This window comes from Streptomyces sp. NPDC002125 (genome assembly GCF_053593715.1).
In genome coordinates this window covers 1-56,228 of record NZ_JBSFDD010000006.1, presented here as the reverse complement: position 1 = coordinate 56,228, position 56,228 = coordinate 1, and the positions used below count along the sequence as shown (strand labels likewise).

Here is a 56,228-nt window from a genome sequence, read left to right as displayed (position 1 = left end):
CGGGCGTGAAGGACAAGAAGGTCACCTTCCTGGTCTTCCTGAACATGGGCATGCTCGCGGCCCTGGCGGGTCTGGTCTTCGCCGCCCGCTTCAACGCGGCCTCGCCCAAGGCGGGCCTCAACTTCGAACTGGAGGCCATCGCCGCCTCGTTCATCGGCGGCGCGTCGATGAGCGGCGGCGTCGGCACGGTCCTCGGCGCGATCATCGGTGGCCTGGTCCTGGGCGTGCTGAACAACGGTATGAACCTCGTCGGCATCGGCACCGACTGGCAGCAGGTCATCAAGGGAGCGGTGCTGCTGGCCGCCGTCGGCTTCGACGTCTGGAACAAGCGCAAGGTCGGTTCGTAACACCCCCTCTCGCGACAGGAGTTGTTTCATGACCTTCACCACCGGAACCAGCAGACGCACCGTCCTGGCGGCCACGGCCGCCGCCGGGGTGGCCGTGGCGGCGGGCGCCCCGGCCGCGCACGCCTCGGCATCGGGGCGTACCCCGTCCAAGGAGCTCTTCGGCACACTCGCCGACGGCACGAAGGTGCACCGCTGGACGCTCGCCAACGGCGGCACCCGGCTGAAGGTCCTCTCCTGGGGCGGTGTCGTCCAGTCCCTCGAAACGCCCGACCGCAGGGGCCGGACCACGAACGTCGCGCTCGGCTTCGACAACCTCGCCGACTACGTGGCGAAGTCCCCGTACTTCGGCGGCCTGATCGGGCGCTACGGCAACCGCATAGCCGAAGGGCGCTTCACCCTCGACGGGACCACCCACCAGCTGCCGCTCAACGACGGCCCCAACAGCCTGCACGGCGGCGACCAGGGCTTCGACAAGCGGGTCTGGCAGGTGGAGCCGTTCACCGAGCGCGGCGACGTCGGGCTGGTCCTGACCCGGACCAGCCCGGACGGCGAGGCCGGCTACCCGGGCGCGCTCGCCGTCCGTGTCGTCTACACCCTCACCTCCCGGGGCGAGTGGCGCATCGACTACACGGCGACGACGGACCGGGCCACCGTCCTCAACCTGACCAGCCACGCCTACTTCAACCTGGCGGGCGAGGGCAGCGGCAGCATCGACGGGCATCTGCTGGAGCTGGCCGCCGCGCGCTACACCCCGGTCGGCGCGACGCTCATCCCGACGGGCGAGCTCGCCCCCGTGGCGCGCACGCCCTTCGACTTCCGGCGCTCCCGGGCCATCGGCGAGGCGGTGCGCACCCCGCACCAGCAGATCGGCTACGGGCAGGGCATCGACCACAACTACGTCCTGGACAAGGGGATCACGGCCCGCCCGGAGTACGCGCTGACCGTGACGGAGCCCGGCTCGGGCCGGGTCATGAAGATGTACACGACGGAGCCCGGCATGCAGGTCTACACCGGGAACTTCCTCGACGGCACACTGACGGGCACCTCCGGGCGGGTCTACCGCCAGGGTGACGCGTTCTGCCTGGAGTCCCAGCACTTCCCGGACTCCCCCAACCAGCCGTCGTTCCCCTCGACGGTGCTGCGCCCCGGCGACACCTACCGGTCGACGACGGTGCACTCCTTCTCCACGCGCTGAACCGCTCCACGACGACGGCGCCCTTCCCCCGCGCGGGGAAGGGCGCCGTCGTCGTGGGTCAGGCCAGCCGGATCATGTTCCAGGAGAGCGGCTCCAGGGCGGCCTTCAGCGTGCCGCCGTCGAGCACGGTGCCCTCGGCCGCGTGCGGGACCACCCGCTCGGGCTCCGCGAGGGTGTTGCGGGCCTCGGGGTCGGCGTCCGCGAGGACCTGGTGCTCGACGACCCCGTCCAGCTCCAGCCCGTGCAGGGCGACTTCGAGGGGCAGCACGGCGTCCTGGCTGCGGTTGACCGCGAAGACCGTGACGGCGCCCGTCTCCGGGTCGCGCACGGCGGTGGCGTGCAGCAGGTCCGTCTCGCCGTACTTCGCCGTCCCGTAGGTGGGCGAGTCCACCCGTACGTCCAGGACCTGGCCCCTGCCGTGGCGGGCGGCCTGCGCGAAGGGGAAGAAGGTCGTCTGGCGCCAGGCGGGGCCGCCGGGCTCGGTCATGATCGGCGCGATCACGTTGACCAGCTGGGCGAGGCAGGCCACGGTCACCCGGTCGGCGTGGCGCAGCAGCGCGATGAGCAGGCTGCCGAAGACGACGGCGTCGGTGACGCTGTAGTTGTCCTCCAGCAGCCTCGGCGCCTCGGGCCAGTCGAGCGGGTTCTCCTCCGCGTCCTTCTGGAAGCGGCTCATGTACCAGACGTTCCACTCGTCGAAGGAGAGGTTGATCTTCTTCGTCGACTTGAGGCGCGCCCCGACGTGGTCGCAGGTCGCGACGACGCTCTCGATGAAGGACTCCATGTCCACGGCCGAGGCCAGGAAGGAGTCTCGGTCGCCGTCGGTCTCCTCGTAATAGGCGTGCAGCGAGACGTAGTCGACGAGGTCGTAGGTCTCGGCGAGGACCGTCGCCTCCCAGGCGGCGAAGGTCGGCATGGCGCGGCTGGAGGAGCCGCAGGCGACGAGCTGGACGGACGGGTCGATCTGGCGCATCGCGCGCGCGGTCTCGGCCGCGATCCTGCCGTACTCCTCGGCGGTCTTGTGGCCGGTCTGCCAGGGGCCGTCCATCTCGTTGCCCAGGCACCACAGCTTGATACCGAAGGGGTCCTTGTCGCCGTGGCCTATGCGGCGGTCGGAGAGCTCGGTGCCGGAGGGGTGGTTGGCGTACTCCTGGAGCTGGATAGCCTCCTGGACGCCGCGGGTGCCGAGGTTGACCGCGAGCATGGGCTCGGCCTGGGGGCCGACCTTACGGAGGAAGTCGATGTACTCGGAGAGGCCGAAACGATTCGTCTCGGTGGAGCGCCAGGCGAGGTCGAGACGGCGGGGGCGCTCGTCGGCGGGGCCGACACTGTCCTCCCAGCGGTAGCCGGAGACGAAGTTGCCGCCGGGGTAGCGGATGGCGGTGACACCGAGTTCGCGGACGAGATCCAGGACGTCGGTGCGCAGTCCGGCCTCGTCCGCCGCCGGGTGGCCCGGCTCGAAGATGCCGTCGTAGACGCAGCGGCCGAGGTGCTCGACGAAGGAGCCGAAGAGCCGGGGATCGACGTCCCCGACGGTGAAGGCGGGGTCGAGGGTGAAGCGCGCGGTGCGGGTCATGGCTTCCTTACTCGTTCGAAATTTCGAATGCTGCTCGTAACCTCGAACGGACCGTAAAGTTCAACCTCCGTGGCAGTCAATGCCCTTGCACGCGCTCTTACGGATACGGGCCGGCGCACACGGCCGAGGACCGCACCCCGGTGACGGGATGCGGCCCTCGGACGTACGCGATGGGGCGGGTCAGCCGGCCGACAGCTCCACCTTGATGTTGCCGCGGGTGGCGTTCGAGTACGGGCACACCTGGTGCGCCTTCTCGACGAGCGCCTGCGCGGTGGCGGCGTCGACGTTCGGGATGGAGGCGCTGATCGCCACCTCCAGGCCGAAGCCGCCGGCCTCGGTCTTGCCGATGGAGACCGACGCGGTCACGGTCGAACCGGAGATGTCGGCCTTCTCCTGACGGGCGACCACACCGAGAGCGCCCTGGAAGCAGGCGCTGTAGCCCGCCGCGAAGAGCTGCTCGGGGTTGGTGCCCGCGCCGCTGCCGCCCATCGCCTTCGGCGGGTTGACGACGACGTCGAGCTGTCCGTCGTCGGAGGAGACCCGGCCGTCACGGCCGTTCTCGGCGGTGGCGACGGCGGTGTAGGCCACGTCTATGTGCTGGATCGTCATACGGTGATTCCTCCTGCTGATGCGCCGCGGCTCGCGCCCACGACCGCGACGGCCTGGGCCGAGCCTAGCGGGTGGCCGTCGGGGCACTCCGATCGCCCGCCGCCGGGATCTCCGATAGGCATGAGCCATGCAGACCTTCCTGCCGTACGCCGGCTTCCGGCGGAGCGCCCTCGCGCTGGACCCGCGCAGGCTGGGCAAGCAGCGCGTGGAGGCGATCCAGGTGCTGCGGGGACTCACGGTCCCCGGCTACGGCTGGCGCCACCACCCCGCGGTCCGCATGTGGACCGGGTACGAGGAGGCTCTCGTCCGGTACGGCCTGGACGTCTGCGCCGTGTGGACCGCCGGGGGCAGGGCGGACACCTGCGCCGCGACCCTGCGCGAGGGCCTCGCCGGGGCGCTCGGGCGCACCACGGTCCGTACGGCGGCCGAGCTCGCGGAGGCGGGCGAACTGCCCCCGTGGCTGGGCGACGAGGCGTTCCACCGGAGCCACCGCTCCGCGCTGGTGCGCAAGGACCCGGACCACTACCGCCCGCTGTTCCCGGACGTGCCGCCCGACGCGCCGTACGTCTGGCCGTCCTCGGACCGTGGGGGGCGGTAGCCCCGAGCGGCCCCGCGCCCGCCGACCGTGGTCGGCGCGGGCACGGGGCCGTCGGGCAGTCCGGTCAGGCGTCCAGCGAGACGATCATCTTGCCGGTGTTCTCGCCGCGCAGCAGACCGAGGAAGGCGTCGTAGGCGTTCTCGATGCCCTGGACCTTGGTCTCGTTGTACTTGAGCTCGCCGGAGGCGAGCCAGCCGGCCACGTCCTGGACGAACTGCGGCTGGAGCGCGGCGTGGTCGCCGACGAGCATGCCCTGCAGACGCAGCCGCTTGCCGATGACGAGGGCGAGGTTGCGCGGGCCCGGGGTGGGCTCCGTGGCGTTGTACTGGGCGATCATTCCGCAGATGGTGGCGCGGCCGTGCACGTTGAGCGAGGAGATCGCGGCCTCCAGGTGCTCACCGCCGACGTTGTCGAAGTACACGTCGATGCCGTCGGGGGCGGCTGCGGCGAGCTGCTCGCGGACGGGGCCGTTCTTGTAGTTGAAGGCCGCGTCGAAGCCGTACTCCTCGACCAGGAGCTTGACCTTCTCGTCGGAGCCGGCGGAGCCGATGACCCGCGAGGCGCCCCTGAGCTTGGCCAGCTGGCCGACCTGGCTGCCGACCGCGCCGGCCGCGCCGGAGACGAAGACGGCGTCGCCCTCCTTGAAGGAGGCGACCTCGAACAGGCCCGCGTAGGCGGTGAGGCCCGGCATGCCGAGCACGCCGAGGTAGGCGGAGAGCGGGGCGATGGAGCCGTCGACCTTGACCGCGTGCTTGGCGGGGACGTCGGCGTACTCGCGCCAGCCGAGGCCGTGCAGGACGTGGTCGCCGACGGCGAAGCCCTCGGCGTTCGACGCGACGATCTCGCCGACCGCGCCGCCGTCCATCGGGTGGTCGAGCTTGAAGGGCGGGGTGTACGACTTCACGTCGTTCATCCGGCCGCGCATGTAGGGGTCGACCGAGAAGTGGAGGTTGCGGACGAGGACACGGCCCTCGCCGGGAGCGGTCACCGGCGCCTCACGCAGCGCGAAGTCCGTGGCCTCGGGCCAGCCGTGCGGACGGGCGACGAGGTGCCACTCACGGCTGGTCGTGGGAAGTGCTGCAGACATGGGCTCGGGTTCTCCTCGATGTCGTACGGGTGCGGGAAGCGGAAAAGCTTCAGGACATGAAACAACCATGCGTCCAGATATTTCACCTTGTCAAGTAATTCGGTATCCTGGGTGTCATGGCCACCTCGCGCACCGACCCGCTCACCCTCGACGTCATCCAGCTCATCGGCGGCGTCGTGGCGCGCTACCACGAGGAGTACGACCGCGCGGCGGCCACACACGCGCTGACCGGCGCGCAGGCCCGTGTACTGGGACTCCTGTCCCTGGAGCCGATGCCCATGCGCAAGGTCGCCCGGAAGCTGAAGTGTGAGCCGTCCAACATCACCGGAATAGTCGACCGGCTGGAGCTCCGCGGCCTGGTCGAACGCCGCCCCGACCCGGCCGACCGGCGGGTGAAGCTGGCCGCACCGACCGAGGAGGGCCTCAGGACGGCCCGGCAGCTCCGGGACGCCCTGGACTTCGCCCGCGAGCCGCTCGCCGAGCTGTCGGAGAGCGAGCGGACGGTGCTGCGCGACCTGCTCCGCAGGATGCTCGGCGAGGACGCCCCCGAGGCGTCCTGAGGGCTGTCCCGTCACCCCGCACGCCGGGGAACACGGGACGGCCCTCAGCGTCCCGTCCGGCCCGGTGCGGACCGGCGGCCCCGGCCCGGCCGTCGGCGGGCGGGCCTCGTCAGATGCACCACCACAGCCACTTCTCGCACGTCTCGGACGGCGAAGGGGTGGGGGCCGGCTCCTGGGAGGGCTCCGGATCGGCCGGGGCCGTCGTCGGCTGGTCCGAGGGCGGGGGACCGTCCGGCTCCTCGCTCCCCTCCGGCTCGGCCGGGGCCGACGTGGAGGGGCGGGCGTCCTCCGGCGCGGAGGCCGACGGGGACACCCGGGGCGCCTCGGTGCGGGCGGGAGCGTCCGTGGCCGCCTGGGTACGGGCATCGGTGACGGGTACGACGGTGGGCGCGTCCACCGGTTCGTCGTCGGGCGCGGTGCTGTGCGAGGCGGAGGGGACGGCCTCGACGGCGGACGCCGTCGCCTCGGTCACATAGTCCGCCGCACCGCTGTCGCCCTCGGGCTCCGTCGCCAGCTCGGCGAGACTCAGCGCCCCCAGCGCCAGTACCACGCCCGCGCCGGTCAGCAGCAGCGCGCGGCCCCTGCGCCGGTGCGCACGGCGCCCGCGCCGTGCGGAGCCGGCCCGCCGCCGGTCGGCGCCCCGGGCACGGCGGCGCCCGGCGGCGGCCCCGGACGAATCCAGGGTCTCGCCCGCCGGTTCGGGCTCGCCGCGGGCACCGGCCGTGACGGCATAGGGGCTCAGCGCGTCGGCGGGGGTTCCGCAACCGGCGCACGCCAGCGCCCCGTTGAGGTGCCGTTGGCACGGGTGGCAGTAGTCCATGGCGCCCGAAGAGTAGACGCGCGCGGAACAACACAGGAAGCCGCACAGGTGAGGATCCTGTGTGGAATCCCGGACTCCGACGCACCCCGCCCGATACGTTCGGTAACGGGCAGGATGGGTTCCATGACCGCTCCCGCCCCGTTCGGGCCGCTCCAGTTCCAGCTCGTCCTGCTGCGCAGGATGGCCGACCACCAGCCGGACCTCGTCGAGGACGCCCGGCACGAACTGAGCGCCTCCCTCGCCGACATGCGTGAGGCGAACCGCCGCTGGCAGGCCATGCTGCGCGCCCCGCGCGGCCGGGGCGCGCTGCGCCGCTACCGGTCGGTGCTGGGCGAGCCCGAGAGCTCCGTACGCCGCGTGGTCGGGGACCTAGAGTGCGACGCGCTGCTGTGGCGGCTCCCGCTCTGGCCGGACCTGCGGTTCGAGGTGATGGCGGGGCCCGGCGGGGCCGTCTGGAACGAATGGCTGGTCCGCGCACCGGGCGCACCGGGCCCCGGGCTGAGCACCGCCGCCGATCTCCTCCCCTGGTCCTGCACCGTGGACGAGGTGGCGAGGGCCTTCGCGCCGGCCCGGCCGATGGAGGGCAGCGCGCCGACCCGCTGGGCACTGGCCTTCACCGATCCGGCGGGCGGCGAGCAGCGCGTCGCCGAGTTCACCTGGGGGCTCTTCCAGCGGCTGCTGCCCGGCTAGGTGTATTGCCCTGTGAGGTTGGGGACGCGGCTGGCGGGTGGTTTGCCGGCGAGCGCGGTGTGGCCGCGGTGGTGATTGTAGGAGTGCAGCCAGTGGGGGAAAGCGTCGCGTCGTTCCTGTTCTGAGCGGTAGGGCTTTGCGTAGGCCCATTCGTCGAGCAGGGTGCGGTTGAGGCGTTCGACCTTGCCGTTGGTCTGGGGGCGGTAGGGCCGGGTTCGCTTGTGGGTGATCCCGGCCGGCGTCAGGGTCTCTCGCCAGAGGTAGGACTTGTAGCAGGCGCCGTTGTCGGTCAGGACCCGTTCGACGGTGATCCCGACGCCGTTGAAGTAGGCGTGTGCGCGTGTCCAGAAGGCGGTGGCGGTCTCTTTCCTCTCGTCGCTGTGGATTTCGCTGTAGGCGAGGCGGGAGTGGTCGTCGACGGCGGTGTGGATGTAGCTGTAGCCGGCCCCGGAGCGGGTCTTGCGGCCTGCCTGGCGGCCCAGGGCCTTGTGGCCGCCGCCGTCGGGGATGTTGCCGAGCTTCTTGATGTCCACGTGCACGAGTTCACCGGGCCGGTCGCGTTCGTAGCGGCGTATGACGCGGCCGGTGGCCCGGTCGAGATGGGTGAGCCGGGCCAGGCCGAAGCGGGTCAGGACGCGATGCACGGTCGAGGGGACCAGGCCCAGCAGATGGGCGATGCGGGCTGGGCCCCACCGGCGAAGGACACGGACCTTGATGATCCGGCGTTCGGTGCGGGTCGGGGTCCTGCGTGGGCAGTGGTGGGGACGGGAGGAGAGGTCCGTCATCCCGGCCTCGCCCAGGGCCCGATAGCGGCCGGCCCACCGCTGGGCGGTGGTCGGTGAGACCTGGAAGCGTTCCGCGGCCCGGCGAAGAGGCCAGCCGTCCTCGACAACGCAGCGGGCCAGCCGCAGGCGCCCGGTCTCGGTCAGGGGTGCATTACGGTGGGGCACGAGGGCCTTTCTGGTCGGTGTAGACGTCGCAATCCACACCGAACCCGGAAGGCCCTCACCCGTTCAAGATCCCCAGACGGTGATCACTGTCACCGCACCCAACCTCCGTGGACAGAACAGCTAGGGCGCCTCTCGTTTGGATCAGGCCGGAGATCTGTCGCGCCGTCAGCTCCGGGTCCCCCCTACGGCTCACCCAGCGCGCGCCGCTCCCGCCCCGGCGCGACGATGCCAGGAGAGCCGGCTGCCGCCGGTGTCCGCCGCCAGCGCTCTCGGGAGAACCTGCCGTGACCGTCAGTCTCGATCAGTTGCGCCGTTGCCATGTCGCCGTCGATCTCGGGGCCGCGAGGACCCGTGTCTACATCAAGGGCGTGGGACTCGTCGTCGACGAGCCCAGTGTCGCCGCCGTGAACACGCGTACCGGCTCGCTCATCGCCGTCGGCGCGCTCGCCGAGCAGATGACCGGGCGCACGCCTGCCTACATCCGGGTGGCCCGCCCGGTCTCCGGCGGAACCGTCGTCGACATCGACATGGCGCAGCGCATGCTGCGCCATCTGCTCGGCGAGAAGCTCCGCCGCCAGCTGCGCCGCAAGCCCCGGCTGCGGGCCGCCGCCTGCACCCCGCACGACGCCGATCCCCTTGCCCAGCGGGCGGCCGTCGAGACGCTCGTGGGCCTCGGCGCGCGGCGGGTGGAGCTGGTCGACACCCTGATCGCGGCGGCCATCGGCTGCGGCCTCCCGGTCGAGCAGCCGACCGCCACCATGATCATGGTGTGCGGGGCGGCCACCACACAGATCGCGGTGCTCTCGCTCGGCTCGATCGTGACCGCCGTGCGCATCCCGATCGGCGGCGAGGCCATCGACCACGCGGTGATCCAGCATCTGCGCCAGCACCACGAGCTGATGCTGCCCAGCCAGTCGGTGCGCCCCCTCCAGCTGGCGCTGCGGGGCAACGGCCTGATGCTGAACGGCCCCGCCGTGACGGAGATCCACGGCCGTGACGTGGCCACCGGCCTGGCCCGCTCGGTGCAGGTCGACACCGCCGCCGTGCGCCAGGCGATCCACACCCCGCTCACCGCCGTGCTCGACGGGCTCGGCAAGGTGCTGCGCGACTGCCCGCCCGACCTGGTGGCCGACATCGCGGACTCCGGGATCATGATGGTCGGCGGCAGCGCCCTGCTGCCCGGTCTCGACCAGATGCTGCGCGACGCGACCGGGGTGCCCGTGCACATCGCCGAGCGGCCCGACGTCTGCTCGGTGCTCGGCCTCGGCGCGATGCTGGACGGCACGGTCCAGCCGCTGGCCCTCGCCCCGATCGCCGGCTGAGCCGCGGGGCTCGCCCGTGGCCTGGGCAGGACTCGACCTGCGGACCACCCTCCAGCACATCGTGGACACCGCCACGACGCTGGCCGGGGCGTGCCACGGCGCCCTGGCCCTCCTGGACAGCGCGGACCGCCATGTCACCGACCTGTTCACCTCGGGCCTGAGCGAGGACGAGCGCCGCGCCGCGGGACCGCTCCTCCATGGGCGTACGGGGGTGCTCGGCGCCCTGGTCGACGACGCGCAGGCGGTGCGCGTGGGCGATCTGAAGGACCGTCCGCACGCCGGTCCCCTGCCCGTGCGTTCCTTCATCGGGGCCCCCGTCCGGGTGCACACCGAGGTGCTGGGCAGCCTCTGCCTTACCTCCGAGGAGCCCGGCCGGTTCGACGACACCCATCTGGCGCTGCTGCGGCTGCTCGCGTCCCAGGCGGCAGCGGCGATCGGCGGCGCCCATCTGTACGAGGCGGCGCGGCAGCGGGAGCACTGGATCGAGGGGGCCGCCGCCGTCACCCGGGCGCTGCTGAGCGGCGCGGGGACCTCGGACGCCCTGACGACCGTCGCAGAGCGGGCGCGGGTGCTGGCCGGTGCCGCGGCCGGGGTGATCCTCCAGCCGACCGCCGACGGCGGGATGGAGATCGTCGCCGCCGCCACGCACGACGACCCGGCGGGCCTCGTCGGCACCGCCATCCGGCCCGGCGCCCCCGTACTCGTGCAACTGCTGGGCGGTGAGGAGGTCTTCATCGACGACTCCTCGACGGACCCCCGCATGACGACCCCTGTGCGGTCCCGCTTCGGCCCCAGCATGATGCTGCCCCTGGAGAGCGGGGGGCGGCTCATCGGCACGCTCGCCCTGCCCAGGCGGCACGGCGGGGAGCCCTACACGGACCTGGACCGGCAGCTGGCCTCGCAGTTCGCCTCCCAGGCCGCGCTGGCCCTGGTGATGGCCGACGCGCAGCACTACAGGGAGCAGCTCGCCGTCTACGAGGATCGCGACCGTATCGCCCGCGATCTGCACGACCTCGTCGTCCAGCGGCTGTTCGCGACGGAGATGATGCTGGAGTCGACCCGCCGCAAGGACACCGCGGGCGGCAGCGGGACAGCCGAGCTGCTGGCGAAGGCGGTTGACGAACTGGACTCCACCATCCAGGAGGTCAGGACGGCCATCTTCGCGCTCCAGCAGCCGCCCGCCGAGGCCCCCACGACCTTCCGGGGCCGGGTGCTGCGCGAGACGGGGGGCGCGGCGGCGGTGCTCGGCTTCCAGCCCTCGGTGCACTTCACCGGCGCGGTGGACGCCCTGGTGCCACAGCCGGTGGACGGTCAGCTGCTGGACGTGCTGCGCGGGGCGCTGGCCACCGCGCACCGCAGGACCGGTGTCTCGGCGGTCGAGGTGGAGGTGGACGCGACGGCCCGGCTGCCCGACGGGCGCCCCGCGGTGCGTCTGGTGGTCGCGGACGACGGGCGGACCGAGGACGGCAGCCGGTCGCCGACGGTCATCTGGCAGGCGCCGCTCTGAGTGCGATGCGGGTGTTGGAGTGGGCGACGCCCGCGTCCTTCTTCAGCCGTCGCAGCAGCGCGTCCAGGGAGCCCGGGTCGGCGGCCGTGGCCCGTACGAGATAGTCGTGGCCGCCCGTCACGTGCACCACCTCGGTGATGCCGGGCAGGGTGAGCACCGCGCGTTCGAACTCCTCGTTCGTCGTGTCGAGGCGCAGGGAGACGTCGATGAAGACGACCAGGCCGGAACGGGTGTCGGCGGCCGGGTCGACGATGACCGTGAAGCCGCGGATCACCCCGTCACGGCGCATACGGCGCACACGGTCGCCCGCCGCGTTGGCACTGAGACCCACGCGCACGCCCAGATCGCGGTACGAGATCCGGGCGTCCTCCTGGAGGATGCCGAGGATCTCTCTGTCCAGCCGGTCCATAACGGCGATTGTGGCAGCCCCCGGCCGGAAAGGGCGGGCGAGCGGCGCCCGCGGGGGCCCCGGAAAGGGCCCGTTCCCATGGGGCGTCTGCGGTGCGAGGGCCTTACCCGGATGGCGCAGTCCGCCGTGCCCCACCCGGCCGTCCGCCCTTGACTTGCGCTGTGGACACAACCGACGAGCAGGCCCCCGCCCAGGACCGGAAGCAGTCCTCCGCCGCCTACCGGAATCTGATCATGGCCACGATCGGGTTCACGCTCACGTTCTGGGCGTGGAACCTGATCTCCCCGCTGTCGGGTGACTTCAAGGACCGGCTGGACCTGAGCTCCTTCCAGCAGTCGCTCCTCGTCGCGGTGCCCGTGCTGGTGGGGTCGCTCGGCCGTATCCCGGCGGGCGCCCTGACCGACAAGTACGGCGCGAAGCTGATGTTCCCCGTCGTCTCGGCACTGACGATCGTCCCGGTGCTGCTGCTCATCCCGGCGAAGGACTCCTACGGGGCGATGCTGGCGGTCGGGTTCCTGCTCGGCCTGGGCGGCACGACGTTCGCGATCGGCATCCCGCTGGTCAACTCGTGGTTCCCGCCCGCGAAGAGGGGCCTCGCGCTCGGTGTGTTCGGGATGGGCATGGGCGGTGTCGCGCTGTCCGGCTACTTCACGCCGAGGATCGCCAAGCACAGCGAGAACCTGCCGTTCTGGGTCGTCGCCGGCGCTCTCGTCGTGTACTCGCTGCTCGCGGCGGTCCTGATCACCGACCATCCGGACCGGAAGATCCCGGCGGACTCGCTGGGCCACCGGCTGGGTGAGGCGGGCCGGCTGCGGGTCACCTGGGAGCTGTCCGCGCTGTACGCGATCGGCTTCGGCGGCATCGTGGCCTTCGGGGTGTATCTGCCGACGTACCTGAAGACCTGGTACGAGATGTCGCCGACCGAGGCCGGCACCAAGGCGGCGGGATTCGCGCTGGTCACGGTCATCTTCCGGCCGATCGGCGGCTGGCTCTCGGACCGTGCCCACCCCGCCCTGGTCACGGCCGGGGCGCTGCTGCTCGCCGCGCTGATGGCCATCGTCCAGGCCTTCGACCCGCCGCTGGACCCGCTGGGCACGATCGCGCTGCTCTGCATGGCGGCCGGGCTCGGCACCGCGAGCGGCAGCGTCTTCGCCCTGGTCTCGCAGGTGACACCGCAGGCCAAGGTGGGCAGCGTGACCGGCATCGTCGGCGCGATGGGCGGCCTCGGCGGCTTCGTACCGCCGCTGGTGATGGGCGCGATCTACAGCGCGAAGGGCTCGTACTCGATCGGCTTCATGCTGCTCTCCGACCTGGCCCTGGCGGGCTGCGTGTACGCGTACGGCCGGATGCGGACGATCCGGCGGGACGGCTGACCGGCTACCCCGGTCCGGCGAGAACGGGCACGTACGCGGGCCGGTACGGGCTGCCGCACATCCGGGCCGGCGAGGCCGGGCGCGGGCCGGCGGACGGGCGCGCACCCGGGACGGCGGGACGCTGCGGCCGGCCTCTTCCCCGGCCCGGTCCCGGCGACAGCCCTTAGGGTTCACCGGGTGACCTCACTTCTGCCCGCGCTGAGCGGAGCGTCCGGCAGGACGGACTCCCCGGAGGCCGTCCGGTTCGGCGAACACGTCCTGACCTACGCCCAGTTGGACGAGGCGTCCGCCTCGCTCGCGGCCCGGATCGCGGGAGCCGGACGGGTCGCCGTCTGGGCGACGTCCACGCCCGCGACGGTGGTCGCCGTCGTGGCGGCGCTGCGGGCGGGAGTGCCCGCCGTGCCCCTCAACCCGAAGACGGGCGAGCGCGAACTCGCGCACATCGTCGCCGACAGCGCGCCCTCCGCGGTGCTGGCCGGCGCGGGCGACGCCCTGCCGTCCGCGCTCGGCGGCCTGGAACGGCTGGACGTCGGCACGGCCGTCACCGGACGGGCGCCCGCGGCGGACTTCCCCGAGCCGCCCGCCGAGTCCCCCGCCCTGGTCGTCTACACCTCCGGCACGACGGGCCCGCCGAAGGGCGCGGTGCTCCCCCGCCGGGCGATCGCCGCGTCACTGGACGCGCTGGAGGACGCCTGGCAGTGGACCGGCCGGGACGTCCTGGTCCACGCGCTGCCGCTGTTCCATGTGCACGGGCTGATCCTGGGCGTCCTGGGCCCGCTGCGCCGGGGCGGCTCCGTGCGCCACCTCGGCCGGTTCTCGGCCGACGCGGTCGCCCGGGAGCTGCTGTCCGGGGGCACGATGCTGTTCGGCGTGCCCACGATGTACCACCGGCTGGCGGGCGCGCTGGACGATCCGGCCACCGCCGGGAACCTCGCCGAGGCCCTGGCGGGTGCCCGTCTCCTGGTCTCCGGCTCGGCGGCGCTGCCGGTCCACGACCACGAGCGGATCGCGGTGGCCACCGGACGCCGGGTCATCGAGCGGTACGGGATGACGGAGACCCTGATGAACACGGGCGTACGTGCCGACGGCGCCCCGCGCGCCGGGACGGTCGGCCCGCCGCTGGCGGGCGTGGAACTCAGGCTCGTCGAGGAGGACGGTTCCGTGCTCCGGGACACCGCGTCCATCGGCGAGATCCAGGTGCGCGGCCCGAACCTCTTCACCGGCTACCTGAACCGGCCGGACGCCACGGCGGCGGCCTTCACCGAGGACGGCTTCTTCCGCACGGGCGACATGGCGACGATCGACCCCGACGGCTATGTGCGGATCGTCGGACGCAAGGCCACCGATCTGATCAAGAGCGGTGGTTACAAGATCGGCGCGGGCGAGATCGAGAACGCCCTGCTGGACCATCCCGGTGTGCGCGAGGCCGCCGTGACCGGCGAGCCCGACGCGGATCTCGGCGAGCGGATCGTCGCCTGGGTGGTGCCTGCGGACCCCGGATCGCCGCCCTCCGACGGGGAGTTGGCGAACCATGTGGCGGTTCTGCTGGCCCCGCACAAGCGCCCGCGCGTGGTGCGTCTCCTCGACGCGCTGCCCCGCAACGAGCTGGGGAAGATCATGAAGCGGTCGCTCGGTGCCTGAGCCCCACGACGGCCGGATGTCCGCGAGGGAGGCCGTCGCCGCCGTCACCGGGCGTTTCACCGAACACCGTCCGGCCGCTCGCCCGGCTCCCCCGGACGGGCCACTCGGCTGGAGCGGTTACGCGGAGTCCAGGGCGCGCGCCGCCGCACGGACCGGCGAGGAGGAGTCCGTCCTGTACGGGACGGCCGTCGTGGGCGACCGGGAGTGCGTGCTGGTCTCCTTCGAGTTCGGCTTCCTCGGCGGCTCGCTGGGCGGGCGCACCGGGGACCTGCTGGAGGCCGCCTACGCGCTGGCGCGTGAGCGGCGGCTGCCACTGGTCTCGCTCGTCGCCACCGGGGGCAGCCGCATGCAGGAGGGCATGATCGCGCTGATACAGCTCCAGCGGGTGGCCCGCGCCTCCGCGCTGCTGAGGGCCGAGGGGCTGCCGCAGATCGCGGTCCTGCGCGATCCGACGACCGGGGGCGGCTGGGCCACCCTGGGCGCGGGCGCCGACGTGGTGCTGGCCCTGCCCGGCGCACAGGTCGGCTTCGCGGGCTCCCGGGTGCGGCCGGCCGGCGCCGATCCGTACGCCTACACCGCCGAGGGGCAGTGGGCGGCGGGCCAGATCGACGCGGTCGTCCCGCCGGACGAGCTGGCCGGAACCCTGGGCCGCTGGTTGACCGTGCTGGCGGCCACGGGCCCGGCCATGGCCGCCCCGGTGCCGGGCGCGCTGTCGGACACGGGGCTGCCGGCGACCGGCTGGGACGCGGTGGAGCAGGCCCGTGCGGCGGCGCGGCCCCGGGCCGCCGCCTATCTGGACGCCTATTTCACGTACCGGCTGCCGCTGAACGGCGACCGCTGCGGGGGCACCGATCCGGGGCTGCTCTGCGGTGTGGGCCTGCGCGACGGGCGTCCCGTGGCGTACGCCGCCCAGTGCGGCACCGCGACCCGTCCCGCGGGCTACCGCACGGCGGCCCGGGTCGTCCGGCTCGCGGACCGGCTCGGCATCCCCGTGCTGACGCTGATCGACACACCGGGCGCCGCCAACGACGCGGCGGCCGAACGGGCGGGAGCGGGCGCCGCCATCGCCGAGGTGTTCGCGGCGGTCGCCGCCGCCCGGGTCCCCGTGACCTCCCTGGTGATCGGCGAGGGCGGCTCGGGAGGCGCACTGGCGCTCGCCGCTCCGGACAACACCCATGTCACGGCGGACAGCTATTTCTCGGTGATCGCACCGGAACTGGCGGCGGCCATCCTGAAACGCGGCCCCGACGAGGTACGGGCCACCGCCGGCCAGCTGCGGCTGCGCCCCCAGGACCTGGTGGAGCTGGGGGTGGCCCGCTCGGTCGTCGGACCGGAGGGACCGGCGGACTGAGCGCGGCTTCGGCGCGCCGCCGGGACAGCCCTTAGTGTGACAAAAGGGACCAACCGTCGAGTGGAGAAGGGTCCGAGTCATGGCCGCACAAACCGAGGGATCCCCGTGCTGGGCCGATGGCACGTTCGGCGACCTGGAGGGCGCGAAGCGCTTCTACGGCGAGCTCCTGGGCTGGACGTTCGGTGCGTCGATGCCCGAGTACGGCGAGTACACGCAGGCCCATGTGGACGGCAAGGCGGTCGCCGCGCTCTCGCCTCCCGCGCCCGGCCAGGACGCGCCGAACGCCTGGTGCCTGTATCTCGCGTCGCCGGACGCCGCCGCGACGGCCGCGAAGATCCGCGCGAACGGGGGTGAGGTGCTGGTCGAGCCCATGCAGGTCGGTGACTTCGGGACGATGGTGCTGGCCACCGACCCCGGCGGGACGGCCTTCGGGGTCTGGCAGTCCGGCAGCCACAAGGGCTTCGAGGCGCAGACGGTGCCCGGCGCCTACACCTGGGCGGAGGTCTGGACACGGGAGGCGGAGAAGGCGGACCACTTCTTCGCGGCCGTCTTCGGCTACGGGGTGAAGCATCTGGACGACGACGCGGTCGACTTCTCCCTCTACGACCTCGGCGCGGACCCGGTGCTCGGCCGGATGAAGATGGGGGCGGAGTTCCCTCCCCAGGTACCGGCCCACATGAACGTGTACTTCGCCGTGGCGGACTGCGACGCGGCGGTGGAGAAGGCGAAGTCGCTCGGGGCGGAACTCAGCTTCGGCCCGATGACCATCCCGTTCGGGCGGTTCGCCACCCTGACGGACCCGCAGGGCGCGGTGTTCTCGCTGTTCGATCCCACGACGACCGAGGGCGAGATGCCGAAGGTCACGCAGGCTCCCTGACCCGCTCGCCGGGCCGCCGCCCCCAGGACCCGGGGTCCAGGGGGCGGCGGCCCGGGCCCGCCCCGTCAGCCCGCCGGGGCCAGTGCCGCCTCGCGCATCACCGCCGCCAGCTCCCCGCGCAGCCGGGAGAACTCGGGGGTGCCGCGCAGGGCGGCCACATCCGTGTCCGCGGCGCGCTCCAGCCCCACGTCCAGCTCGGAGACGACCCTGCCGGGGCCCGCCGCCATGACCAGGACCCGGGAGCCGAGGAGCACGGCCTCCTCCGCCGAATGCGTCACGAAGAGCACGGTGGTCCCGGAGGTGACGGCCAGGGTGCGCACCTCCTCCTGGAGGCGTTCCCTGGTGAGCGCGTCCAGTGCGGCGAACGGCTCGTCCATCAGGAGCACCCGGGGCTCCCCCGCCAGCGCCCGCGCGATGGCCACGCGCTGCTGCTGTCCGCCGGAGAGCTCCCAGGTGCGGCGGCCGGCCATGCCGCCGAGCCCGACCCGCGCGAGGAGTTCCTCCGTACGCTCCGCCCTGAGCTCACGCGGCACGCCGTGCCGGGCCAGGGCGAACGCGATGTTGCCACCGGCCGTGCGCCACGGGAACAGCCTCGGCTGCTGGAAGACGACGCCCGTCGCACGGCCGGGTACGGGGGCCTCTCCGCGTACCGTCGCCGTGCCCTCGGCGGCCGTCACGAATCCGGCCGCGATCCGCAGGAGGGTCGTCTTGCCGCAGCCCGAGGGGCCGACGAGCACGACGAACTCCCCCGGCGCGGCCGTCAGCGACACGTCCTCCACGGCGGTGACGGGCGCCTTGGCCTTCCCGTAGCGCACGGTGATTCCGTGCAGGGAGATGTCGGGGGTGTCAGCCTGCGGCACGGGCCAGCTCCTCCACCGCGAGGGCCTTCTCGAAGACGGCGGCGTCCGGGACCGCGTCCACGGCCTTCTGCCCCTTGAGGAAGACGGCCGCCTCGTGCAGATGGCTCGCGAACTTCCCGGGAGCGCCCGCCGTGCCGAGGTAGTCCGGTCCCTGCTGCTCCTTCGCCGTCAGCAGCACGAGCTGCGCGAGCTGCTTCTTCGCCTCGGCGGGAGTGATGTTGAGCTCGGCGCCGATGGACGCGGCGGCCTTCTCCGGGTCGGACCTGGTCTGCTCGACGGCCTGGTCCTGGGTCTTCAGCCAGGTGGTGACGATGTCGGGGTGCTTCTTCGCGAAGGAGTCCGTGACGATGCCGAGGTCGGCGGTGACCTTGCCCTGTTCGGCGAGTTCGCGGCTGGTGACCAGCGTCGTCCCGGTCTTCTGGATCTCGCTGAGCGTCGGCGTCCAGACGTACGCGGCGTCGATGTCGCCCCGGGTCCAGGCGGCGAGCGCGTCCTGCGGCTGGAGGTCGACGATGTTCACGTCTGCCGGCTCCACCCCGGCCCCTTCGAGCGCGGCGAGCAGCGAGAAGTGAGTGGTGGAGCCGAAGGGTGCGGCGACCTTCTTCCCCTTCAGCTCCGCGACGGAGCCGATGCCCTTCCTGGCGACCAGGGCCTCGTTGTCACCGATGACGTCGTGGATCCAGAGGACCTTGTACGGGATGTTCAGCGGCGCGGAGAGCCCCTTGGTGACGGGGCTCGACCCCGCGAGCCCCAGGTCGACGGAGCCGGAGATCACCGCGGTGTTGACGTCGCCGCCGGAGTCGAACTTCACCCAGCTGATGTCGGCGTCCGGGAGCGCCTTCTCCAGCAGCTTCTGGTTCTTCACGACGAGGTCGGCGTTGGGTATGGCCTGGTACGCGATGCGCACGGCGGTCCTGCCGCTTCCGCTGTCGGACGATCCGCCGTCGCCGCAGCCCGCGAGGGTGAGCACGGTGAGGGCGGCAGTCAGCAGGGCGGCGCGGCGGCGGATGGCCACGGACATGAGGGGCTCCAGGGAGGACGGGAGGGCGGTGGGAAGGAAGGACATGGGGGTCAGGACCGGCCGCGCCAGGGCACGAGAGACCGCTCCGCGCCCTTGAGGAGGGCGTCGAGGAGGATGCCGGAGAGACCGATGGCGATCAGTCCGGCGATGACGACGGCGGTCTGGTTGTAGCGCTGGGCGTCGCGGATCATGCCGCCGATGCCGGGGACCCCGTTGATGGTCTCGGCGGCCACGACGCAGGTGTAGGCGACGCCGACGGCGATGCGTACGCCGGTGAGGATCTCCGGCAGCGCGGCGGGCAGCCGCACCGAGAGCAGCAGCGACACGGGGCCGGCGCCCAGCGCCCGCGCGGCCTCGACGAGGTCGCCCGGCACCGTGCGGACGGCCGCCGCGGTGGCGGCGGCGATCGGGGGCAGGGCCGCGATGACGAGGAGCCAGATCTTCGGCGACTCGTCGATGCCGAACCAGATGACGAGCAGCGAGAAGTAGGCGAGCGGGGGCAGTGTGCGCAGGAAGGTGACGGCCGGTTCCAGGACGACGGCGAGCGGTTTGACGACGCCGATGAGGAGGCCCAGCGGGATGCCGGCGAGGATCGCGTAACCCGCGCCGATCCCGATGCGGCGGAGGCTGACGCCGAGGTGCTCGATCAGCAGATGTCCGCTGTAGCCGCGCACCCCGTCGTGGACGGTGGAGGCCAGGACGAACTGGTGCCAGACCTCCCCCGGCGACGGCACGAGGACCCGTGGCCAGACCTCGGCGGACACGACGGCCTGCCAGGCGGCGAGCAGGACGAGGAGGGCGACGGCGCGCAGCCCCGTCCAGCGCAGGGCGGCGATCCTCGGCGGGACGCGTCGTGCCCGTACGGGATCGGTGACGGCCGGCGCGGGCGCGGTCTTTTCGGCGGCGAGGGTCACGCTCCCGCCCCCGCGACGAGCGCGCGCAGCCGGGGGGCGACTTCCTCGCCCACCCGGTAGGCCTCCTCCAGGTGCGGATAGCCGGAGAGGATGAACTCGCCGATCCCCAGGCGCTGGTACTCGAACAGCCGCTGGGCGACCTCGTCGTGCGAGCCGACGAGCGCGGTGCCGGCCCCTTCCCGTACGAGCCCGATGCCCGCCCAGAGGTTCGGGGCGACCTCCAGCTTCGCGGCGTCCGCGGAGCCGCCGTGCAGCGCGGCCATCCGTGCCTGGCCGGTGGAGTCCATGCGGGCGAAGCGCTCCTGGCTGGCCCTGACCGCCTCCGGGTCGATGCCGTCGAGGATGCGGTCCGCCTCGGCCCACGCCTCGGCGGACGTGTCCCTGCTGATGATGTGCAGCCGCAGACCGAAGCGGAGCGCGGGGGCCGCGGCGCGCAGCCGTCCGATGCGTTCGGCGAGGGCGGCGGGCGGCTCGCCCCAGAGCAGCTGTACGTCGGCGCGGCGGGCGGCGACGGCCTCGGCGGCCGGGGACGCGCCGCCGAAGTAGAGGGGCACGGGGTGCTGGAGATCGGGTTCGTGGAGCTGGGCGCCCTCGATGCGCAGGTGCTCCCCGCTGTGGTCGACGCGCTTGCCCTCCAGGAGGCCGCGCAGTACGGCCATCACCTCGTCGGTGCGCGCGTAGCGCTGGTCGTGGGACAGGTGGTCGCCGTACGCCCGCTGTTCGGCCGGGTCTCCGCCGGTGACGACGTTGAGCCGGAGCCTCCCGCCCGCGAACCTCCGGAAGGCGTCGGCCTGCTGGGCCAGCAGAACGGGGCTGGCGAACCCGGAGCGGAAGGCGACCAGGAACCCGATGCGGTCGGTGTGCTGGGTGAGGGCCGCGGTGAGGATCCAGGGGTCGACGCAGCCGAGCCCGACGGGCGTCAGCAGCGAGTGGAATCCGGCCTGTTCGGCGGCGCGCGCCACCTGGGCCAGATAGCCGATGTCGGCGGGACGGCGGGTGGCGGCGCCGGTCCTCCCCTGCACGGCGGTGACCCCGCCGGGATCGCGGCCGTCGCCGCCCGTGGGCAGGAACCAGTGGAGCAGGAGCGGGTTTTCGGGCATGGCGGATCCTCGTGGGACGGCAGCGGGGAACGCACCGCGGGCGTACGGATGCACGGGTGCACCGGCGGGCCGGGGTGTCCGGGGAGATCAGGGACGCGAAGGCGTCGGAAGGCCGGCTCGGGAGCCGGCGGGCGTCACGTCAGCAACAGCGGGACGGACAGCGGGAGTCGGCCCGACAGAGCATGGTCGAGACACGCAGGAGATCCACGTGACGACGCGAGACAAGAGCGGGGGCCATGCGGGCATCCTGGCGGCGCCATGGGCATGGCGACAAGCGCCGCCCGCATGCCGGACAGCGTCGTATCAAGGAATGGACGGGCCGGTTCCCCGGCAGCTCGCTACGACTGCGGGCCGGTTCCCTGGCAGCTCGCTACAGCTGCGGGCCGGTTTCCCCGGCGGCTCGCTACGGCTGCGGATCGCGCGCGTCGTACCGGACGAAACCGCGCCGGCGCAGCCCCATCAGGCACACCAGCAGCACGCACGCCACACCGCCACCGGTCACCGCCACGACCGGGGACGTCAGGTCGGCGACGGAGCCGGCCACGAGGTCGCCGAGCCGGGGCCCGCCCGCGACGACGACGATGAACACGCCCTGGAGCCGCCCGCGCATGTCGTCGGGGACCGCCGCCTGGAGCATGGTGTTGCGGAAGACCATCGAGACCGAGTCCGCGCACCCGGCGAGCGCGAGCAGGATCAGCCCGAGCCAGAGCTGCCGACTGAGCCCGAACACGGCGATGGCCGCGCCCCAGCAGGCGACCGCGATCAGTACGGCGAGCCCGTGCCGCCGGATGCGGCCCAGCCACCCGGAGAACACGCTGCCGAGCAGGGAGCCCAGCGCCGGGGCGGCGACCAGCAGTCCGGTGGTTCCGGCGTCGCCGCCGAACCAGACCACGGCGACCACCGGGAACAGCGCGCGCGGGTGGGCGAGCACCATGGCGCACAGGTCGCTGAAGAAGGTCATCCGCAGATTGGGCCGGGTGCCCAGGAAGCGCAGACCGTCCAGGACGGACGCCCGCTCGGCCCCCTTCGCCCCCTCCGCCCGGTCGGGCAGCATCGAGGGCAGCCGCCACATCGCGTACAGGGAGGCGGTGAAGGTGACGGCGTCCACGGTGTACGCCGCCCGGTAGCCCCACCAGCCGACGATCAGACCACCGAGCATCGGCCCCACCAGCCCGCCGGTGGTGGACGTCATGGCGCTGAGCGCGTTGGCGGCGGGCAGCTGTTCGGCCGGGAGCAGCCGGGCGATCATCGAGCTGCGCGCCGGGGAGTTGAGCGCGAAGCACACGGCCTGGAGGGCGACGACGACGTAGAGCAGCCCGACGCTCTCGACCCCGGCGAAGGTCACGGCGGCCAGCACGAGGGAGAGCAGGAAGGACCCGGCCGCGCTGAAGAGCCCCAGCTTGCGCCGGTCGAAGGTGTCGGCGACGGCCCCGCTGTACAGCCCGAGGAGCACCAGCGGAACGAACGAACAGAGACCGATGAGCCCTACGGAGAACGCGGACCCGGTGATGTCGTAGACCTGGAGGGAGACGGCCAGCGCCGTCATGCCCTGCCCGATCCAGGAGACGGTGTTCCCGAACCAGAGCCGCCGGTAGTCGGGGGAGGAACGCAGCGGCGTCAGGTCGGCGAGTATGCGTGTGCGGGGTACACCTTGTTTGGCTGTTTCGGTCACACGGGATGGTACGACCTCGGCCAGAGGCGCCTGCGACCGCCGTCACGCACGCTGCGCACCGCCGCGTGCCGCCCCCGCCTTCGCTCCCGGCGTCCTTCCCTCGTCATTCCCCGCGCCTTGCCTCCGCGACTCCGGGCGCCTTGCCTCCTCGGCTCCCCGCGCCTTGCCTCCTCGGCTCCCGGCGCCTTGCCTCCGCGACTCCAGGCGCCTTCTTCACGCCACATGTGGCGTGAAGGTGGCGCAATCACGCGTTGCCGCCTCGTGCCGCGACGCGCAGCCTGGTGCGGGAGCGCTCCCACGCGGCTGTTGCGGCGTGGCCCCGCTCGTTCTCCATGGAACCGCGAACCGCCACGTGCAAGCGTCCCCCCATTCCTGGAGCCACCATGTCAAGACGCCGCTGGACCGGGTCCCTTCTGCTGGCCCTCCTGCTGACCGCCCCCCTCTCGTTACCCGCCGCCGCCGCGCCCGAGCCCGGCGCGGCGGTTCCCACGACCGCGGCGGACATCTCCTCCGCAGCGGACACCTCGTCCGTACCGCTGCCTTCGCTCAGCGCCACCACCACCCAGGTCGCCTCCGGGCTGAAACGGCCCGTGGCGCTCGCCGCGTCCGACGACGGCACGGACCGGCTGTTCATCGTGGAGAAGTCCGGCAGGGTCCGGGTCTACCACCCGGACACCGGCCTGGCCGCAGCCCCGCTCGTCGACATCAGGACCGCCGTGGACGAATCGGGCAACGAGCGCGGTCTGCTCGGCATCGCCGTACCGCCCGGCTTCGCCGAGAGCCAGGATCTGTATCTTGCGTACACGGCGCTGCCCGACGGCGCGGTCACCCTCGCCCGCTACCACCTCGACGAATCGCGCCTGGAGGTCCTGCTCTCCCAGGAGCACGCCCAGTACAGCAACCACAACGGCGGCCAGCTCGCGTTCGGCCCGGACGGCAACCTGTACTGGAGCATCGGCGACGGCGGCGGCTCCGCCGACCCCTTCCGCTCCGGCCAGCGGCTGGACACCCTGCTCGGCAAGATCCTGCGCATCGACGTGAGCCGCAGCTGCGGCACGCTCGCGTACTGCGTCCCCGGCGACAACCCCTTCGTGGGCACGTCCGGCGCCCGCGAGGAGATCTGGCTGTACGGGCTGCGCAACCCGTGGCGGTTCTCCTTCGACAGCGCCGACGGCTCGATGTGGATCGGCGACGTCGGCCAGGGCCGATGGGAGGAGATCGACCATCTCGCCCCGGGCCGGGGAGGGCTGAACCTCGGCTGGTCCTGCTACGAGGGCCTGGAGAAGTTCGACGGCGGCGACTGCGTGCCCGGCGAGACGTACACCGAGCCGGTCTTCACCTACTCCCCGTACACCGGCGGCTGCTCGGTGATCGGCGGCCATGTCTACCGGGGCCAGAAGTACGCCGGACTGCTGGCCGGCACGTACATCGCCACCGACTACTGCTCGTCCACGGTCTGGGCGCTGCGCCCCGACGGCGACGGAGGATACGAACAGGCCGAGATCGGGCAGATGCCCACCCAGGTGACGTCGATCGGGGTGGCCGCCGACGGCGACTTCTACGTGATCAACGATCTGCCCGGCGGCCTGCACAGGGTGTCGTTCGCTCAGCAGGAACCCACCTGCCGCGTGGACCGCACCGTGAACGCCTGGGGTACGGGCGCGACGGTCGACCTCACCGTCACCCACACGGGCAGCACCCCGGTGAACGGCTGGAGCCTCAAGTTCCCGCTGACGCTCGGCCAGACCGTCATCTCCGACTGGAACACGGACCTGACCCAGCTCAGCAACACCGTCACGGCGGCGAACGCCTCGCACAACGCCGCGATCGCTCCGGGCGCGAGCATCACCCTCGGCTACCTCGTCGAACACACCGGTGACGCATCGTCACCACCCCGCTTCATGCTCAACGGGGACGCCTGCGCCGTCGGCGACTGAACGCCGCCGCCGGTTCTCCTCCTTCCGGGAGGGGCAATTCCCCTGGCCGCCGCCGCCCCTCTTCCTTCCGAGGAAGGGCGGCGGCGTGGCCGGGCCGTGGCTGCCTCCGGGCGGTGACGGCGGCGGGTAGCGTCCGGCGGGTGAGCCGCAGACAGGAGTACCGCGCAGCGCTGCTGGAGATCCCGCCGGGCCCGTCCCGGTTCGCCTATCTGGGCGACCACTCCGGGCTGCCCGGTCCTCGGGGGAACATCGAACTCTGCGAGGCGTTCGCGGACCTGGCCGCCCCGGACGAGATCGATGAGGCGATCGCCACGGACGACGAATACCTGGTCTTCTGCGGCGTGGCCGGCCTGGGCCGCCTGCTCGCGGAGGCTGGGGACCGGCGGCCGGACGCGCCGGCCACGGGAGGGCGGGCCTCGGCGTCCGTCGAGCGGCGGCTGCACTCCCATGCCGGCGACGGGCGCTGGCGGGTGCGCGAGGCGGTGGCGATGGCGCTCCAGCGCCTGGGCGACGCGGACCCGGACCGGCTGTTCAACCTGGCGGCCACCTGGTCCCGGGACCCGGACCCCCTGGTGCAGCGAGCGGCCGTCGCCGGGGTGTGCGAACCCAGGCTGCTGCGCCAACCCCCCTTCGCCGCAGCGGCGGTGGAGGTCTGCGCGACCGCGACACGGCTGCTCTCCCGAAGGCCCACGGACGAACGGCGCGACGACGGGGTCCGCGCGCTGCGCAAGGGCCTGGGCTACGGCTGGAGCGTGGCCGTGGCCGCCGACCCGGACGCCGGCCTGCCCCGGTTCCTCGCGCTCCGGGAGAGCACGGACCGCGACATCGCCTGGATCGTCCGGGAGAACTCCCGCAAGGCCCGGCTGGCCAAGCTGCTCCCGGACGGCTGACGGGAGGAGCGGGGTGTCCCGCTCACTCACCGTGCGCCCGGAGCGAGCTCCGCACCCGGGCCGGGCGGCTGACCGCGCGTCATCCCTATTGGCACCGGCGGATGGTACGTCGTCGCACCCCTCCACCGAAGCGCCACGATTTCGTGTACCGGCCATCCTTTGACTCACCGTGCGCCCGGGCGCCGTCACTCCCCCCGCAGATGGTTCATCCGCCAACAGAACCTCTTCCTGACGGGTGTGACCCATGGACCTCAGCAGACGCCGCTTGCTCGGACGCGCCGGAGCCGGCGCCGCCGCCCTCGGACTGTTCAGCGCGGGATTCAGCACCGCCGGCGCCTGGGCGGCGCCCCGCTTCCCCGACGACCCCTTCCGGCTGGGCATCGCCTCCGGCGACCCCTCCGCCGACGGCTTCGTGCTCTGGACGCGGCTGGCACCCGATCCGCTGGCCACCGACAGCCGCGGCGGAATGCCCGAGCGCAAGGTGCAGGTGCAGTGGCAGGTGGCCACCGACGAACGCTTCCGCGAGGTGGTACGGGCCGGCACCACGACCGCCGTACCGGAGCTCGCCCACTCCGTGCACCCGGAGGTCGGCGGACTGAGACCGGGGGCCGAGTACTTCTACCGCTTCCGGGCCGGCGGCGCCCTCAGCCCCGTGGGCCGTGCCCGCACCGCCCCCTCCCCCCGCTCAGGTGGCGGCGACCGGCTCTCCGTGGCGGTGGCCTCCTGCCAGTGCTGGTACGAGGGCTTCTACACCGCCTACCGGCACATGGCGGACGCGGGCCACGACCTCGTCGTGCACCTCGGCGACTACCTCTACGAGAACGGGGTGGGCACCACCGCGGGCATCCGGGCGATGCCCGAACTAGACGCCCAGTACCGCCGGGAGACGTACACCCTCGCCGAGTACCGCAACCGGTACGCGCTCACCAAGCTCGACACCGACCTCCAGGCCGCCCACGCCGCCGCCGCATGGGCGCTGACCTGGGACGACCATGAGGTGGAGAACAACTGGGCGGGCGATGTCGCCCAGATCGACACCGACGGCTTCCCGGACGCCGACCCGGTCGCCTTCCGTGCCCGCAAGGCCGCCGCCATGCAGGCGTACTACGAACACCTTCCGCTGCGCCTGCCCCGGAAGCCGGACGGGACGAAGGCCCGCATGTACCGCACGCTGCCGTTCGGCCGCCTGATGGACCTGCACATGCTGGACTCCCGTTCCTACCGGGACGACCAGGTCGGCGACGACGGCACCAAGCCCGGCTACGACGCCGAGCGGCGCGCCCCGGGACGCCAGATGCTGGGCGCCGCCCAGGAGGCCTGGCTGCTCGACAACTGCGCCCGGTCCCACGCCACCTGGAACATCCTCGGCAACCAGACCCTCGTCGCCCAGGTCGACCAGAACCCGGACCCCGCGGTCCTCTCCTCGGGCCTGGACATGTGGGACGGCTACGTCGACGCCCGCAAGCGCCTGCTGAACGGCCTGCACCAGCGGAACGTGCGCAACACCGTCGTCCTCACCGGCGACATCCACCGCAGCGTCGTCGCCGACCTCAAGCCCGACTTCGACGACCCCGCGTCACCGGTCGTGGCCACCGAGTTCGCCGGCACCTCGATCAGCTCCGGCAAGGACGGCGCGGCCATGGACCAGGTCGGCGTCAACTGGCTGAGCGAGGGCGTCAATCCGCACGTGAAGTGGCACAACGCGCAGCGCGGCTACACCACGCTGCACGTCTCCCACGGCGAGCTGCGGGCGGAGTACCACGTCACGGAGTACGTCACGCGTCCCGGCTCACCGCTCTCCACGGCTGGCACCTTCGCCGTCTCCCCCCGCCGTCCCGGCGCCGAGCAGGTCTGACGGACGGACCCGGCCCGAACCACCGCCCCGCCCTCCGGACTCCGTTACCGAGCCCCGGGGGGCCGTGCGGCTCCCGCCCCGCTTCAGGGCGTACGGAAGTCCCTGCAACCGCAGTTCACCTGTTCCCAGGTCATCTCGTCATGGACGAACCGCTGTCTGGTCCCGGCGACCTGGTACCTGCACATCCCCCGGTGGTGATGGCTCATCCCGTGGCCGCAGCCCGCGCACCTGGGCTCGGGCGGTGGCGACGGGAACCGCCGGGCGTGCCGGAGACCGTTGCGGACGATGACCACGAGGCCCAGCAGAGCCGCCGCCAGGAGAGCGATCCCGGCCAGACCGACCATGGTGTACGCGCTCATCCACGTCCCCCTCGGGCAGCTCGACGTGCGGCCCGTGAAGCCGTGGGCAACGCGGCGAGGCTACCGCCCCGACGGGCCCTGCGGCCATGTGGAGCCGGACGACAGGGCGCTGCCCGGAATCCCTGAGCCCCGGGCCCGCTCGGCTGTCCTGCGCGATGGCCGAGTATGGAGTCATGGCCGGGGAAACGAGCGGAATCGCTCTGAGCAAGCAGGATCTTCGTGAGGTGGCCGCGTTCACCGCGGCCTGCGCGGAAGTGGTGCTCGACGTGTTCGAGAGCGATCAGCCGGACGACTCACGGCCCCGGGACGCCATCGGCGCCGCCTGGGAGTTCGCCCGGGGCGGCGAGCGGGGGAAGGCTCTGCGCGACACGGCGTGGGCGGCACTGAAGGCAGCCGGGAGCGCGGACAGCGAGGCTTCGCGCGAGGCGGCTCGGGCGGCGATGTCGGCGGCAGGCTCCGCCTACTTGCATCCGCTGGCCAAGGCCACCCAGGTCAAACACATTCTCGGAGCGGGCGCCCACGCCGCCAGAGCGGCCGAACTCGTCGCCGACGACGACCGGAGCGTCGGCGCCGGACACCTTGAGCAGGTGCTGCACCGTGCGACACCGGCCGTCGTCGACGTGCTGAGACGCTTCCCGGCGGCGCCCAGCGGCGGCGGACGGGTCGGTGAGCTGATCCGCGCGCTGGACACCGGCCTTCGTTCAGCACCTCTGCTCGGCCGGGAAGGACCCGAGCCGCTCGTCGCGCTGGAGGCCGAGGACGAGCAGTCCGGCCCGCGGGCGTCAGCTTCCGCCGCCGGGCCTCGGCAGGGCGACAGCCCTCAGGAAGTTCTGCGTGAAGATCTCCCGTAGGACTGCGGCGAGCGGGCGGCGTTCCGCGTCCTCGTGGACTCCGGGCGTCCGCGACCCGGGCCGAGGGGTCAGGCCGCGGTGGGAGCCGTCAGGTCACCAGAAACACGTTTCCCCAGGTCAGAACGATTCTGCCTGGGGATACTCGGTGGGGCGGGTGGGACTCGAACCCACGGCCGACGGATTATGAGTCCGCTGCTCTAACCGGCTGAGCTACCGCCCCTTTACGGCGTGGCGCGTACATGTGTGCGCGCCGTCTGCCGCAGCATAGCCGGTCATACGATCTCCTGCTCCGGATGCCCGGCTTCCCGTTGACCATGAAGACCGCGCTGCGTGCTGCCCGGTTCCAGGCGCCACGGAATCACCCCGAAAGAGTCACGGGCGGGTCGGTCAGGGCACACGAAAAAGGACCCCGAAGGGCCCTCTTCCGCATCGCTCCCCCGACTGGACTCGAACCAGTAACCCTCCGGTTAACAGCCGAATGCTCTGCCAATTGAGCTACAGGGGATCGCGCTCCCCCGACTGGACTCGAACCAGTAACCTGCCGGTTAACAGCCGGCTGCTCTGCCAATTGAGCTACAGGGGATTGCTGCGGTGCCTCGAATCGTACCTGCCTGGCGGATGCCGAGCGGCGCGCGTTCGCTGCGACACATACATTAGCGCAAGCAGGGGGGTGCTCCGCCAATCGGTATCCCCCGGGGTGATCTCGGGTGTCTGCGGGTAGGCGGGCAGCACACGTCGCACGGAGCGAAGGAAGGGTGGCAGCCATGCGGTACCGGCTCACGTTCATCGCCGGAGTGGCGCTCGGTTACGTGCTCGGCACGCGAGCCGGGCGCGAGCGTTACGAGCAGCTCAAGAAGGCCGCGCAGCAGCTGGCCGAGAATCCCGCCGTGCGGAACGCGGCGGAGTCCGCCGCGCACGGAAGCCGGGACTTCGCCGGCAAGGCGTACCACTCGGTGAGCGAGAAGGTCGGGGACAAGGTTCCCGTCTCCGTCACCGACCGGGTGCGTTCGCTGCGTGAGCGCAGCGGGCACAACGGCAGCGACGACTGGGGTACGACCAACACCTGAGGCAGGGGCCCTGAGGCCTGGCCTGAGGTCGCGTCCGAGGCCCGTTTCCCTACCGGGTACCGCCCGGTAGGGAAACGGGCCTCCGGTGCGGCAGAATCGTGTCCATGGGCATAGTCGCCGGCTTGGACAGTTCATCCGCCTTCACGCACATCGTCGTCTGCGACACGGACACCGGTGCGGTGCTGCGGCAGGGGTATGCCGCGCATCCCATCGAGGCCAAGGCCTCCGAGGTGGATCCGCAGGCGTGGCTGCTCTCACTCGGTGAGGCGGCCTCCGGAGGGCTGCTCGAAGGCGTGCAGGCCATCGGTGTGTCGGCGCAGCAGCACGGTCTGGTGCCGCTGGACCACCAGGGCAATCTCGTACGTCCCGCGCTGCTCGGCAACGACCGGCGGGCGCAGGCGTCCGCCGCCGACCTGATCGACGGGCTCGGCGGCCGGCAGGCGTGGGCGGAGGCCGTCGGGGCCGTGCCGCAGTCCGCTCAGCCGGTGGCGAAGCTGCGCTGGCTGGTGCGGAGCGAGCCGGAGAACGCGCAGCGGGTCGCCGCCGTCCTCCAGCCGCACGACTGGCTGGTGTGGCAGCTGCTCGGCCGGCCCGCCCGGCGCACGACGGACCGCGGTGCCGCGTCCGGCACCGGTTACTGGTCGGCGGGTTCCGGGTCCTACCGGCCCGATCTCGTGGAGCTCGCGCTCGGCCACCAGGCCGCGCTGCCCGAGGTGCTCGGCCCCGCCGACGCCGCCGGGACGACTCCGGAGGGGCTGCTGATCTCGGCCGGCACCGGCGAGACGATGGCCGCCGCCTTCGGGCTGGGTGTCGCCGTCGGGGACGCCGTCGTGTCGCTGGGAGCCTCGGGCTCGGTCATGGCCGTGCACCACGAGGCGCTGGCCGACCCGACGGGGATGATCACCTCCTTCGCCGACGCGACCGGGATGCATCTGCCGGTGGTCCACACGTCCAACGCGGTGCGGGCGCTGCGCGGTACGGCGGAGATGCTGGGCGTGGAGGGCCTGGACGAGCTGTCCGCGCTGGCGCTGAAGTCGACGCCGGGCTCCTCCGGCCTCGTCCTGCTGCCGTATCTGGAGGGTGAGCGCACCCCGCATCTGCCGCACACCGCGGGCACGCTGAGCGGGCTGCGGCGCGAGTCGATGAAGCCCGAGCATCTGGCGCGGGCCTCCTTCGAGGGGATGCTCTGCTCGTTGGCCGACGCGCTGGACGTGCTGCGCGGCCGGGGAGTGGAGGTGCGGCGGGTGTTCCTGCTGGGCGCGGCGGCCGAGCTGCCCGCCGTGCAGGCGCTGGCGCCCTCGTTGTTCGGCACCCAGGTCGTCGTGCCCCAGCCCGCGCAGTACGCGGCACTGGGTGCGGCCCGGCAGGCGGCATGGGCGCTCGGGGTGTCGCAGGGGAGCCTCGACCCCCGTACTCCCCCGGCCTGGCGGGGCGCGGCAGCGCAGGTGCTGGAGCCCGGCGAGGAGCTCGCGGTGGGCCGTGCGGTCCGGCAGCAGTACGGGGCGACGCGGGATCAGATCCACCCGGGGGCCTTCGGCGCGGAGGGCTGAGAGGCACGGCGGGCAGCGGGCACGGCGGGCTCCGGGCACGGCGGGCCGAGGGCACGGCGGGCAGCGGCCGAGGGGTGGTCCGGGAATTTTGACCCGGGCTTGAGGAAAAGCGTTCGCCGCCGTGGTGCGGCGTACCGGAGTATGGATCGGCCTTTGCCCTTCGCCGACTCCGAGAGACGCGTGTGCTCATAAAACTTCTGCGGACCTATCTGGGTCCGTACAGACAGTCCATCGTCCTGCTGGTGTTCCTCCAGCTTCTGCAGACCTGCGCCAGCCTGTATCTGCCCAGCCTCAACGCCGACATCATCGACAACGGTGTCGTGACGGGTGACACGGGCTACATCCTGCAGTTCGGCGCGCTGATGATCGCCGTCAGCGTCATCCAGATCGTCTGCAACATCGGAGCCGTCTACTACGGTGCCCGGACCGCGTCCGCGCTCGGCCGTGACGTGCGGGCGTCGGTCTTCGGGCGGGTGCAGTCGTTCTCCGCGCGCGAGGTCGGGCGGTTCGGGGCTCCCTCGCTGATCACCCGTACGACCAACGACGTCCAGCAGGTCCAGATGCTGGTCCTGATGGCGTTCACCCTGATGGTCTCGGCGCCCATCATGTGCGTCGGCGGCGTGATCATGGCGCTGGGCCAGGACGTCCCGCTCTCCGCGGTGCTGCTGGCCGTGCTGCCCGTCCTCGGTGTCACGGTCGGGCTCATCGTGAGGCGGATGCGCCCCCTGTTCCGCACGATGCAGGTGCGGCTCGACACGGTGAACCGGGTGCTGCGCGAGCAGATCACCGGCAACCGCGTCATCCGCGCCTTCATCCGTGACGACTACGAGGAGCGGCGCTTCCGCGGCGCCAACACCGAGCTCACGGACATCGCGCTGTCGACGGGCCGGCTGATGGCGCTCATGTTCCCGACCGTGATGACGGTGGTGAGCGTGTCGTCGGTCGCCGTCGTCTGGTTCGGCGCGCACCGCATCGACAGCGGCGGGATGGAGATCGGCGCGCTGACCGCGTTCCTCGCATATCTGATGCAGATCGTCATGTCGGTGATGATGGCCACCTTCATGTTCATCATGGTCCCGCGTGCGGAGGTCTGTGCCGAGCGCATCCAGGAGGTCCTGGAGACCGATTCGAGCGTGGTGCCTCCCACGGCGCCGGTCACCAAGCTGCTGGCCCACGGCCATCTGGAGATACGGGGCGCGGAGTTCCGCTACCCGGGCGCCGAGGAGCCGGTGCTGCGCTCGGTCGACCTCGTGGCGCGGCCCGGGGAGACCACCGCCATCATCGGGTCGACGGGCAGCGGCAAATCGACGCTGCTCGGGCTGGTGCCCCGGCTGTTCGACGCGACGGACGGCGAGGTGCTCGTCGACGGTACGGACGTGCGGACGCTGGACCCGGTGCTGCTGGCGAGGACGGTGAGCCTCGTACCGCAGAAGCCGTATCTGTTCTCCGGGACGGTCGCGACGAATCTGCGGTACGGCAATCCGGACGCGACCGACGAGGAGCTGTGGCACGCGCTGGAGGTGGCGCAGGCCAAGGACTTCGTGGAGGGACTGGAGCACGGTCTCGACGCGCCGATCGCGCAGGGCGGCACCAACGTCTCCGGCGGTCAGCGGCAGCGCCTCGCGATCGCGCGGACGCTGGTGCGGAAGCCGGAGATCTATCTCTTCGACGACTCGTTCTCGGCGCTGGACTACGCGACGGACGCCGCGCTGCGCGCCGCGCTGTCCCACGAGACGGCCGGGGCGACCGTGGTGATCGTGGCGCAGCGGGTCTCCACGATCCGTGACGCCGACCGGATCCTGGTGCTGGACGAGGGCCGGGTGGTCGGGACGGGCAGCCATCGCGAGCTGATGGACGGCAATGAAACCTACCGGGAGATCGTGCTCTCCCAGCTGACGGAAGCGGAGGCCGCCTGATGGCAGGGCCGGGCGGACGGATGATGGCCGGAGGGCCCACCGAGCGGTCCATGGACTTCAAGGGGTCCGGGAAGCGGCTGCTGAGGCGGTTCAGCCAGGAGAAGTCCTCGCTGTATCTGATGCTGGGCGCCGGAACGCTGAGCGTGGCGCTCTCCGTGGTGGGGCCGAAGATCCTCGGCATGGCGACGGACCTGGTCTTCGCCGGTGTCGTGGGCCGGCAGATGCCGGAGGGCGCGACGAAGGACCAGGCCATCGACGGCCTGCGGGAGCAGGGCGACGACGGGCTCGCCGACATGCTGTCCGGGGTGGACTTCACCCCCGGCAGCGGCATCGACTTCGACGCGGTGGGCCATGTCCTGCTCGTGGCGCTGGCGGTGTATGTCGGCGCGGGGCTGCTGATGCTGGTGTCGACGCGGCTGTCGATCCGGGTGATCAACCGGGTCGTCTTCCAGCTGCGCGAGGACCTCCAGACGAAGCTGTCGCGGCTTCCGCTGTCGTATTTCGACCGGCAGCAGCGGGGCGAGGTGCTGAGCCGGGCGACGAACGACATCGACAACATCTCGCAGACGATGCAGCAGACGATGGGCCAGCTCATCAACTCCCTGCTGACCATCGTCGGCGTACTGATCATGATGTTCTGGGTCTCGCCGCTGCTGGCCCTGGTGGCGCTGGTCACGGTGCCGCTGTCGGTCGTCGTCGCGGCGCGGGTCGGCAAGCGCTCGCAGCCGCACTTCGTCGCGCAGTGGAAGGTGACGGGCAAGCTCAACGCCCACATCGAGGAGATGTACACCGGTCACAACCTCGTGAAGGTCTTCGGCCGGCAGGAGGAGTCCGCGAAGGACTTCGCCGAGCAGAACGACGCGCTCTACGAGGCGGGCTTCAAGGCGCAGTTCAACAGCGGGATCATGCAGCCGCTGATGATGTTCGTCTCCAATCTGAACTATGTGCTGGTCGCCGTCGTCGGCGGGCTGCGGGTGGCGTCCGGTTCGCTGTCGATCGGTGACGTGCAGGCGTTCATCCAGTACTCGCGGCAGTTCTCGATGCCTCTGACGCAGGTCGCCTCGATGGCGAACCTCGTGCAGTCGGGCATCGCTTCCGCCGAGCGGGTCTTCGCCCTGCTGGACGCGGAGGAACAGGCGCCCGACCCCGATCCGGCCGAGCGCCCGAAGGAGCTGCGCGGCAGTGTCGCGCTGGAGCACGTGTCCTTCCGGTACGACCCGGAGAAGCCGCTCATCGAGGACTTCTCGCTGAGTGTGGAGCCCGGCCACACCGTCGCGATCGTCGGCCCGACCGGTGCGGGCAAGACGACCCTGGTCAATCTGCTGATGCGGTTCTACGAGGTGACGGGCGGCCGGATCCTCCTCGACGGTGTGGACGCGGCGAGGATGTCGCGGGACGAACTCCGCTCGGGCATAGGCATGGTGCTCCAGGACACCTGGCTGTTCGGGGGCACGATCGCGGAGAACATCGCCTACGGCGCCTCGCGCGAGGTGACCCGGGAGGAGATCGAGGAGGCGGCGCGGGCGGCCCACGCCGACCGCTTCGTGCGGACGCTGCCCGACGGTTACGACACGGTGATCGACGACGAGGGCTCCGGGGTCAGCGCGGGCGAGAAGCAGCTGATCACCATCGCCCGGGCGTTCCTGTCCGATCCGGTGATCCTCGTGCTCGACGAGGCCACCAGCTCGGTGGACACCCGGACCGAGGTGCTGATCCAGAAGGCGATGGCACGGCTCGCCCACGGGCGTACGAGCTTCGTGATCGCGCACCGGCTCTCCACCATCCGGGACGCGGACGTGATCCTGGTGATGGAGGACGGCTCGCTCGTCGAACAGGGCACGCACGACGAGCTGCTGGCGGCCGGGGGCGCGTATGCCCGGCTGTACGCGGCGCAGTTCGCGCAGGCGCTGTCGGAGGTCGACTGACCTGGCCGCCGAGCGGCCGACCGGCCGAACCGGCTGACCGACCGGTCAGCCGGTTCAGTCGAGGTAGCCGCGCAGCTGGTCCGCGAAGGCGTGGTCCCGCAGCTTGTTGAGGGTCTTGGACTCGATCTGGCGGATGCGTTCGCGCGTCACGCCGAAGATCCGACCGATCTCCTCCAGGGTGCGGGGCCGCCCGTCGTCCAGTCCGTAGCGCAGCTGCACGACCTTCCGCTCGCGCTCCCCGAGCGTGGAGAGCACGGTCTCCAGGTGTTCGCGCAGCAGCAGGAAGGCCGCGGACTCCACGGGCGAGGCGGCGTCGCCGTCCTCGATGAGGTCGCCGAAGGCGACGTCGTCCTCCTCGCCGACGGGGGCGTGCAGGGAGACGGGTTCCTGGGCGAGCCGCAGGACCTCGCCGACGCGTTCGGGTGTGAGGCCGAGCTGTGCGCCGACCTCTTCGGGTGTCGGTTCACAGCCGTGTTCCTGGAGCATCCGGCGCTGGACGCGGACGACCCGGTTGATCAGCTCGACGACGTGCACCGGGACTCTTATGGTCCTGGCCTGGTCGGCCAGTGCGCGGGACATCGCCTGGCGGATCCACCACGTCGCGTACGTCGAGAACTTGTAGCCCCGGGCGTAGTCGAACTTCTCGACCGCCCTGATCAGCCCGAGGTTCCCCTCCTGGACCAGGTCGAGCATGGTCAGTCCCCGGCCGACGTACCGCTTGGCCACGGAGACCACGAGGCGGAGGTTGGCCTCGATGAGCCGGCGCTTCGCCATCCGCCCCATGACCACGAGCCGGTCGAGGTCGTGGGCGAGCCCGGAGTCGGGGTCGGGGGTGCGGGCGAGCCGTTCCTCCGCGAAGAGCCCGGCCTCGACGCGTCGGGCGAGCTCCACCTCCTCCGCCGCGCTGAGCAGCGGAATCCGTCCGATCTCCCGCAGGTACTGGCGGAAGAGGTCCGAGGACGGGCCGCCCGCCTCCGGCCGGCTGCGGGGCTCGGGGGGCTCCGGGGGCTCCACCGGTTCCTCCAGTACCGCTTCCGGTGTACCCGCCGTCTCCGGGTGACGCGTGACCCGGTTCTGTGCGGGAATGGCCGGGACATGCTCGCTCGTGATCGTCACGGTCCGGGTCTGCACGGGGGCGACCTCCAGGTGATCGCTGCCGGATCGCGGGGGATGGAGGTCCGCCCCGGGCGGACCGGCCGCGCTCCGATGACTCAGGCACCGCCACCCAGTGTGGGGTACGACACATCGCCGCCACGAGGGGCGTGCGGTGACTTTTTGCGTCCGGAGCGTGACGGGTTGCTGATCAGGTCCTGACCCGGCCCCGGGGTGCGCCGGACCGTGGAGCCGGGCGGCCGATGGGCGGGGGAGGCGGGATCAGAGCGCGTCGGCGCCGTGGCTGCGCAGTGACTGCGCGTACTGCTGGAGGACCCAGACCTCGTTCTGCGCGGCGGCCAGATGGTCGGGGGCGACGTTGCTGCCGAGGCGCGCGAGGCTGCTCTGGACGTCCTCGATCCTGCGGTCGACCGCGCGCAGGCGGACGTTGACCAGGTGCTGGCCCGCGTACGTCTCGTCGATGGACTTGCCGTGGAAGACCTCGACCGCCAGCTCGGTGACGAGCTTGCGCACCGTGTCGTCGGGGGTCGCGTCGAGCACCTGCACGAGATAGTCGCGGGTCTCGGCGACGCCCAGCTCCGCGCCGCCCGCCTCCGCGATGCACTGGCGCACCGCAGCGTAGGGCGGGGCGGTGAACTCGTCGACCCCGTACGCGTCGAAGGCGGGCGAGACCAGGGCGGGCTTCTGGAGGGCGAGCTTGAGCAGCTCGCGCTCGGTGCGGTGGGCGGGGCTGCGGAGGTTGAGCGCGGGGCCCGGCGGTGCCTTCGGGGCCTGGACCTGCTGGTGCTGGGCTCCGCCACGGGAGGAGGCCGGCGCGGGGCCCCGCTGGTCGCCGCGTCCCCGGGCCCACTGGGCGAGCTGGTTGACCCGGTGGACGACGAATTCCTGGTCGAGGATGCCGACGAAGCCGGCCAGCTGGACTGCCACCTCGCGCTGCACGCTGCTCGTCTTGATCTTGGCGACGACGGGCGCGGCCTCGTCCAGCGCGGCGGCGCGCCCGGCCGGGGTCTCCAGGTCGTACCGGCCGACGATCTGGCGGAGCGCGAACTCGAAGAGCGGGGTGCGGGGTTCGACCAGGTCGCGGACGGCGTCGTCGCCCTTGGCCAGCCGCAGATCGCACGGGTCCATGTTGTCCGGGGCGATCGCGATGTACGTCTCGGCGGCGAACTTCTGGTCGTCCTCGAAGGCGCGCAGGGCGGCCTTCTGGCCTGCCGCGTCACCGTCGAAGGTGAAGATCACACGGGCGCTGCCGTTGTCCATCAGGAGCCGTCGGAGGATCTTGATGTGGTCGTTGCCAAACGCCGTGCCGCAGGTGGCGATGGCGGTGGTGACCCCCGCGAGGTGGCAGGCCATGACGTCGGTGTAGCCCTCGACGACGACGGCCCTGCTCGCCTTGGCGATGTCCTTCTTGGCCAGGTCGATGCCGTACAGCACCTGGGACTTCTTGTAGATCGAGGTCTCGGGGGTGTTGAGGTACTTCGGGCCGTTGTCGTCGTCCCGGAGCTTGCGGGCGCCGAACCCGACGATCTCCCCCGAGGTGTCGCTGATCGGCCACATCAGCCGGCCGCGGAAACGGTCGATCGGGCCCCGGCGGCCGTCCTGGGAGAGGCCGGAGCTGATGAGCTCCTTGTCGCTGAAGCCCTTGCCGCGCAGGAAGCGGGTGAGGTGGTCCCAGCCCGCGGGGCTGTAGCCCACGCCGAAGTGGGCCGCCGCGTCCTGGTCGAAGCCGCGTTCGGCGAGGAACTTCCGGCCGATCTCGGCCTCCGGGCCGTTCAGCTGCTCGCGGTAGAAGTCGGCGGCGATCTTGTGCGCCTCGACCAGCCTGATCCGCTCGCCGCGCTGGTGGGAGGGGTTGTACCCGCCCTCCTCGTACCGCAGGGTGATGCCCGCCTTGGCGGCGAGGCGCTCGACCGTCTCGGAGAAGGTGAGGTGATCGATCTTCATCACGAAGGCGATCGTGTCGCCGCCCTCCTGGCAGCCGAAGCAGTGGAACAGGCCCTTGCCCGGGCTGACCTGGAAGGAGGGGGACTTCTCGTCGTGGAAGGGGCAGAGTCCCTTGAGGTTTCCGCCGCCCGCGTTGCGCAGCTGGAGGTACTCGGACACGACGGCGTCGATCGGGACCGCGTCCCGTACCGCCTTCACGTCGTCGTCATTGATCCTGCCTGCCACGAGTGAAGTCTACGGGTGGGGCCGGGTAACCGGGACCGGCCGGGGCCCGGCGGCGGGCGCCGCCGCCGGCCCGGTCCGAAAGCGCCGGCCACCGCTCAGAGCAGGGAGTCCAGCGGCACCGAGGGGTCGCCCAGGGCGTCCGGGTCGACCGGCCCGGCGGCCTTGATCAGCTTCTGGATGTCCTCGGTGACGTCCCACACATTCACGTTCATCCCGGCGAGGACCCGGCGGTCCTTGAGCCAGAAGGCGATGAACTCCCGCTTGCCGGCATCGCCCCGGATGACGACCTGGTCGTACGAGCCGGGCGGCGCCCAGCCGGAGTACTCCAGGCCCAGGTCGTACTGGTCGGAGAAGAAGTACGGCACCCGGTCGTACGTCACGTCCTGGCCCAGCATGGCCTTCGCGGCGGCGGGGCCGCTGTTCAGGGCGTTCGCCCAGTGCTCCACGCGCAGCCGTCCGCCGAAGAGCGGGTGGTCCACGGAGGCGATGTCCCCGGCGGCGTAGATGTGCGGGTCGGAGGTGCGCAGCGAGGCGTCGACGGCGACACCGCCGCCCTGGGAGCGGTCCGCCATGTCGAGCCCGGCGGCCTCCGCGAGCGAGGTGCGCGGTGCGGCGCCGATCGCCGCGAGCACGTCGTGGGCCGGGTGCTCCTCGCCGTCGTCGGTACGGGCGGCGAGGACCAGGCCGTCCTGGCCGGTGATCTCCGTGAGGCGGGCGCCGAAGTGGAAGCGCACGCCGTGCTCGGCGTGCAGATCGGTGAAGATCTGGCCGAGCTCCGGGCCGATCACGTGGTGCAGCGGGGTCGCGGAGGGCTCGACGACGGTGACCTCCGCGCCGTATCCACGGGCGGCCGCGGCGACCTCCAGGCCGATCCAGCCGCCTCCGGCGATCACCAGGTGGCCGTTGTCGCGGCCGAGGGCGGCGAGGACGCCCCGCAGCCGGTCGGCGTGGGCGAGGCGGCGCAGGTGGTGCACGCCGACCAGGTCGGTGCCGGGGATGTCGAGGCGGCGCGGCTCGGCGCCGGTGGCGAGGAGGAGCTTGTCGTAGTGGACGACGGTGTTGTCGCCGAGCTGCACGGAGCGGCCGGCCCGGTCGATGGAGGTCACCACCTGGCCGAGGTGGAGCTCGATGTCGGCGCCGGCGTACCAGGCGGTCTTGTGGACGAAGACGGTCTCCCGCTCGTCCTTGCCCGCCAGGTATCCCTTGGACAGCGGTGGCCGCTCGTACGGATGGTCGCGCTCGTCGCCGATGAGGATCACCCGGCCGCTGAAGCCCTCCGCCCGGAGTGTCTCGGCTGCCTTCGCTCCGGCCAGTCCCCCGCCGATGATGACGAACGTCCGATGTGCGTCGACCACTTGATGCCTCCTCGGTACTGTGCTGCGCGGCGCCGCCAGCTGCGAGCGTCCCGCACGCAGCGTGATGGCGAAAGAGGTGTGCCTCGATCGGGATACAGCCGCTGGCATGTGGCCCGGTCATGGTCCAGTCTGCCGAACGCCCGTCAGAGTCCTGTGGAGGGACCGTGCGGAGGCGTCGGTGAGTGCGGCGATCTGGTCGACGAGGACCCGCTTGCGCGCCCTGTCGTCGGGGGCGGCGGCGTGCAGCGCGCGGAACTGGGGCTCCAGGCCCTCGGGGGCGCGGGCGGTCAGCGCGGCGGCGAGCTCGGCGATGACGATCCGCTGGTCCGCGCGGATGGCCTCCTGCTCGGCGCGCTGCATGACGTAACGGTCGGCGACGGCCTTGAGCACGGCGCACTCGTTGCGCACCTCGCGCGGGACGATGAGCTCGGCGCCGTACCTCCCGAGCCTCCCGGGGCCGTACGCGGTGTGGGTGGCGGACTCCGCCGCGAGGCAGAACCTGCCGATGAGCTGGCTCGTCGCGTCCTTCAGCCGGGCCTGGGCGACCGCCGAGCCGTCGTAGCCGCGCGGCCACCACTCCTGGGCGGTGAGCCGGTCCAGGGCGTCGGAGAGCTCCTGGGGATCGGTGTCCGCCGGGACGTACCGGCCGATGGCGACGGCCCAGATCTCCGCCCGCTCGGGCTCGGAGAAGAGGCAGCCGGCGTCGATGTGCCCGGCGTGCAGGCCGTCCTCGAAGTCGTGCACGGAGTAGGCGACGTCGTCGGACCAGTCCATGACCTGGGCCTCGAAACAGGTGCCGTCCTGCGGCGCGCCCTTGCGGATCCACGCGAAGACCGGCAGGTCGTCCTCGTACACCCCGAATTTCGGGGAGGCGGGGTCCCTGGGGTGCGCGCCCCTGGGCCAGGGGTATTTGGTGGCGGCGTCCAGGGCGGCCCGGGTCAGGTTGAGGCCCACGCTGACGAGCTCGCCGCTGCGCGGGTCGCGGACGAAGCGCTTGGGTTCGATGCGGGTCAGCAGGCGCAGCGACTGGGCGTTGCCCTCGAAGCCGCCGCAGTCCGAGGCGAAGTCGTTGAGCGCCTGCTCGCCGTTGTGCCCGAAGGGCGGGTGGCCCATGTCGTGGGAGAGGCAGGCCGTCTCGACGAGGTCGGGGTCGCAGCCCAGGGCGGCTCCGAGCTCCCGGCCGACCTGGGCGCACTCCAGGGAGTGGGTGAGCCGGGTGCGGGGACTGGCGTCCCAGGCCCGGCCCCGGGTGCCGGGCGTGACGACCTGGGTCTTGCCGGCGAGCCTGCGCAGGGCGGCGGAGTGCAGCACACGCGCCCGGTCGCGCTGGAAGGCGGTGCGGCCGGGGCGCTTGTCGGGCTCGGTGTCCCAGCGCTCGGTGTCAGCGGCGCCGTAGGGCGTGTCCCGGGGGTCGTGCGTACCGTCCATGCCCTCGACATTAAACGTCCGGGCTGACAGGAAGGGTCAGGCGGACGCGAGGAGAGGGGTGTGCGTCAGGGCGCCGTAGGAGGGCGCGGTGCGGGTCCCCGCCTGGTCGTACCGGTGCAGCAGGAGGCGGGCCATCGCCGGGTGGGCGCCGAGCGGTGCGGCGGCGATGCCCGGTGCGGCGGCGGCCGAGACGGTCGCGAAGCGGCCGGGTGCGGTGAAGTAGGAGGCGAGGGCGACCCGGTGGCGGCCCCTGGCCGCCAGGGCGCGCAGGGCGGCCGGGACGGTGGGCGTGGCGGCGGAGGCATACGCCGGTACGACGGGTACGCCGCCGAGGCGGTCGCTGAGCATGGCGGCGGTACGGCGGGCGTCCACGTCCGAGTCGGGGTCGCGTGATCCTGCGGCGGCGAGGACCACGGCGGCGCTGCGGCTCGTGCCGTCCTCGTCGCGCCAGCCGGCCTCGACGAGCCGCTCGTACAGCGCCTCGACGAGCAGGGGGTGCGGTCCGAGCGGCGCGGCGACCCGGGTCCGCAGACCGCTCGCGGCCTCCGCCGCACGGGGCAGGTCGTGGCGTACGTGGTGGCCGCGGCCGAGCAGCAGCGGGACGAGGACGGCGTCGCCGCCGTGCCCGATGCCGTCCAGCGTGTCCGGCAGCAGGGGTTCGTTCAGCTCGATGTGGCCGAGCCGGACGTCGAGACCCGGCCGGAGCTCCCGCACCCGGTCGAGGAGCTCCAGGACGGTGCGCAGGGCCTGCGGGTCCCGGCTGCCGTGCGCGACGGCGACCAGGGTGGGGGCTGAGCTCCGGGTGAGGTGCATGGGCCTGCGGGTTCCGTTCAGGGAGACGAGGCTGAGCTGGCTTCCGAGCTGGGAGGTGATGCGGGTCAGGAGTTGCGCCGTGCTGTCGAGGGGCAGGGACTCACTGAGGTGTTCCGATGCCGTCTCCGTCATGAACCGATGGTGCAGGCCCGAGGTTGCCGGGCCGTTTCGCACCGGTGACGGGTGTTTGCGGCTGCCTCACGGGGAGGGCGCCGGCGGTGTCAGTACCTGTTCACACCGGCTCCGGGGAAGGGCATCGGCGGTGTCAGTACCTGTTCACACCGGCTCCGGGGAAGGGCGTCGGCGGTGTCAGTACCTGTTCAGACCGGCGCGAACCTTTTCCGCTCGCCGTTCGTCCCTCATTCAGGACCGTGAATCGGCGGGCCGGGAACGAGCGCGGGGGGCGCGGCATGCGGCTGCTGGGGACACTGCGACGGCTCGCGTCCGCGCGGCCGAAGCTGCCGCGGACGAGGCGCGGGCAGCGCCGGCTGGTGCAGGCGCTGATGGTCGCCTCCGTCATGGCGCTGTCGCCCGCGGCGTGGCTGCACACCACGGCCGACGCCCGGGTGCGCACGACGGCCGACGCCCCGGCGCGGGACGTCGCCGTGGTGTTCGGGGCGGGGCTGTGGCAGGGCAGGCCGTCGCCGTATCTCGCGCACCGGCTGGACGCCGCCGCCGAGCTGTACAGGGCGGGGAAGGTGCGGGTCGTGCTCGTCACCGGGGACAACAGCCGCGTGGAGTACGACGAGCCGGACGCCATGCGCGCCTATCTCACCGGGCGCGGGGTGCCGGACGGCCGGATCGTCAGTGACTACGCGGGCTTCGACACCTGGGACTCCTGCGTCCGGGCCAAGAGGATATTCGGGGTCGACCGGGCCGTCCTGGTGAGCCAGGGCTTCCACATACGCAGGGCGATCGCCCTGTGCCGGTCCGCCGGGATCGACGCGTACGGAGTGGGGGTCGACGCCGTACACGATGTGACCTGGTACTACGGCGGGGCGCGGGAGGTCTTCGCGGCGGGCAAGGCGCTCCTGGACACGGTGTTCGAGCCGGACCCGCACTTCCTGGGTCCCCGGGAGACGGGCGTGAGTGAGGCGCTCGCGGCGGACCTCACGGCGGCGGGCGGGGCGGGCTGAGGTGCCCGTACCCGGTGCGTAACCGGAGGCACCGGTCCCCGTAATACCGGGCTCGCACGCTGGGTGTATGGCCAGCACCGAGACGTCCACCCACTGCCCGTACTGCGCCCTCCAGTGCGGGATGAAGCTGCGACCGGTCACCGATGGCGCGGTGGCCGAGGTCGTGGAGCGTACCGACTTCCCGGTCAACCGGGGAGCCCTCTGCGGCAAGGGGCGCACCGCTCCCGCCGTGCTCGCCGCCGGGGTCCGGCTGACCGGCCCGCTCGTGCGCGACGCGGGCGGCGAGCTGGCGCCCGCGAGCTGGGACGAGGCACTGGAGCGGATCACCGACGGGCTGCGCGGCACCCGGGCGGAGCACGGCGCGGACGCCGTGGGGGTGTTCGGCGGCGGCGGGCTCACCAACGAGAAGGCGTACGCCCTCGGGAAGTTCGCCCGGGTGGTGCTCGGCACCTCGCAGATCGACTACAACGGCCGCTTCTGCATGTCGTCGGCCGCGGCGGCGCACCAGCGGGCGTTCGGGCTGGACCGGGGGCTGCCGTTCCCGCTGGAGGACATCCCCCGGACCGGGTGCGTCATCCTGGTCGGCTCGAATCTCGCGGAGACCATGCCGCCGGCCCTGCGCTATCTGACCGAGCTGAAGGAGAACGGCGGCCGGCTGATCGTCATCGACCCGCGCCGGACCAGGACGGCGGAGCAGGCGGATCTGCACCTGGCGCCCCGCCCCGGCACGGACCTGGCCCTGGCACTCGGCATGCTGCACCTGGTCGTGGCGGACGGGCGGGTGGACGAGGAGTTCGTCCGCGCCCGTACGAGCGGCTGGGACGAGGCCAGGGCGGGTGCGATGGCGCACTGGCCGGAGCTGGTGGAGCGCCTCACCGGGGTGCCCGTGCCGCAGCTGCGCGAGGCCGTGGAGATGTTCTGCGGCGCGGAGACCGGGATGGTGCTCACCGCGCGGGGCCCCGAGCAGCAGGCCAAGGGCACGGACACGGTGGGGGCCTGGATCAACTTCTGCCTGGCGACAGGACGGGCGGGCCGCCCGCTGTCCGGCTACGGCTGCCTGACCGGCCAGGGCAACGGCCAGGGCGGCAGGGAGCACGGGCAGAAGGCCGACCAGCTGCCCGGCTACCGCAAGCTCACCGATCCGGCGGCGCGCCGCCATGTGGCCGGGGTGTGGGGCGTCGACCCCGACTCGCTGCCGGGTCCGGGGCGCAGCGCGTACGAGTTGCTGGACGCGCTGGGGCGGGATGTGCGGTCCCTGCTGGTCATGGGGTCCAACCCGGTCGTCTCGGCGCCGCACGCCGGGCACGTCGAGGAGCGGCTGCGGTCGCTGGACTTCCTGGCGGTCGCGGACGTGGTGCTGTCGGAGACCGCGGCGCTGGCCGATGTGGTGCTGCCGGTGACGCAGTGGGCGGAGGAGACCGGGACGACGACGAACCTGGAGGGCCGGGTGCTGCTGCGGCAACGGGCGGTCACACCGCCGGACGGGGTCCGCAGCGACCTGGAGGTGCTGAACGCGCTGGCCGGTCTCCTGGGGCACGGCAAGGGCTTCCCGGCCGATCCGGAGGAGGTCTTCGACGAGCTGCGGCGGGCGTCCGCGGGCGGTCCCGCCGACTACGCGGGCATCTCGTACGAACGGATCGCGGCGGAGGACGGGGTGTTCTGGCCCTGCCCCGACGAGGAGCACGCGGGGACGCCCCGGCTGTTCCTGGAGCGGTTCGCGACGGACGACGGGCGGGCCAGGTTCGTGCCGGTCACGCACCGGGCCGCCGCGGAGGAGACGGACGCGGAGTATCCGGTGGTGCTGACGACGGGGCGGGTCGTGTCCCAGTACCAGTCGGGGGCGCAGACCCGCCGGGTGGCCGAGCTGAACGCCGCGGCGCCGGGCCCGTTCGTGGAGCTGCACCCCCGGCTCGCGGAGCGGATCGGGGTGGCCGAGGGCGAGAGCGTCGCGGTGACCTCGCGGCGCGGGCGGGCGGTGGCACCGGCCAGGATCACGGTGGCCATCCGGCAGGACACCGTGTTCATGCCCTTCCACTGGCCGGGCGAGGGCCGGGCCAACTCGCTGACCAACCCCGCGCTCGACCCCGTGTCGCGGATGCCCGAGTTCAAGGTGTGCGCGGTGCGGGTGGAGGCCGCCGGCTGAGCCAGTCCCCGCCGGGCACGGGTGTGCCGCCGGTGCGCAGGGAGCGGGCGACGGCGGTGGCGGCGAGGTAGACCCAGGCGCGGACGGGTTCGACGGGCCCGGGCGTCCCGGCTCCCGTGCCGGGGGCGGCCCGCACCGGGAGGACGGGGCGGGCCACCCGTTCGTACAGATTGCGCGGGTGGTCCGGCCCGAGGTACTGCTCCAGGTCGTCCAGGAGCCCGAGCAGTCCGGCGTACGCACCGGGCTCGGCGGTGACCAGCGAGCCGTGGACCGTGCCGTGGCCCTCGACGGCGTACGGATAGCCGGGGCCCTCGTAGAGGAGGGCGCCCGGCAGCACCGCGGGCCGCTCCTCGCGGGTGCGGCCGCGCAGGAACCGGTCGTGGTTGTGCTCGCCGGGGAGCAGCGTGCCGTAGACGAAGAACGGCAGCCGCCCCTCGGTCACAGGGCCACCGAGGGGGCCGTCTCGGCCGACACCCAGGCCAGATAGCGGTCGCTGCCGCGCACGACGGGGGTCGCGATGATCTCGGGCGTCCCGTAGTCGTGCGCGGCGAGGAGGTGCGCCTCCAGCTCGTCGTACCGCTGGGCGGTCGTCTTGAACAGCACCTGCCACTCCTCGGTGGTCTCGATGGCGTCCTGCCACCGGTAGACCGAGGTGACGGGCGCGGAGATCTGGGCACAGGCGGCGAGCCGCGACTCCACCGCGTCCCTGGCCAGGGTGCGGGCCTTCCCCTCGCTGTCCGTCGTGGTCAGTACGGTCAGCCATGCGGGCTCGGTCATTCCCGGGTCTCCTCGCGCTCTCGGCGTGCTCGATGTCTCGGTGTGCGGCCCCCCGATTGTCGGCCCCGGAGGTGTCAGGCGCCGTACGGGTGGCGGTTCCTGGCGTCGCGCAGCGCGCGGCCCCACCACACGAGCTGGTCGAGCATCCTCTTGGCCGCGCCGTCGGCCTGGGCCGGGTCCCTGTGACTGCCCCGGTCGTCGAAGAGGGCGCCCGCGTTGTGGAAGGAGACGGTGTCGCGGACCGAGACGGCGTGCAGCTCGGCGAAGACCTGGCGCAGGTGCTCGACGGCCCGCAGGCCGCCGGAGATCCCGCCGTACGACACGAACGCGACGGGCTTGGCCTGCCATTCGGAGAAGTGCCGGTCGATGAGGTTCTTCAGCGGGGCGGGGTACGAGTGGTTGTATTCGGGGGTCAGGACGACGAAGGCGTCGGCCTCCGCCAGCCGTGGGGAGATCCGGGTGGCGGGGACGGCCGGCGGTTCGGTCTCGGCCACGTCGATCAGTTCGGTCTCGATGTCCGGGTGTTCCGCGGCCCGGCCGAGGAACCAGTCGGCGATGACGGGTCCGAAGCGGCCCTCGCGGTTGCTGCCGAGGATGACGGCCACCTTCAGCGGGGCGGTGGACTGGGCGGGCGTGTTGCTGGTGAGGTCCATGCACGGAAGCCTCCGGCCTCAACCAAGGTTGAGGTCAAGCCCGGCGCTCTACCGTGGTGCCATGACGACTTCGCCCTTCCCGTACGTCGAGTTCGACGGCCACCCCGCCACCGGGGAGGATCTGTCCATCCCCGCCTTCGCCGGTTACGGCCACTTCACCGCGATGCAGGTCAGGGACCGTACGGTGCGCGGTCTCGCGCTCCATCTGGGGAGGCTGGACGCGGCGAACCGGGAGCTGTTCGGGCTGCCCCTGGAAGGGGAACGCGTGCGGGAGCTCATCGGGCACGCGCTGGACGGCGCCGGCACGCGGGACGCGTCGGTCCGGGTGCACGGCTTCCTGCCGCCGGGCCGCGCGGCGACGGTGACGATGGTGACCGTGCGGGAGCCCGCGCGGACGACCGGTGCGCCGCGGAGCCTGATGTCGGTGCCGTACGCCCGCGCGGTGCCGCACATCAAGCGCCCCGGCGAGTTCGGCCAGATGTACTACGGGCGGCTGGCCGAGCGCTCGGGGTTCGACGAGGCGCTGCTGACCGCGCCCGGTGGTGTGGTGACCGAGGGTTCCATCACCAACGTCGGTTTCTGGGACGGCACTTCGGTGGTCTGGCCGGACGCCCCGGCCCTGACCGGCATCACCATGGCACTGCTGGAGCGCGGGCTCGCGGAGGCCGGCCGCCCCTCGGTGCGCCGGGCGGTGACGCTGGACGGGCTGGGCGCCTACGGTGCGGCGTTCGTCACCAACTCGCAGGGCATCGCACCGGTCCACCGGATCGACGAGACACCCTTCCCCGTCGACGAGGAGCTGATGAAGCTGCTGGGCCGGGTCCACGAGGACGCCCCCCGCGAGACGGTCTGAGCACCCCCGGGCGCACGGGCACCGCACGACGGCCGCGTACGGGACCATGGGCCTCATCGCCCCGCACGACGGCCGCGTACGGGACGATGGGCCTCATGCAGATCCATATCGAGGCCACCGAACTCCCGGGCCGCACCTGCGGCCCCGACACCGACTTCGCCGGTTTCGAGAACATCCACGTCGGCGTGCAGCGCAAGGACCGGCCGGGCGAGCTGCTCGGTCTGCACCCCGGCGACGCGGCGCGCGCCGGCTGGACCCTGGACTGCACCGCCGCGCCCACCGCGGAGGGCGTCGAGGTCTCGGGTCCGTACATCCAGAACCGGCTCGGCGGGCGCTTCGTCTATCTCTCCTGGGGCACGGTGGACGGCTCCGGCACCTTCACGATGTTCCGGCGCGCCAAGCTGATGCTGAGCGACATCGCCCCCGAGGTCCTGGAGGCCGCCGCGAGGACCGGGCACCTCACCGCGCGGCTGCGCCTGACCGACGGCAGGGGCGGCCCCCGGTGCGGACGCGTACGGCCGCCGGACATCGCCTGGTCCGCGACGGGCGGGAGTGACGGGCACGGGGTCTGAGGCGGAGGAGACATGACACCGCCCTCACGGGCCCCAGGGGGGGTTGGGCCCGTGAGGGCGGTTGCCATGGGGCCGGCGGGGGGGTGCCGTCCCGTGGGGGGGATACCGAGCGTGTGCCCGGCCGCTCCAGATCCATACATGTGACCTACGTCACACTCGGGCGGCAGGGGGGTCACCCGATCGGCACCGGAGGGGCCCCACGGCCGCCCGCACCGCCTCGACCTGCACCGGACGGAGGGGACGGGTGCGCTCCCCGGGGCCATACGGGTGAAACCTGACCGGGCGTCAACATGCAGCGTCCCGGCACGGCCCGTTACCTCGGAGGCAGGACACATCCGTCTGCCCGGAGGATTCCCATGCGCAGCCCTGCCCGCCTCGTGACCGGTACAGCCGCCGCGGCCCTCACCGCCGCCGCGCTCGGCCTCGCCGCCGCCCCGTCCGCCCACGCGGGCACGGACGACCTCGGCAGACCGGAGCTCAGCTCGGTGACGGCCGTCGCCGAGGCGGAGTGCGGGCCCGGCGCACCGGACGCCCCGGCCCGCTGCGGGCAAGGCACCCGGGCGGCGAGCGACCCCGGCGCGGCGGGCGTCCCGGACACGGCTGACGGCTCCGGGACGCCCGGAGACCCGACGGACCAGGACGGCCCGACGGCCGCGGACGACCCGGCGGCCCTCGACGGCTCCACGGTCCCGGAGGACTCCGCGGCCCTCGACGACCTGACGTCCACCGAGGACCCCGCCGCCCCCGACGGTTCGGCCCCGGAAGAGCCGGCCGCCGACGACCCCGCCGCGGCCGACGGCCTCGCGGGGCTCTCCGGCTCCCTCTGGCCGGACACGGGCGAGGAGGGCGAGGACCCCCTGGTCGGGACCGAGCCCGGGGACGAGGCCGGTGCTCCGACGGTCCCCGGGACCCGGCCCGCCCCCGTGAGCCCGCCCGGCACCGACCCAGGGTCCGCGAAGCCGCCCCTGCCCCCGCCGGGCACCAGGCCGACGACCCCGCCCGGCGACAGGCCCAGCCGGCCGTCCGGCCATGTCGACACGGGCGTCGGCGGCACCGCCGCCCCCGACACCGCGCAGCTCGCGGCGGGCGCGGGCCTCGTGGCGACCGCCGCCGTCTGCGGCGCCCTGCTCCTGCGCAGGCGCCGCGCGGACGGCACCCGGCACTGAGGGCGGCGAACCACGGAGGACGACGACGTGGACAGGACGACCCTGAGGGCCAGGGCCTGGCTGGTGGGCATCGTCGCGCTGTGCGGCGTCTGGCTCGTGCAGAGCGGCGCGGCCGACCGGCTCGTGGCGCCCCAGCCGTCCACCGCCGAGGCGTTCACCGCGGGCCCCGAGCCGCGGCGGGGCTCCCCGGTCGCCGAACCGCTGCGCCCCGCCGCGCCGGTGCGCATCCGCATCCCGGGCATCGGTGTGGACGCGCCCATGACGGGCCTCGGCCTGGGCGCGGACGGCAGCCTCGACGCGCCGCCCGCCGGAGACCGTAATCTCGCGGGCTGGTTCGAGGACGGCACTCCCCCGGGCACCAAGGGGACGGCCGTCGTCGCCGGGCATGTCGACAACGCCGACGGGCCGTCCGTCTTCTACTCCCTCGGGTCGGTGAAGAAGGGCGCCCGGGTCGAGATCGACCGCCGGGACGGCCGTACAGCGGTCTTCTCGGTCGACGCGGTCGAGGTGTACGAGAACGACGCCTTCCCGGACAAGCGCGTCTACGGCGCCACGCCCCACGCCTCGCTCAGGCTGATCACCTGCGGCGGCGGTTTCACCCGCGAGTCGGGTTACCTGGGCAATGTGGTGGCGTTCGCCCATCTCACCGAAGTGCGCTGATCATGCGGTCCACCAGCTGATCAAGCGGTCCACCGGCTGATCAAGCGGTCCACTGGTCGAAGCCGAGCTTGGCGACGAGCGAGAACACCACGACCAGCAGGACCCCCCGGACGAAGTCGCTGCCCTTGCGCAGAGCCATCCGCGCCCCGAACATGCCGCCCGCCAGATTGAATACGGCCATCAGCGCGGCCAGTTGCCACAGGACGGTGCCCTGGTAGGCGAACATCGCCAGCGCGCCCGCGTTGGTGCAGACGTTCACGATCTTGGCCGTGGCGGACGCGGTGACCAGGTCGAGGTGGAGCACGGCGGTCAGGGCCAGCACCAGGAAGGTGCCCGTGCCCGGCCCGAACAGCCCGTCGTAGAAGCCGATACCGCCTCCGACCAGCACGATCGCCGTGACGGTGCGGGCCCGGGTGACACTCCTGCCGGTCCCGTCGCCCGCCGCGGCGGTGCCGAAGGACGGCCGCAGCATCACGAAGGCCGCGACACCGAGCAGCACCACCATGATCACCGGGCGCAGCACGTCGCTGCTGATGCCCGCGGCGAAGAAGGCGCCGGTCATCGACCCGGCGAGGGCCATCAGCCCGATCCGTACGGCGGTCCCCACCTGGACCGGCGCCTTGCGCACATAGGTGACGGCGGCCCCGGAGGTGCCGACGATGGCCACCGCCTTGTTGGTGCCGAGGATGTGCGCCGCCGGCACATGGGGCAGACCCAGCAGCAGGGCGGGCAGGAGGAGCAGCCCGCCACCGCCCACGACCGCGTCGATCCAGCCCGCCGCGGCGGCGGCCAGGCAGAGCAGGACCAGGGTGGTGAGCGTGATCTCGGGCATGACCGAGACCTTAAACACGTGGTACCTACACCGTCCAACCGGCCGTCCCGCGCCCTCACAGAGGGGGTGACGACGTGCTGAGCGCAAGGTTCCTCCCGGGAAACAGGAGGGATGCGGTCGGGTAACACCCGCCGCGCACTCTCATGGGCATGAGGACACAGACGGAGAACGCGGCGCGGGTGGTGGTGATCGGCGCCGGGATGGCGGGCGCGCGGCTCGCCTCCCGGGTCCCCGGTGTCACCGTCATCGGCGAGGAGGAGCACGCACCGTACAACAGGGTGCTGCTGGCCGAGGTGCTCGCCGGCCGGTACGAGCCGGACGTGATCGCGCTGCCGCCCGCCGAGGTGCGGCGCGGGGTGCGGGTCGTGCGGATCGACCGGGCGGAGCGTCAGGTGCTCTGCGACGACGGAAGCGTCATCGCCTACGAGCGTCTGGTGCTGGCCACCGGCTCCAACCCGGTGCTGCCGCCGCTGCGGGGCCTGAACCACCGGCTGCCCGACGGGGTGCATCCCTTCCGCACCCTCGACGACTGCCTGGCCCTGCGTGCGGCCGTACGTCCCGGAGTGCGCGCCGTCGTCATCGGCGGTGGGCTCCTCGGGGTGTCGGCCGCCAGGGCGCTGGCCGAGTGCGGTGCCCAGGTGGTGCTGGCCCAGCAGGGCGAGCACCTCATGGAGCGCCAGCTCGACGCAGAGGCGGCCGGGATGCTCCGCCGTCACCTGGAGGCCCTCGGGGTCGAGGTGCACACCGAGTGCCGGGTGCGCGGACTGCGCTGCACGGACGGGGACACCCCCGCCGTGCGGGCCGTGGAGCTCGCGGACGGCTATGAGCTGGCGGCCGAGATCACCGTCCTGGCCTGCGGTGTCCGTCCCCGGACGGGCCTCGCGCAGGCCGCGGGGCTCGACGTCCGCAAGGGCATCGTCGTCGACGACGAGCTGCGCACCTCGGACCCGTACATCCACGCGGTCGGGGACTGCGCGGAGCACGGCGGGACGGTCTACGGGCTGGCCGGTGCCGCGCTCGAACAGGCCGATGTGCTGGCCGAGGTGCTGAACGGACGCTCCGCGAGCTACGGGGGCACCCGGGCGCTGACCCGGCTCACCCTGCGCTCCCCCTCCGCCGCCCCCGCCCCTGCCGGAACCGTCGGAACCACCGGAGCCGCCGTCGTCTCCGGGACGCCCGGCGGACTCGACCTCGCCGCCTTCGGCGACTCCCGTCCGATGCCCGGCGACGACGTGATCCGGCTGGCCGACGCCACCCGGGGCGCGTACCGCACGGTCGTCGTTCGGGGCGACCGGCTGGCGGGCGGGGTGCTGTTCGGCGATCTCGCCGCCGTCGGCACCCTCGCCCGGACCTGGCAGGACGACGAACCCCTCCCCGCCGACATGTCCCTGCTCCACCTGCTCACCAACGACGGAGGCTTCTGATGCCGGTGTCCACTCCCCCGACCGCCCCCACCGCAGGCGTGCCGACGATCGTGGTCGTCGGGCACGGCATGGTCGGGCAGCGGTTCCTGGAAGCGCTCGCCGACCGCGGCCTGACCGCCGCAGCGGGTACCGCCAGGGTCGTCGTGCTCTGCGAGGAGCCCCGCCCCGCGTACGACCGCGTCCAGCTGACCTCGTACTTCTCCGGGAAGACGCCGGAGGACCTCTCGCTCGTCGAGGCCGGCTTCATGGAGCGCCACGGCATAGAACTCCGCGTCGGCGACCCCGCCGAGAGCGTCGACCGTGAGGCGCGCACCGTGACCGCGCGCTCCGGGGAGACGTTCTCCTACGACACGCTGGTGCTGGCCACCGGTTCGTACCCCTTCGTGCCGCCGGTTCCCGGCAAGGACGCCGAGGGCTGCTTCGTCTACCGCACCATCGAGGACCTCCTCGCGATCGAGGAGTACGCGAAGAACGCGAAGACCGGCGCGGTCGTCGGCGGCGGGCTGCTCGGCCTGGAGGCCGCGGGCGCGCTGAAGGGCCTCGGACTCGACACGCACGTCGTGGAGTTCGCGCCCCGGCTGATGCCCGTCCAGGTCGACGAGGGCGGCGGCGCGGCGCTGCTGCGCACCATCGAGAACATGGGCCTGACCGTCCACACCGGTGTCGGCACCCAGGAGGTCACCGCGGGCGAGGACGGCCGGGTCGACGGCATGTCCCTGTCGGACGGTTCCTCGCTGGAGACCGACCTGGTCGTCTTCTCCGCCGGCGTACGCCCCCGGGACCAGCTGGCCCGCGACTGCGGTCTGGCGGTCGGCCCGCGCGGCGGCATCATCGTCGACGAGGAGTGCCGCACCTCCGACAGCGACGTCTTCGCGATCGGCGAGTGCGCGCTCGCGTCGGACGGCCGGGTCTACGGGCTGGTGGCCCCGGGGTACGAGATGGCGGTGGCGGTCGCCGAGGTGATCGCGGGCAACGCGGCCTCCTTCACCGGCGCCGACCTCTCCACGAAGCTGAAGCTGCTCGGTGTGGACGTCGCCTCCTTCGGTGACGCGCACGGCGCGGCCGAGGGCTGCCTCGACGTCGTCTACGCGGACTCCCGCTCGGGTGTCTACAAGAAGCTGGTGATCGGCCAGGACGGCACGCTGCTCGGCGGTGTCCTGGTGGGCGATGCCGATCAGTACGGCACGCTGCGGCCGATGACCGGCACGGTCCTGCCCGTCGCCCCGGAACAGCTGGTGCTGCCGGCCGGTGCGGGCGGCCCGGTCACCCTCGGCCCGTCCTCGCTGCCCGACGAGGCCGTGATCTGCTCCTGCCACAACGTCACCAAGGGTGCGATCTGCGAGCACACCACGCTCCCCGAGGTGAAGAAGTGCACCAAGGCGGGCACCGGCTGCGGAAGCTGCGTCAAGGTCATCGGCCAGCTGCTGCCGCAGCCCGAGGACCAGGGGCTGTGCGGCTGCTTCGAGTACACCCGCAGCGAGCTGTACGAGATCGTCCGCACCCTCGGCGTCACGACGTACGCCGCGCTCCTCGACTCGCACGGCCGTGAGTCGGCCCGCGGCGGTGACGGCTGCGAGGTCTGCAAGCCCACGGTCGGTTCGATCATCGCCTCGCTGGCCCCGACCGTCGGCGCGAGCGGCTATGTCCTGGACGGCGAGCAGGCGGCCCTCCAGGACACCAACGACCACTTCCTGGCCAACCTCCAGCGCAACGGCTCGTACTCGATCGTGCCGCGCATCCCCGGCGGTGAGATCACCCCGGAGAAGCTGATCGTGATCGGCGAGGTGGCCCGGGACTTCGGCCTCTACACGAAGATCACGGGTGGTCAGCGCATCGACCTCTTCGGTGCCCGCGTGGACCAGCTGCCGCTGATCTGGACCCGTCTGGTGGACGCCGGCTTCGAGTCCGGCCACGCCTACGGAAAGTCGCTGCGGACGGTCAAGTCCTGTGTGGGGCAGACCTGGTGCCGCTACGGCGTGCAGGACTCGGTGAAGATGGCCATCGATCTGGAGCTGCGCTACCGGGGCCTGCGCTCCCCGCACAAGCTGAAGTCGGCGGTCTCGGGCTGTGCCCGCGAGTGCGCGGAGGCGCGTGGCAAGGACTTCGGGATCATCGCCACGGCGCAGGGCTGGAACCTCTACGTCGGCGGCAACGGCGGCGCCACCCCGCGCCACGCGGACCTGCTCGCCCAGGACCTCTCCGACGCCGAACTGGTCCGCCTCATCGACCGGTTCCTGATGTTCTACATCCGTACGGCGGACCGGCTGGAGCGCACCTCGACCTGGCTGGACCGGATCGAGGGCGGCCTGGACCACGTGCGCGACGTCGTCGTCCACGACTCGCTGGGCCTCTGCGACGAGCTGGAGCGGCTGATGGCCGACCACGTCGCCGGCTACCGCGACGAGTGGGCCGAGACCATCAACGACCCCGAGCGGCTGCGGCGCTTCGTGACCTTCGTGAACGCCCCCGACGCCCCCGACCCCTCGGTCAAGTTCGTCCCGGAGCGCGACCAGGTCAAGCCCGACCTGGACATCCTCGCGGGCCCGGTGCTCGCCATCCGTACTCTTGAAGGGAGCTCTTCCTGATGACGACCCAGACGATGGAAACGGCGCAGGACACCCGGTCGATCCAGCTCGCGGACGGGGACGGCTGGCTCACGGTCTGCGACCGCTCGCTGCTGACCCCGGGGCGGGGCGTGGCGGCCCTGCTCCCGGACGGCCGGCAGGTCGCGCTCTTCGTGGACCGGGCGGGGCGCGCGTACGCGATCGACAACCGCGACCCGTTCACCGGTGCGTACGTCCTCTCCCGGGGCCTGATCGGCTCCGTGGCCGGCCGGCCGTTCGTCGCGTCGCCGCTGCTGAAGCAGCGCTTCGACCTGGAGACGGGCGCCTGCCTGGACGACGACGAGGTCAGCGTGCCGGTGTTCGCGGTCCGCGCGGAGTGAACCCACCCTGTTCATGACACGTTGGAGATCCGGCAACCGGGCGCCTCTACTGTCCTGACGTTCCACCCGCCGGGCCGACCGGGCCGGCGGGCCGCACGTCACCCGTGGAGTGATCGTGGAACGTCGGACCTTCTTGCGCACAGCCGTGATCGGCAGCTCGGCAGCGGCATTCGGCGGCACCCTGTGGCGGGGTGCCGCCTTCGCGGACCCGGCCCAGCCGGCCACCGGCCCCTACGGGGCTCTCCAGGCGGCCGACGCCAACGGCATCCTGCTTCCGAGCGGCTTCACCAGCAGGATCATCGCCCGTTCGGGACAGACCGTCCCCGGCACCTCGTACGCCTGGCACAGCGCCCCCGACGGCGGCGCCACCTTCGCCGACGGCAGCGGCTGGATCTACGTCTCCAACGCCGAGGTGTCCTCGTCCGCCGGGGGCGGGGCGAGCGCGGTGCGCTTCAACTCCTCGGGGACGGTCACGTCCGCGTACCGCATCCTGTCCGGCACGAACACCAACTGCGCGGGCGGGCGCACCCCGTGGAACACCTGGCTCTCCTGCGAGGAGGTCACCCGCGGCTTCGTCTACGAGACCGACCCGTGGGGTGTGAACGCGGCGGTACAGCGCCCGGCGCTGGGCCGGTTCAAGCACGAGGCCGCGGCGGCCGACCCCGACCACGGCTACATCTATCTGACCGAGGACGAGACGGACGGCCGCTTCTACCGCTTCCGTCCCACCACCTGGGGCACCCTCACCAGCGGCACCCTCCAGGTGCTGGTGGCGGGGACCGCCACCAGCGGCCCGGTGACCTGGACGACGGTGCCCGACCCCGACGGCTCGCCCACCCAGACCCGCTACCAGGTCTCCGGCGCCAAGGTCTTCAACGGCGGTGAGGGCTGCTTCTACGCGGCGGGCACCTGCTGGTTCACCACCAAGGGCGACAACCGGGTGTGGGCGTACGACGCGAACGCCTCGTCCATCTCGCTCGTCTACGACGACTCGCTCGTCACGAGCGGCAGCGCCCCGCTGACCGGCGTCGACAACGTCACGCGCGCCGGCTCCGGCGACCTGTACGTCGCGGAGGACGGCGGGAACATGGAGATCTGCCTGATCACCCCGGACGACACCGTCGCCCCGTTCCTGCGGATCAGCGGGCAGTCCGGGTCGGAGATCACCGGTCCCGCCTTCTCGCCCGACGGCAAGCGGCTCTACTTCTCCTCGCAGCGCGGGACGAGCGGAAGCTCGACCGGCGGCATCACCTACGAGGTCACGGGGCCGTTCCGCTCCTGACCGTACGCCCGGCGGCGGGGGCGGGGGCGCGGGGGCCGGCGCGAAACCCGCCCTGCGGGCCGCAGGGCCGCCCACAGCG

At 72.5% G+C, this 56,228-nt stretch carries 50 protein-coding genes and 3 tRNA genes (1 of these 53 running past the window's edge); 29 read left to right on the top strand and 24 right to left on the bottom strand.

The features are described 5' to 3' along the window. Positions 1 to 347: the 3' portion of a multiple monosaccharide ABC transporter permease gene (gene mmsB / locus ACWCQM_RS12765; RefSeq protein WP_450915316.1), read on the top strand. It extends 898 nt beyond the left edge of the window; only the last 347 of its 1,245 coding nucleotides appear in the window; its start codon lies beyond the left edge, outside the window; its stop codon occupies positions 345 to 347. A 28-nt stretch (positions 348 to 375) separates the two neighbouring features. Continuing rightward, positions 376 to 1,542 (top strand): aldose epimerase family protein, encoded by a 1,167-nt coding sequence (locus ACWCQM_RS12760; protein WP_450915315.1) that lies wholly within the window; start codon positions 376 to 378, stop codon positions 1,540 to 1,542. 58 nt (positions 1,543 to 1,600) lie between these two features. Here ACWCQM_RS12760 and arfA read toward each other — a convergent pair whose 3' ends face one another. Next, positions 1,601 to 3,118: an arabinosylfuranosidase ArfA gene (gene arfA / locus ACWCQM_RS12755; protein ID WP_450915314.1), complete on the bottom strand. Its 1,518-nt coding sequence runs from the start codon at positions 3,116 to 3,118 to the stop codon at positions 1,601 to 1,603. 180 nt (positions 3,119 to 3,298) lie between these two features. Then, entirely contained in the window at positions 3,299 to 3,727 is a 429-nt protein-coding gene (locus tag ACWCQM_RS12750) for an organic hydroperoxide resistance protein (protein ID WP_450915313.1), read from the bottom strand. A gap of 127 nt (positions 3,728 to 3,854) precedes the next feature. Here ACWCQM_RS12750 and ACWCQM_RS12745 point away from each other — a divergent pair, with 127 nt between their 5' ends. Beyond that, entirely contained in the window at positions 3,855 to 4,325 is a 471-nt protein-coding gene (locus ACWCQM_RS12745) for an MSMEG_6728 family protein (RefSeq protein ID WP_450915312.1), read from the top strand. Positions 4,326 to 4,389: 64 nt separating this feature from the next. On the opposite strand, the gene ACWCQM_RS12740 is transcribed toward ACWCQM_RS12745, so the two are convergent. Then, entirely contained in the window at positions 4,390 to 5,412 is a 1,023-nt protein-coding gene (locus ACWCQM_RS12740; protein WP_073747152.1) for an NADP-dependent oxidoreductase, read from the bottom strand. Between the two features lie 116 nt (positions 5,413 to 5,528). Between ACWCQM_RS12740 and ACWCQM_RS12735 the strand changes: the two genes are divergently transcribed. Beyond that, complete coding sequence (locus ACWCQM_RS12735) at positions 5,529 to 5,972, top strand: MarR family winged helix-turn-helix transcriptional regulator (protein WP_450915311.1); 444 nt, start codon at positions 5,529 to 5,531, stop codon at positions 5,970 to 5,972. A 109-nt stretch (positions 5,973 to 6,081) separates the two neighbouring features. Here ACWCQM_RS12735 and ACWCQM_RS12730 read toward each other — a convergent pair whose 3' ends face one another. Next, positions 6,082 to 6,792, bottom strand: a complete 711-nt coding sequence (locus tag ACWCQM_RS12730; protein WP_450915310.1) for an SCO2400 family protein — start codon at positions 6,790 to 6,792, stop codon at positions 6,082 to 6,084. A 123-nt stretch (positions 6,793 to 6,915) separates the two neighbouring features. Between ACWCQM_RS12730 and ACWCQM_RS12725 the strand changes: the two genes are divergently transcribed. Further along, positions 6,916 to 7,482 (top strand): hypothetical protein, encoded by a 567-nt coding sequence (locus ACWCQM_RS12725; RefSeq protein ID WP_450915309.1) that lies wholly within the window; start codon positions 6,916 to 6,918, stop codon positions 7,480 to 7,482. Here ACWCQM_RS12725 and ACWCQM_RS12720 read toward each other — a convergent pair. Further along, positions 7,479 to 8,432: an IS481 family transposase gene (locus ACWCQM_RS12720; RefSeq protein ID WP_450915308.1), complete on the bottom strand. Its 954-nt coding sequence runs from the start codon at positions 8,430 to 8,432 to the stop codon at positions 7,479 to 7,481. The genes ACWCQM_RS12725 and ACWCQM_RS12720 overlap by 4 nt on opposite strands. 284 nt (positions 8,433 to 8,716) lie before the next feature. Here ACWCQM_RS12720 and ACWCQM_RS12715 point away from each other — a divergent pair, with 284 nt between their 5' ends. Further along, positions 8,717 to 9,754, top strand: coding sequence for a rod shape-determining protein (locus tag ACWCQM_RS12715; protein ID WP_450915307.1), 1,038 nt, complete (start codon positions 8,717 to 8,719; stop codon positions 9,752 to 9,754). 16 nt (positions 9,755 to 9,770) lie between these two features. Further along, positions 9,771 to 11,261: a sensor histidine kinase gene (locus ACWCQM_RS12710; protein WP_450915306.1), complete on the top strand. Its 1,491-nt coding sequence runs from the start codon at positions 9,771 to 9,773 to the stop codon at positions 11,259 to 11,261. Here ACWCQM_RS12710 and ACWCQM_RS12705 read toward each other — a convergent pair. Further along, positions 11,239 to 11,670, bottom strand: coding sequence for an Lrp/AsnC family transcriptional regulator (locus ACWCQM_RS12705; protein WP_073747141.1), 432 nt, complete (start codon positions 11,668 to 11,670; stop codon positions 11,239 to 11,241). The genes ACWCQM_RS12710 and ACWCQM_RS12705 overlap by 23 nt on opposite strands. A 233-nt stretch (positions 11,671 to 11,903) precedes the next feature. Between ACWCQM_RS12705 and ACWCQM_RS12700 the strand changes: the two genes are divergently transcribed. From ACWCQM_RS12700 to ACWCQM_RS12685, 4 genes are all read left to right on the top strand, one after another. Then, positions 11,904 to 13,043, top strand: coding sequence for an MFS transporter (locus ACWCQM_RS12700; protein ID WP_450915561.1), 1,140 nt, complete (start codon positions 11,904 to 11,906; stop codon positions 13,041 to 13,043). A 177-nt stretch (positions 13,044 to 13,220) separates the two neighbouring features. After that, positions 13,221 to 14,684, top strand: coding sequence for an acyl-CoA synthetase (locus ACWCQM_RS12695; RefSeq protein WP_450915305.1), 1,464 nt, complete (start codon positions 13,221 to 13,223; stop codon positions 14,682 to 14,684). A 16-nt stretch (positions 14,685 to 14,700) separates the two neighbouring features. Further along, complete coding sequence (locus tag ACWCQM_RS12690) at positions 14,701 to 16,035, top strand: carboxyl transferase domain-containing protein (protein WP_450915560.1); 1,335 nt, start codon at positions 14,701 to 14,703, stop codon at positions 16,033 to 16,035. 79 nt (positions 16,036 to 16,114) lie between these two features. Next, entirely contained in the window at positions 16,115 to 16,912 is a 798-nt protein-coding gene (locus ACWCQM_RS12685) for a VOC family protein (RefSeq protein ID WP_450915304.1), read from the top strand. A gap of 65 nt (positions 16,913 to 16,977) precedes the next feature. Here ACWCQM_RS12685 and ACWCQM_RS12680 read toward each other — a convergent pair whose 3' ends face one another. The 5 genes from ACWCQM_RS12680 to ACWCQM_RS12660 all read right to left on the bottom strand — a co-directional run bounded on the left by ACWCQM_RS12680 (position 16,978) and on the right by ACWCQM_RS12660 (position 22,479). Beyond that, positions 16,978 to 17,772: an ABC transporter ATP-binding protein gene (locus ACWCQM_RS12680; protein WP_450915303.1), complete on the bottom strand. Its 795-nt coding sequence runs from the start codon at positions 17,770 to 17,772 to the stop codon at positions 16,978 to 16,980. Next, positions 17,759 to 18,793 (bottom strand): taurine ABC transporter substrate-binding protein, encoded by a 1,035-nt coding sequence (locus ACWCQM_RS12675; protein ID WP_450915559.1) that lies wholly within the window; start codon positions 18,791 to 18,793, stop codon positions 17,759 to 17,761. Before ACWCQM_RS12675 ends, ACWCQM_RS12680 begins: the two co-directional genes overlap by 14 nt. 50 nt (positions 18,794 to 18,843) lie before the next feature. After that, the gene (locus ACWCQM_RS12670) at positions 18,844 to 19,707 is read right to left on the bottom strand and encodes an ABC transporter permease (protein WP_450915302.1); all 864 of its coding nucleotides are present in this window, start codon (positions 19,705 to 19,707) and stop codon (positions 18,844 to 18,846) included. Continuing rightward, positions 19,704 to 20,807, bottom strand: coding sequence for an LLM class flavin-dependent oxidoreductase (locus ACWCQM_RS12665; protein WP_450915301.1), 1,104 nt, complete (start codon positions 20,805 to 20,807; stop codon positions 19,704 to 19,706). The genes ACWCQM_RS12670 and ACWCQM_RS12665 overlap by 4 nt, the downstream gene beginning before the upstream one ends. Positions 20,808 to 21,210: 403 nt before the next feature. Then, complete coding sequence (locus tag ACWCQM_RS12660) at positions 21,211 to 22,479, bottom strand: MFS transporter (RefSeq protein ID WP_450915300.1); 1,269 nt, start codon at positions 22,477 to 22,479, stop codon at positions 21,211 to 21,213. Positions 22,480 to 22,862: 383 nt separating this feature from the next. Here ACWCQM_RS12660 and ACWCQM_RS12655 point away from each other — a divergent pair, with 383 nt between their 5' ends. The 3 genes from ACWCQM_RS12655 (at position 22,863) to ACWCQM_RS12645 (ending at position 27,161) form a co-directional block, all read left to right on the top strand. Next, positions 22,863 to 24,416 carry a PQQ-dependent sugar dehydrogenase gene (locus tag ACWCQM_RS12655; protein WP_450915299.1) on the top strand — a complete coding sequence of 518 codons (1,554 nt, stop codon included), beginning with the start codon at positions 22,863 to 22,865 and terminating at the stop codon, positions 24,414 to 24,416. Between the two features lie 140 nt (positions 24,417 to 24,556). Further along, a complete protein-coding gene (locus tag ACWCQM_RS12650) occupies positions 24,557 to 25,306 on the top strand; it encodes a hypothetical protein (RefSeq protein WP_450915298.1) in 750 nt (249 codons plus the stop codon). 244 nt (positions 25,307 to 25,550) lie between these two features. Then, a complete protein-coding gene (locus ACWCQM_RS12645) occupies positions 25,551 to 27,161 on the top strand; it encodes an alkaline phosphatase D family protein (protein WP_450915297.1) in 1,611 nt (536 codons plus the stop codon). Positions 27,162 to 27,244: 83 nt separating this feature from the next. Here the strand turns inward: ACWCQM_RS12645 and ACWCQM_RS12640 are convergent, their stop codons facing one another. Beyond that, positions 27,245 to 27,520, bottom strand: a complete 276-nt coding sequence (locus ACWCQM_RS12640) for a hypothetical protein (protein WP_450915296.1) — start codon at positions 27,518 to 27,520, stop codon at positions 27,245 to 27,247. Positions 27,521 to 27,693: 173 nt separating this feature from the next. Between ACWCQM_RS12640 and ACWCQM_RS12635 the strand changes: the two genes are divergently transcribed. Beyond that, complete coding sequence (locus ACWCQM_RS12635; RefSeq protein ID WP_450915295.1) at positions 27,694 to 28,371, top strand: putative immunity protein; 678 nt, start codon at positions 27,694 to 27,696, stop codon at positions 28,369 to 28,371. 146 nt (positions 28,372 to 28,517) lie between these two features. Here the strand turns inward: ACWCQM_RS12635 and ACWCQM_RS12630 are convergent. From ACWCQM_RS12630 to ACWCQM_RS12620, 3 genes are all read right to left on the bottom strand, one after another. Beyond that, a tRNA-Ile gene (locus tag ACWCQM_RS12630) sits at positions 28,518 to 28,591 on the bottom strand. A 212-nt stretch (positions 28,592 to 28,803) separates the two neighbouring features. Continuing rightward, positions 28,804 to 28,876 (bottom strand) — tRNA-Asn (locus tag ACWCQM_RS12625). Positions 28,877 to 28,881: 5 nt separating this feature from the next. After that, positions 28,882 to 28,954: transfer RNA gene (locus ACWCQM_RS12620), tRNA-Asn, on the bottom strand. A gap of 181 nt (positions 28,955 to 29,135) precedes the next feature. Here ACWCQM_RS12620 and ACWCQM_RS12615 point away from each other — a divergent pair. The 4 genes from ACWCQM_RS12615 (at position 29,136) to ACWCQM_RS12600 (ending at position 34,829) form a co-directional block, all read left to right on the top strand. Beyond that, positions 29,136 to 29,438 (top strand): YtxH domain-containing protein, encoded by a 303-nt coding sequence (locus ACWCQM_RS12615; RefSeq protein ID WP_450915294.1) that lies wholly within the window; start codon positions 29,136 to 29,138, stop codon positions 29,436 to 29,438. Positions 29,439 to 29,542: 104 nt separating this feature from the next. Beyond that, positions 29,543 to 30,988, top strand: coding sequence for an FGGY family carbohydrate kinase (locus ACWCQM_RS12610; protein ID WP_450915293.1), 1,446 nt, complete (start codon positions 29,543 to 29,545; stop codon positions 30,986 to 30,988). 182 nt (positions 30,989 to 31,170) lie between these two features. Beyond that, positions 31,171 to 32,904, top strand: a complete 1,734-nt coding sequence (locus ACWCQM_RS12605; RefSeq protein WP_450915292.1) for an ABC transporter ATP-binding protein — start codon at positions 31,171 to 31,173, stop codon at positions 32,902 to 32,904. Then, entirely contained in the window at positions 32,904 to 34,829 is a 1,926-nt protein-coding gene (locus ACWCQM_RS12600; RefSeq protein WP_450915291.1) for an ABC transporter ATP-binding protein, read from the top strand. The genes ACWCQM_RS12605 and ACWCQM_RS12600 overlap by 1 nt, the downstream gene beginning before the upstream one ends. Positions 34,830 to 34,883: 54 nt before the next feature. On the opposite strand, the gene ACWCQM_RS12595 is transcribed toward ACWCQM_RS12600, so the two are convergent. The 5 genes from ACWCQM_RS12595 to ACWCQM_RS12575 all read right to left on the bottom strand — a co-directional run bounded on the left by ACWCQM_RS12595 (position 34,884) and on the right by ACWCQM_RS12575 (position 41,839). Then, positions 34,884 to 35,960, bottom strand: coding sequence for an RNA polymerase sigma factor (locus ACWCQM_RS12595; RefSeq protein ID WP_450915290.1), 1,077 nt, complete (start codon positions 35,958 to 35,960; stop codon positions 34,884 to 34,886). 243 nt (positions 35,961 to 36,203) lie between these two features. Then, entirely contained in the window at positions 36,204 to 38,111 is a 1,908-nt protein-coding gene (gene dnaG, locus ACWCQM_RS12590) for a DNA primase (protein WP_450915289.1), read from the bottom strand. 95 nt (positions 38,112 to 38,206) lie between these two features. Beyond that, complete coding sequence (locus ACWCQM_RS12585; RefSeq protein ID WP_267075829.1) at positions 38,207 to 39,466, bottom strand: NAD(P)/FAD-dependent oxidoreductase; 1,260 nt, start codon at positions 39,464 to 39,466, stop codon at positions 38,207 to 38,209. Between the two features lie 117 nt (positions 39,467 to 39,583). Next, positions 39,584 to 40,894: a deoxyguanosinetriphosphate triphosphohydrolase gene (locus ACWCQM_RS12580; RefSeq protein WP_450915288.1), complete on the bottom strand. Its 1,311-nt coding sequence runs from the start codon at positions 40,892 to 40,894 to the stop codon at positions 39,584 to 39,586. Positions 40,895 to 40,930: 36 nt separating this feature from the next. After that, entirely contained in the window at positions 40,931 to 41,839 is a 909-nt protein-coding gene (locus ACWCQM_RS12575) for a sirohydrochlorin chelatase (RefSeq protein ID WP_450915287.1), read from the bottom strand. Positions 41,840 to 42,117: 278 nt separating this feature from the next. Here ACWCQM_RS12575 and ACWCQM_RS12570 point away from each other — a divergent pair, with 278 nt between their 5' ends. Together ACWCQM_RS12570 and ACWCQM_RS12565 are read left to right on the top strand one after the other, a co-directional pair. Further along, positions 42,118 to 42,843 carry a SanA/YdcF family protein gene (locus ACWCQM_RS12570; protein ID WP_450915286.1) on the top strand — a complete coding sequence of 242 codons (726 nt, stop codon included), beginning with the start codon at positions 42,118 to 42,120 and terminating at the stop codon, positions 42,841 to 42,843. A gap of 67 nt (positions 42,844 to 42,910) precedes the next feature. Beyond that, complete coding sequence (locus ACWCQM_RS12565) at positions 42,911 to 44,986, top strand: molybdopterin oxidoreductase family protein (protein ID WP_450915285.1); 2,076 nt, start codon at positions 42,911 to 42,913, stop codon at positions 44,984 to 44,986. Here ACWCQM_RS12565 and ACWCQM_RS12560 read toward each other — a convergent pair. From ACWCQM_RS12560 to ACWCQM_RS12550, 3 genes are all read right to left on the bottom strand, one after another. Next, the gene (locus ACWCQM_RS12560; RefSeq protein ID WP_450915284.1) at positions 44,949 to 45,428 is read right to left on the bottom strand and encodes a gamma-glutamylcyclotransferase family protein; all 480 of its coding nucleotides are present in this window, start codon (positions 45,426 to 45,428) and stop codon (positions 44,949 to 44,951) included. The two genes, ACWCQM_RS12565 and ACWCQM_RS12560, sit on opposite strands and share 38 nt — an antisense overlap. Beyond that, positions 45,425 to 45,763 (bottom strand): divalent-cation tolerance protein CutA, encoded by a 339-nt coding sequence (cutA, locus tag ACWCQM_RS12555; RefSeq protein WP_450915283.1) that lies wholly within the window; start codon positions 45,761 to 45,763, stop codon positions 45,425 to 45,427. Before cutA ends, ACWCQM_RS12560 begins: the two co-directional genes overlap by 4 nt. Positions 45,764 to 45,837: 74 nt before the next feature. After that, positions 45,838 to 46,416, bottom strand: coding sequence for an NADPH-dependent FMN reductase (locus tag ACWCQM_RS12550; RefSeq protein WP_450915282.1), 579 nt, complete (start codon positions 46,414 to 46,416; stop codon positions 45,838 to 45,840). A 61-nt stretch (positions 46,417 to 46,477) separates the two neighbouring features. On the opposite strand from ACWCQM_RS12550, the gene ACWCQM_RS12545 reads away from it, so the two are divergent. The 4 genes from ACWCQM_RS12545 to ACWCQM_RS12530 all read left to right on the top strand — a co-directional run bounded on the left by ACWCQM_RS12545 (position 46,478) and on the right by ACWCQM_RS12530 (position 49,667). Next, positions 46,478 to 47,269 carry an aminotransferase class IV family protein gene (locus tag ACWCQM_RS12545; protein WP_450915281.1) on the top strand — a complete coding sequence of 264 codons (792 nt, stop codon included), beginning with the start codon at positions 46,478 to 46,480 and terminating at the stop codon, positions 47,267 to 47,269. A gap of 95 nt (positions 47,270 to 47,364) precedes the next feature. Beyond that, positions 47,365 to 47,841, top strand: coding sequence for a DUF5990 family protein (locus ACWCQM_RS12540; protein WP_450915280.1), 477 nt, complete (start codon positions 47,365 to 47,367; stop codon positions 47,839 to 47,841). A gap of 356 nt (positions 47,842 to 48,197) precedes the next feature. Beyond that, on the top strand, positions 48,198 to 49,007 hold the full coding sequence (locus ACWCQM_RS12535) for a hypothetical protein (protein WP_450915279.1): 810 nt from the start codon (positions 48,198 to 48,200) through the stop codon (positions 49,005 to 49,007). A gap of 27 nt (positions 49,008 to 49,034) precedes the next feature. Then, complete coding sequence (locus ACWCQM_RS12530; RefSeq protein WP_450915278.1) at positions 49,035 to 49,667, top strand: class F sortase; 633 nt, start codon at positions 49,035 to 49,037, stop codon at positions 49,665 to 49,667. A gap of 40 nt (positions 49,668 to 49,707) precedes the next feature. Here ACWCQM_RS12530 and ACWCQM_RS12525 read toward each other — a convergent pair whose 3' ends face one another. Then, positions 49,708 to 50,499 (bottom strand): sulfite exporter TauE/SafE family protein, encoded by a 792-nt coding sequence (locus tag ACWCQM_RS12525; RefSeq protein ID WP_450915277.1) that lies wholly within the window; start codon positions 50,497 to 50,499, stop codon positions 49,708 to 49,710. Positions 50,500 to 50,648: 149 nt separating this feature from the next. On the opposite strand from ACWCQM_RS12525, the gene ACWCQM_RS12520 reads away from it, so the two are divergent. The 4 genes from ACWCQM_RS12520 to ACWCQM_RS12505 all read left to right on the top strand — a co-directional run bounded on the left by ACWCQM_RS12520 (position 50,649) and on the right by ACWCQM_RS12505 (position 56,149). Then, on the top strand, positions 50,649 to 51,923 hold the full coding sequence (locus ACWCQM_RS12520) for an NAD(P)/FAD-dependent oxidoreductase (protein ID WP_450915276.1): 1,275 nt from the start codon (positions 50,649 to 50,651) through the stop codon (positions 51,921 to 51,923). Next, positions 51,923 to 54,508, top strand: coding sequence for a nitrite reductase large subunit NirB (nirB, locus tag ACWCQM_RS12515; protein WP_450915275.1), 2,586 nt, complete (start codon positions 51,923 to 51,925; stop codon positions 54,506 to 54,508). Before ACWCQM_RS12520 ends, nirB begins: the two co-directional genes overlap by 1 nt. Beyond that, positions 54,508 to 54,867: a nitrite reductase small subunit NirD gene (nirD, locus tag ACWCQM_RS12510; RefSeq protein WP_450915274.1), complete on the top strand. Its 360-nt coding sequence runs from the start codon at positions 54,508 to 54,510 to the stop codon at positions 54,865 to 54,867. The genes nirB and nirD overlap by 1 nt, the downstream gene beginning before the upstream one ends. A gap of 115 nt (positions 54,868 to 54,982) precedes the next feature. Continuing rightward, positions 54,983 to 56,149 carry an alkaline phosphatase PhoX gene (locus ACWCQM_RS12505; RefSeq protein ID WP_450915273.1) on the top strand — a complete coding sequence of 389 codons (1,167 nt, stop codon included), beginning with the start codon at positions 54,983 to 54,985 and terminating at the stop codon, positions 56,147 to 56,149. Positions 56,150 to 56,228: the final 79 nt, after the last annotated feature.

Bases quoted from the DNA above. Each gene is read 5' to 3' on its own strand.
- ACWCQM_RS12760 (WP_450915315.1), top strand. From the start codon at position 376: ATGACCTTCACCACCGGAACCAGCAGACGCACCGTCCTGGCGGCCACG.
- arfA (WP_450915314.1), bottom strand. From the start codon at position 3,118: ATGACCCGCACCGCGCGCTTCACCCTCGACCCCGCCTTCACCGTCGGG.
- ACWCQM_RS12750 (WP_450915313.1), bottom strand. From the start codon at position 3,727: ATGACGATCCAGCACATAGACGTGGCCTACACCGCCGTCGCCACCGCC.
- ACWCQM_RS12745 (WP_450915312.1), top strand. From the start codon at position 3,855: ATGCAGACCTTCCTGCCGTACGCCGGCTTCCGGCGGAGCGCCCTCGCG.
- ACWCQM_RS12740 (WP_073747152.1), bottom strand. From the start codon at position 5,412: ATGTCTGCAGCACTTCCCACGACCAGCCGTGAGTGGCACCTCGTCGCC.
- ACWCQM_RS12735 (WP_450915311.1), top strand. From the start codon at position 5,529: ATGGCCACCTCGCGCACCGACCCGCTCACCCTCGACGTCATCCAGCTC.
- ACWCQM_RS12730 (WP_450915310.1), bottom strand. From the start codon at position 6,792: ATGGACTACTGCCACCCGTGCCAACGGCACCTCAACGGGGCGCTGGCG.
- ACWCQM_RS12725 (WP_450915309.1), top strand. From the start codon at position 6,916: ATGACCGCTCCCGCCCCGTTCGGGCCGCTCCAGTTCCAGCTCGTCCTG.
- ACWCQM_RS12705 (WP_073747141.1), bottom strand. From the start codon at position 11,670: ATGGACCGGCTGGACAGAGAGATCCTCGGCATCCTCCAGGAGGACGCC.
- ACWCQM_RS12700 (WP_450915561.1), top strand. From the start codon at position 11,904: ATGGCCACGATCGGGTTCACGCTCACGTTCTGGGCGTGGAACCTGATC.
- ACWCQM_RS12690 (WP_450915560.1), top strand. From the start codon at position 14,701: ATGTCCGCGAGGGAGGCCGTCGCCGCCGTCACCGGGCGTTTCACCGAA.
- ACWCQM_RS12685 (WP_450915304.1), top strand. From the start codon at position 16,115: ATGGCCGCACAAACCGAGGGATCCCCGTGCTGGGCCGATGGCACGTTC.
- ACWCQM_RS12675 (WP_450915559.1), bottom strand. From the start codon at position 18,793: ATGTCCGTGGCCATCCGCCGCCGCGCCGCCCTGCTGACTGCCGCCCTC.
- ACWCQM_RS12665 (WP_450915301.1), bottom strand. From the start codon at position 20,807: ATGCCCGAAAACCCGCTCCTGCTCCACTGGTTCCTGCCCACGGGCGGC.
- ACWCQM_RS12655 (WP_450915299.1), top strand. From the start codon at position 22,863: ATGTCAAGACGCCGCTGGACCGGGTCCCTTCTGCTGGCCCTCCTGCTG.
- ACWCQM_RS12645 (WP_450915297.1), top strand. From the start codon at position 25,551: ATGGACCTCAGCAGACGCCGCTTGCTCGGACGCGCCGGAGCCGGCGCC.
- ACWCQM_RS12640 (WP_450915296.1), bottom strand. From the start codon at position 27,520: ATGAGCGCGTACACCATGGTCGGTCTGGCCGGGATCGCTCTCCTGGCG.
- ACWCQM_RS12635 (WP_450915295.1), top strand. From the start codon at position 27,694: ATGGCCGGGGAAACGAGCGGAATCGCTCTGAGCAAGCAGGATCTTCGT.
- ACWCQM_RS12615 (WP_450915294.1), top strand. From the start codon at position 29,136: ATGCGGTACCGGCTCACGTTCATCGCCGGAGTGGCGCTCGGTTACGTG.
- ACWCQM_RS12610 (WP_450915293.1), top strand. From the start codon at position 29,543: ATGGGCATAGTCGCCGGCTTGGACAGTTCATCCGCCTTCACGCACATC.
- ACWCQM_RS12600 (WP_450915291.1), top strand. From the start codon at position 32,904: ATGGCAGGGCCGGGCGGACGGATGATGGCCGGAGGGCCCACCGAGCGG.
- ACWCQM_RS12580 (WP_450915288.1), bottom strand. From the start codon at position 40,894: ATGGACGGTACGCACGACCCCCGGGACACGCCCTACGGCGCCGCTGAC.
- ACWCQM_RS12575 (WP_450915287.1), bottom strand. From the start codon at position 41,839: ATGACGGAGACGGCATCGGAACACCTCAGTGAGTCCCTGCCCCTCGAC.
- ACWCQM_RS12570 (WP_450915286.1), top strand. From the start codon at position 42,118: ATGCGGCTGCTGGGGACACTGCGACGGCTCGCGTCCGCGCGGCCGAAG.
- ACWCQM_RS12565 (WP_450915285.1), top strand. From the start codon at position 42,911: ATGGCCAGCACCGAGACGTCCACCCACTGCCCGTACTGCGCCCTCCAG.
- cutA (WP_450915283.1), bottom strand. From the start codon at position 45,763: ATGACCGAGCCCGCATGGCTGACCGTACTGACCACGACGGACAGCGAG.
- ACWCQM_RS12550 (WP_450915282.1), bottom strand. From the start codon at position 46,416: ATGGACCTCACCAGCAACACGCCCGCCCAGTCCACCGCCCCGCTGAAG.
- ACWCQM_RS12545 (WP_450915281.1), top strand. From the start codon at position 46,478: ATGACGACTTCGCCCTTCCCGTACGTCGAGTTCGACGGCCACCCCGCC.
- ACWCQM_RS12540 (WP_450915280.1), top strand. From the start codon at position 47,365: ATGCAGATCCATATCGAGGCCACCGAACTCCCGGGCCGCACCTGCGGC.
- ACWCQM_RS12535 (WP_450915279.1), top strand. From the start codon at position 48,198: ATGCGCAGCCCTGCCCGCCTCGTGACCGGTACAGCCGCCGCGGCCCTC.
- ACWCQM_RS12525 (WP_450915277.1), bottom strand. From the start codon at position 50,499: ATGCCCGAGATCACGCTCACCACCCTGGTCCTGCTCTGCCTGGCCGCC.
- ACWCQM_RS12520 (WP_450915276.1), top strand. From the start codon at position 50,649: ATGAGGACACAGACGGAGAACGCGGCGCGGGTGGTGGTGATCGGCGCC.
- nirB (WP_450915275.1), top strand. From the start codon at position 51,923: ATGCCGGTGTCCACTCCCCCGACCGCCCCCACCGCAGGCGTGCCGACG.
- nirD (WP_450915274.1), top strand. From the start codon at position 54,508: ATGACGACCCAGACGATGGAAACGGCGCAGGACACCCGGTCGATCCAG.